Annotated in this window: 54 protein-coding genes (1 of these 54 running past the window's edge); 9 read left to right on the top strand and 45 right to left on the bottom strand. The window is 57.4% G+C overall.

All coding sequences use genetic code 11. The annotated features are described in order from the left end of the window. The 8 genes from VMN77_01160 to sucC form a co-directional block, all read right to left on the bottom strand. Positions 1 to 211: the 5' portion of a helix-turn-helix domain-containing protein gene (locus tag VMN77_01160; GenBank protein HTN42388.1), read on the bottom strand. 17 nt of this gene lie to the left of the window's left edge; only the first 211 of its 228 coding nucleotides appear in the window; it begins with the start codon at positions 209 to 211; its stop codon lies off the left edge, out of view. Positions 212 to 572: 361 nt separating this feature from the next. Next, positions 573 to 869: a hypothetical protein gene (locus VMN77_01155; protein ID HTN42387.1), complete on the bottom strand. Its 297-nt coding sequence runs from the start codon at positions 867 to 869 to the stop codon at positions 573 to 575. 252 nt (positions 870 to 1,121) lie between these two features. Beyond that, a complete protein-coding gene (gene nifA, locus VMN77_01150; GenBank protein HTN42386.1) occupies positions 1,122 to 2,675 on the bottom strand; it encodes a nif-specific transcriptional activator NifA in 1,554 nt (517 codons plus the stop codon). A 13-nt stretch (positions 2,676 to 2,688) separates the two neighbouring features. Then, positions 2,689 to 3,033, bottom strand: coding sequence for a P-II family nitrogen regulator (locus VMN77_01145; protein HTN42385.1), 345 nt, complete (start codon positions 3,031 to 3,033; stop codon positions 2,689 to 2,691). 245 nt (positions 3,034 to 3,278) lie between these two features. After that, the gene (locus tag VMN77_01140; protein HTN42384.1) at positions 3,279 to 3,980 is read right to left on the bottom strand and encodes a hypothetical protein; all 702 of its coding nucleotides are present in this window, start codon (positions 3,978 to 3,980) and stop codon (positions 3,279 to 3,281) included. Between the two features lie 26 nt (positions 3,981 to 4,006). Then, entirely contained in the window at positions 4,007 to 4,954 is a 948-nt protein-coding gene (gene sucD / locus VMN77_01135) for a succinate--CoA ligase subunit alpha (protein ID HTN42383.1), read from the bottom strand. After that, entirely contained in the window at positions 4,951 to 6,147 is a 1,197-nt protein-coding gene (locus VMN77_01130; protein HTN42382.1) for a two-component regulator propeller domain-containing protein, read from the bottom strand. The genes sucD and VMN77_01130 overlap by 4 nt, the downstream gene beginning before the upstream one ends. Continuing rightward, complete coding sequence (gene sucC, locus VMN77_01125; protein ID HTN42381.1) at positions 6,147 to 7,310, bottom strand: ADP-forming succinate--CoA ligase subunit beta; 1,164 nt, start codon at positions 7,308 to 7,310, stop codon at positions 6,147 to 6,149. Before sucC ends, VMN77_01130 begins: the two co-directional genes overlap by 1 nt. A 291-nt stretch (positions 7,311 to 7,601) precedes the next feature. Between sucC and VMN77_01120 the strand changes: the two genes are divergently transcribed. Next, positions 7,602 to 8,819, top strand: a complete 1,218-nt coding sequence (locus tag VMN77_01120) for a Bcr/CflA family multidrug efflux MFS transporter (protein ID HTN42380.1) — start codon at positions 7,602 to 7,604, stop codon at positions 8,817 to 8,819. Between the two features lie 55 nt (positions 8,820 to 8,874). On the opposite strand, the gene VMN77_01115 is transcribed toward VMN77_01120, so the two are convergent. The 11 genes from VMN77_01115 to VMN77_01065 all read right to left on the bottom strand — a co-directional run bounded on the left by VMN77_01115 (position 8,875) and on the right by VMN77_01065 (position 24,393). Next, positions 8,875 to 9,675: a C1 family peptidase gene (locus VMN77_01115; GenBank protein HTN42379.1), complete on the bottom strand. Its 801-nt coding sequence runs from the start codon at positions 9,673 to 9,675 to the stop codon at positions 8,875 to 8,877. A gap of 401 nt (positions 9,676 to 10,076) precedes the next feature. Then, a complete protein-coding gene (locus VMN77_01110; GenBank protein HTN42378.1) occupies positions 10,077 to 10,979 on the bottom strand; it encodes an SUMF1/EgtB/PvdO family nonheme iron enzyme in 903 nt (300 codons plus the stop codon). A gap of 47 nt (positions 10,980 to 11,026) precedes the next feature. Then, on the bottom strand, positions 11,027 to 12,643 hold the full coding sequence (locus tag VMN77_01105; protein HTN42377.1) for an FAD-binding protein: 1,617 nt from the start codon (positions 12,641 to 12,643) through the stop codon (positions 11,027 to 11,029). Between the two features lie 15 nt (positions 12,644 to 12,658). Further along, a complete protein-coding gene (locus VMN77_01100; GenBank protein ID HTN42376.1) occupies positions 12,659 to 13,363 on the bottom strand; it encodes a 4Fe-4S dicluster domain-containing protein in 705 nt (234 codons plus the stop codon). 52 nt (positions 13,364 to 13,415) lie between these two features. Continuing rightward, the gene (locus VMN77_01095) at positions 13,416 to 15,662 is read right to left on the bottom strand and encodes an aconitate hydratase (GenBank protein HTN42375.1); all 2,247 of its coding nucleotides are present in this window, start codon (positions 15,660 to 15,662) and stop codon (positions 13,416 to 13,418) included. A 113-nt stretch (positions 15,663 to 15,775) separates the two neighbouring features. Next, positions 15,776 to 17,602 carry a citrate/2-methylcitrate synthase gene (locus tag VMN77_01090; protein ID HTN42374.1) on the bottom strand — a complete coding sequence of 609 codons (1,827 nt, stop codon included), beginning with the start codon at positions 17,600 to 17,602 and terminating at the stop codon, positions 15,776 to 15,778. Next, complete coding sequence (locus tag VMN77_01085) at positions 17,599 to 18,882, bottom strand: ATP citrate lyase citrate-binding domain-containing protein (protein ID HTN42373.1); 1,284 nt, start codon at positions 18,880 to 18,882, stop codon at positions 17,599 to 17,601. Before VMN77_01085 ends, VMN77_01090 begins: the two co-directional genes overlap by 4 nt. Positions 18,883 to 19,076: 194 nt before the next feature. Further along, the gene (gene pal / locus VMN77_01080) at positions 19,077 to 20,735 is read right to left on the bottom strand and encodes a peptidoglycan-associated lipoprotein Pal (protein ID HTN42372.1); all 1,659 of its coding nucleotides are present in this window, start codon (positions 20,733 to 20,735) and stop codon (positions 19,077 to 19,079) included. A gap of 22 nt (positions 20,736 to 20,757) precedes the next feature. Beyond that, the gene (locus VMN77_01075) at positions 20,758 to 21,042 is read right to left on the bottom strand and encodes a GYD domain-containing protein (protein ID HTN42371.1); all 285 of its coding nucleotides are present in this window, start codon (positions 21,040 to 21,042) and stop codon (positions 20,758 to 20,760) included. A 77-nt stretch (positions 21,043 to 21,119) separates the two neighbouring features. After that, a complete protein-coding gene (locus VMN77_01070) occupies positions 21,120 to 21,983 on the bottom strand; it encodes a GGDEF domain-containing protein (GenBank protein ID HTN42370.1) in 864 nt (287 codons plus the stop codon). Between the two features lie 178 nt (positions 21,984 to 22,161). Beyond that, on the bottom strand, positions 22,162 to 24,393 hold the full coding sequence (locus tag VMN77_01065) for an NADP-dependent isocitrate dehydrogenase (GenBank protein HTN42369.1): 2,232 nt from the start codon (positions 24,391 to 24,393) through the stop codon (positions 22,162 to 22,164). 211 nt (positions 24,394 to 24,604) lie between these two features. Here VMN77_01065 and VMN77_01060 point away from each other — a divergent pair, with 211 nt between their 5' ends. Continuing rightward, positions 24,605 to 24,964: a hypothetical protein gene (locus VMN77_01060; GenBank protein ID HTN42368.1), complete on the top strand. Its 360-nt coding sequence runs from the start codon at positions 24,605 to 24,607 to the stop codon at positions 24,962 to 24,964. A 39-nt stretch (positions 24,965 to 25,003) separates the two neighbouring features. After that, positions 25,004 to 25,258, top strand: coding sequence for a hypothetical protein (locus VMN77_01055; GenBank protein ID HTN42367.1), 255 nt, complete (start codon positions 25,004 to 25,006; stop codon positions 25,256 to 25,258). A gap of 7 nt (positions 25,259 to 25,265) precedes the next feature. Here VMN77_01055 and VMN77_01050 read toward each other — a convergent pair whose 3' ends face one another. From VMN77_01050 to VMN77_01025, 6 genes are all read right to left on the bottom strand, one after another. Next, the gene (locus VMN77_01050) at positions 25,266 to 26,192 is read right to left on the bottom strand and encodes a phosphoribosylaminoimidazolesuccinocarboxamide synthase (GenBank protein ID HTN42366.1); all 927 of its coding nucleotides are present in this window, start codon (positions 26,190 to 26,192) and stop codon (positions 25,266 to 25,268) included. Between the two features lie 90 nt (positions 26,193 to 26,282). Further along, complete coding sequence (locus tag VMN77_01045; protein ID HTN42365.1) at positions 26,283 to 27,644, bottom strand: transketolase C-terminal domain-containing protein; 1,362 nt, start codon at positions 27,642 to 27,644, stop codon at positions 26,283 to 26,285. Positions 27,645 to 27,659: 15 nt separating this feature from the next. Then, positions 27,660 to 28,424 (bottom strand): carbon monoxide dehydrogenase beta subunit family protein, encoded by a 765-nt coding sequence (locus VMN77_01040; GenBank protein HTN42364.1) that lies wholly within the window; start codon positions 28,422 to 28,424, stop codon positions 27,660 to 27,662. 23 nt (positions 28,425 to 28,447) lie between these two features. After that, complete coding sequence (locus VMN77_01035; GenBank protein HTN42363.1) at positions 28,448 to 28,747, bottom strand: 4Fe-4S dicluster domain-containing protein; 300 nt, start codon at positions 28,745 to 28,747, stop codon at positions 28,448 to 28,450. A gap of 24 nt (positions 28,748 to 28,771) precedes the next feature. Then, positions 28,772 to 29,482, bottom strand: coding sequence for a 2-oxoacid:acceptor oxidoreductase family protein (locus VMN77_01030; GenBank protein ID HTN42362.1), 711 nt, complete (start codon positions 29,480 to 29,482; stop codon positions 28,772 to 28,774). Beyond that, positions 29,479 to 30,372 (bottom strand): thiamine pyrophosphate-dependent enzyme, encoded by an 894-nt coding sequence (locus VMN77_01025; protein ID HTN42361.1) that lies wholly within the window; start codon positions 30,370 to 30,372, stop codon positions 29,479 to 29,481. Before VMN77_01025 ends, VMN77_01030 begins: the two co-directional genes overlap by 4 nt. A 271-nt stretch (positions 30,373 to 30,643) precedes the next feature. Here VMN77_01025 and VMN77_01020 point away from each other — a divergent pair, with 271 nt between their 5' ends. The 3 genes from VMN77_01020 to VMN77_01010 are packed head-to-tail and all read left to right on the top strand — an operon-like array spanning position 30,644 to position 34,393. Beyond that, complete coding sequence (locus tag VMN77_01020; GenBank protein HTN42360.1) at positions 30,644 to 31,729, top strand: long-chain fatty acid--CoA ligase; 1,086 nt, start codon at positions 30,644 to 30,646, stop codon at positions 31,727 to 31,729. After that, positions 31,726 to 33,156 carry an acyl-CoA reductase gene (locus tag VMN77_01015; protein ID HTN42359.1) on the top strand — a complete coding sequence of 477 codons (1,431 nt, stop codon included), beginning with the start codon at positions 31,726 to 31,728 and terminating at the stop codon, positions 33,154 to 33,156. The genes VMN77_01020 and VMN77_01015 overlap by 4 nt, the downstream gene beginning before the upstream one ends. A 10-nt stretch (positions 33,157 to 33,166) precedes the next feature. Further along, entirely contained in the window at positions 33,167 to 34,393 is a 1,227-nt protein-coding gene (locus VMN77_01010; protein ID HTN42358.1) for an aspartate aminotransferase family protein, read from the top strand. Here VMN77_01010 and VMN77_01005 read toward each other — a convergent pair. The 7 genes from VMN77_01005 to VMN77_00975 form a co-directional block, all read right to left on the bottom strand. Beyond that, on the bottom strand, positions 34,387 to 34,719 hold the full coding sequence (locus tag VMN77_01005; protein ID HTN42357.1) for a hypothetical protein: 333 nt from the start codon (positions 34,717 to 34,719) through the stop codon (positions 34,387 to 34,389). The two genes, VMN77_01010 and VMN77_01005, sit on opposite strands and share 7 nt — an antisense overlap. Positions 34,720 to 34,754: 35 nt before the next feature. Then, on the bottom strand, positions 34,755 to 35,555 hold the full coding sequence (panB, locus tag VMN77_01000; protein HTN42356.1) for a 3-methyl-2-oxobutanoate hydroxymethyltransferase: 801 nt from the start codon (positions 35,553 to 35,555) through the stop codon (positions 34,755 to 34,757). 45 nt (positions 35,556 to 35,600) lie between these two features. Further along, a complete protein-coding gene (gene folD, locus VMN77_00995) occupies positions 35,601 to 36,449 on the bottom strand; it encodes a bifunctional methylenetetrahydrofolate dehydrogenase/methenyltetrahydrofolate cyclohydrolase FolD (GenBank protein ID HTN42355.1) in 849 nt (282 codons plus the stop codon). Further along, positions 36,446 to 37,057, bottom strand: a complete 612-nt coding sequence (locus VMN77_00990) for a 5-formyltetrahydrofolate cyclo-ligase (protein ID HTN42354.1) — start codon at positions 37,055 to 37,057, stop codon at positions 36,446 to 36,448. Before VMN77_00990 ends, folD begins: the two co-directional genes overlap by 4 nt. 103 nt (positions 37,058 to 37,160) lie before the next feature. After that, complete coding sequence (locus VMN77_00985; GenBank protein ID HTN42353.1) at positions 37,161 to 37,580, bottom strand: hypothetical protein; 420 nt, start codon at positions 37,578 to 37,580, stop codon at positions 37,161 to 37,163. A gap of 36 nt (positions 37,581 to 37,616) precedes the next feature. After that, a complete protein-coding gene (locus tag VMN77_00980; protein ID HTN42352.1) occupies positions 37,617 to 38,702 on the bottom strand; it encodes a hypothetical protein in 1,086 nt (361 codons plus the stop codon). Between the two features lie 47 nt (positions 38,703 to 38,749). Beyond that, the gene (locus VMN77_00975) at positions 38,750 to 39,535 is read right to left on the bottom strand and encodes a hypothetical protein (protein ID HTN42351.1); all 786 of its coding nucleotides are present in this window, start codon (positions 39,533 to 39,535) and stop codon (positions 38,750 to 38,752) included. 855 nt (positions 39,536 to 40,390) lie between these two features. On the opposite strand from VMN77_00975, the gene VMN77_00970 reads away from it, so the two are divergent. Beyond that, positions 40,391 to 43,588, top strand: coding sequence for a PAS domain S-box protein (locus VMN77_00970; protein ID HTN42350.1), 3,198 nt, complete (start codon positions 40,391 to 40,393; stop codon positions 43,586 to 43,588). After that, positions 43,585 to 44,283 (top strand): response regulator transcription factor, encoded by a 699-nt coding sequence (locus VMN77_00965; GenBank protein HTN42349.1) that lies wholly within the window; start codon positions 43,585 to 43,587, stop codon positions 44,281 to 44,283. The genes VMN77_00970 and VMN77_00965 overlap by 4 nt, the downstream gene beginning before the upstream one ends. A 91-nt stretch (positions 44,284 to 44,374) precedes the next feature. Here the strand turns inward: VMN77_00965 and VMN77_00960 are convergent, their stop codons facing one another. From VMN77_00960 to VMN77_00915, 10 genes are all read right to left on the bottom strand, one after another. Then, a complete protein-coding gene (locus tag VMN77_00960) occupies positions 44,375 to 46,078 on the bottom strand; it encodes an HD domain-containing phosphohydrolase (GenBank protein HTN42348.1) in 1,704 nt (567 codons plus the stop codon). Between the two features lie 34 nt (positions 46,079 to 46,112). Beyond that, positions 46,113 to 46,919 (bottom strand): tryptophan synthase subunit alpha, encoded by an 807-nt coding sequence (gene trpA, locus VMN77_00955; protein HTN42347.1) that lies wholly within the window; start codon positions 46,917 to 46,919, stop codon positions 46,113 to 46,115. Positions 46,920 to 47,098: 179 nt separating this feature from the next. Then, positions 47,099 to 48,292, bottom strand: coding sequence for a tryptophan synthase subunit beta (trpB, locus tag VMN77_00950; protein ID HTN42346.1), 1,194 nt, complete (start codon positions 48,290 to 48,292; stop codon positions 47,099 to 47,101). Then, a complete protein-coding gene (locus tag VMN77_00945; protein HTN42345.1) occupies positions 48,289 to 48,897 on the bottom strand; it encodes a phosphoribosylanthranilate isomerase in 609 nt (202 codons plus the stop codon). Before VMN77_00945 ends, trpB begins: the two co-directional genes overlap by 4 nt. 10 nt (positions 48,898 to 48,907) lie before the next feature. After that, positions 48,908 to 49,690, bottom strand: a complete 783-nt coding sequence (gene trpC, locus VMN77_00940; GenBank protein HTN42344.1) for an indole-3-glycerol phosphate synthase TrpC — start codon at positions 49,688 to 49,690, stop codon at positions 48,908 to 48,910. Positions 49,691 to 49,704: 14 nt separating this feature from the next. Beyond that, positions 49,705 to 50,715: an anthranilate phosphoribosyltransferase gene (gene trpD, locus VMN77_00935; protein ID HTN42343.1), complete on the bottom strand. Its 1,011-nt coding sequence runs from the start codon at positions 50,713 to 50,715 to the stop codon at positions 49,705 to 49,707. Between the two features lie 65 nt (positions 50,716 to 50,780). After that, entirely contained in the window at positions 50,781 to 51,254 is a 474-nt protein-coding gene (locus VMN77_00930; GenBank protein ID HTN42342.1) for a phosphate-starvation-inducible PsiE family protein, read from the bottom strand. Positions 51,255 to 51,265: 11 nt separating this feature from the next. Beyond that, positions 51,266 to 51,829, bottom strand: coding sequence for an aminodeoxychorismate/anthranilate synthase component II (locus VMN77_00925; GenBank protein HTN42341.1), 564 nt, complete (start codon positions 51,827 to 51,829; stop codon positions 51,266 to 51,268). A 96-nt stretch (positions 51,830 to 51,925) separates the two neighbouring features. Then, complete coding sequence (gene trpE / locus VMN77_00920; GenBank protein ID HTN42340.1) at positions 51,926 to 53,470, bottom strand: anthranilate synthase component I; 1,545 nt, start codon at positions 53,468 to 53,470, stop codon at positions 51,926 to 51,928. Between the two features lie 86 nt (positions 53,471 to 53,556). Continuing rightward, positions 53,557 to 54,132, bottom strand: a complete 576-nt coding sequence (locus VMN77_00915) for a response regulator (protein HTN42339.1) — start codon at positions 54,130 to 54,132, stop codon at positions 53,557 to 53,559. A 136-nt stretch (positions 54,133 to 54,268) separates the two neighbouring features. Here VMN77_00915 and VMN77_00910 point away from each other — a divergent pair, with 136 nt between their 5' ends. Next, the gene (locus tag VMN77_00910; protein HTN42338.1) at positions 54,269 to 54,976 is read left to right on the top strand and encodes a DUF420 domain-containing protein; all 708 of its coding nucleotides are present in this window, start codon (positions 54,269 to 54,271) and stop codon (positions 54,974 to 54,976) included. Positions 54,977 to 54,991: 15 nt separating this feature from the next. Here VMN77_00910 and VMN77_00905 read toward each other — a convergent pair whose 3' ends face one another. The 3 genes from VMN77_00905 to VMN77_00895 form a co-directional block, all read right to left on the bottom strand. Further along, positions 54,992 to 56,122, bottom strand: a complete 1,131-nt coding sequence (locus VMN77_00905; GenBank protein HTN42337.1) for a patatin-like phospholipase family protein — start codon at positions 56,120 to 56,122, stop codon at positions 54,992 to 54,994. A gap of 14 nt (positions 56,123 to 56,136) precedes the next feature. After that, positions 56,137 to 56,919 carry an enoyl-CoA hydratase-related protein gene (locus VMN77_00900; protein ID HTN42336.1) on the bottom strand — a complete coding sequence of 261 codons (783 nt, stop codon included), beginning with the start codon at positions 56,917 to 56,919 and terminating at the stop codon, positions 56,137 to 56,139. A gap of 8 nt (positions 56,920 to 56,927) precedes the next feature. Beyond that, positions 56,928 to 57,671: 3-hydroxyacyl-CoA dehydrogenase family protein (locus VMN77_00895; protein HTN42335.1), on the bottom strand; the 744-nt coding region annotated here is incomplete at its 5' end.

Genomic DNA, 57,671 nt, shown 5'->3' with positions numbered 1-57,671 from the left:
TTACAGGAATTAATTGTTCGACAATAATGTCGTTGTTCGACATTTTTGTCTTCGTCTCCAAATGATATTTCTTCATTTTATAACGGATAACCCTTTCACTGATTTTTAGCTCCCGCGCCGCGCGTGCTTGAACACCATGCGTTCTTTCCAAGGCGGCCAAAATCATCCGACGTTCGAGATCTTCAACCTCTTCTTTCAATCCCTTGCGCACCGAAAACAACCTCCATCGCGGCCCGCCCGTAGACCGGGATAATCCTGGGATTTTTCCCGTGGCTTACGGGGTCCGGGGCCGCAATTTTAGATAAATAGACAAAAGCCAAATCGTAAATTAATTTTATTAATATATAAAGTAAGAATAATGAGTTAATGTTCAAAATGAAATATGCCAGGTCGAATTTGCCACTGGATTTTATTTCCAGAGGGCTACGGAGTGAGCCTGATTTGATGATAATTTTCGAATGCTTTCATGGCAATACCGAATGTAGACCAAGGCCATCGGAAAAAATCCGGAGATCCATGGAGATCCCATCCAGGCGATCTCAAGGACTTTTATGGCGAGCAGGCCAACGCTCTTAAATTGAGGCTTCACTATTTCCGTTACCAAGAACAAAGGTTAAAATATCTGTTCCTTTTCCATAGGGATAAGTGCAGACGTAACCCAATGAAGAAAGCTCCGCCTCCAAACTTTGACTGTTCCGTTCCGGAACTCCGATTAAAACCTGCCAGGAATCATAGCTCACGTGAACAATCGCCTCGGATTGATGAGACAACTGAATGATTCGCGCCAGGTTCTCGCCGCTTAGCCGATCGGCCAAATCCTGCAATACAAAATGAACCGTTCTTTCTGTTGCTTCGGATGTTGACGCCATGATCTCACCTCCATTTGCTTCGATAATTAGAGCAACTCTTATGCCAATCCGGAAAAATGAATGGAGAGCGCCTCGGATTTTTCCGAAAATGATCAGCCTTTCAATGAATTTCAAATATACCTGGATTCAGAGGCGTCGGGAGAAACCGTGAGGAAGGAAAATACGTTTTTGTTCGATGAAGGGCTATTCAATGACAAAATGGTAGGAATGAGGAAGAAGTTATTTGGCGGGGCATAAGGTTGCCGTCCATGCTCACCCCGGCTCGATTCTGTATTTCTTTATCTTGTACCCGATTTGGCGTGGTGTAATGCCCAATATTTTGGCCGCACGGGACTGGACCCAACCGCATTTTTTCAATGCGTCGAGCATCTGTTGCCGCTCCAGATCCTCGACCGTGGTTTGCAGCGTCGGCCTGTCCATCGGGGACGGTCGCGTCACTTCCCGCACGTCACGGAAGTAAGCGGCGATGCTGGAGGGCATCGAATGGAAGGTGATCTCCGACGCTTCGGCCATAACGACCATGCGTTCGATGCAGTTTTCCAACTCCCGTACGTTTCCGGGCCAGTGGTATTGGATCATAACCCGAAGAACGTCCGGAGCGATCCGGATCTGCTTGTGATGCTCTTTGTTGCAGCGGGCCAAGAAATATTCGATCAGAAGCGGGATGTCTTCCTTCCGCTCGCGCAAGGACGGAAGAAAGATCGGGACGACATTCAGCCGGTAATACAGGTCCTCGCGAAAGGTTCCCTCCTGGATCGCGGCCTCAAGATTACGGTGTGTGGCGGCCACCAAACGGACGTCCACCGACAGAGTTTGTGATCCCCCCACGCGCTCGAATCGTTGTTCCTGCAAGACCCTGAGGAGTTTGACTTGAGTGGATAGGGGAATATCGCCGATCTCGTCCAGGAAAAGCGTTCCTCCGTCGGCCAACTCGAATCTCCCCCTCCGCAATTGGGTCGCGCCGGTAAAGGCCCCCCGCTCATGTCCGAACAGCTCGCTCTCAAGCAGCGTCTCGGGAAGCGCCGCGCAGTTGACCTTGATGAAGGGCCGGTCGGCCCTCGGGCTATTGTAATGAATCGCCCGCGCAATCAACTCCTTGCCGGTCCCCGACTCGCCCCGCAGCAGTACGGTGGCCTTCGACTTACAGACCTGGAGGACCGACCGGAACACCTCGTCCATCACCTTGCTCTGACCGACAATGTTTCCGATCCGGTAACGGTTCTTCAGCTCGCTCTGAAGCTGGATGTTTTGTTCCAGGAGTTCCCGTTTTTCGCGCGAAACGGTGTGTTGAAGCTTGACGGCCTGCCCGATCAGGGAAGCCACGACCGTGAGGACGCGGACATCGTCGTCAAGGTCGGGCGATCCGTTCTTAAAAAGCCGGTCCACGCTCAGGACCCCGATTGTTTCGCCATGGGTCTTCACGGGCATGCAGAGAAACGCGATCCGTTCTTTTGTAAGGTCGCCCCGCGAGCGGGTTCGGTTGAGAAAAAGCGGTTCCCGTCCCACGTCCGGGACGATCATCGGCTCCCCTTTCTCAAAAACCCGTCCGGTCACCCCTTCGCCGATTTTAAAGCGACCGCGCGCGATCTCCTCCGGCGTGAGGCCGTGCGCGGTTTCGATCACGAGCTCGCCCGTTTCGGGGTCGAGCAAAGTCAGGGTTCCACGACGCATATCGAGGACGGAGGCGAGAATTTCAAGAATCTTGCGTGAGGTTTCCTGCAGGTCCATCGAGGAGGCCAGGGATCGGCTGATCTCGTAGAGAGCGGTCAATTCCGCGATCTTTCGGGGGGTGGTTTGATCTTTCATCCCATTCCGTCGTTCACATCGAAACGGCGGCCTCGCCGCGCTCCTGGGTCCGGATTCGGACGCCTTCCTCGACGGGCAGCACGAAGATCTTCCCGTCCCCCGTCCGTCCGGTCGTTGCCGAATGCATCAGCACTTCGACGACGCGCGCGGCGTCCTTGTCCGGGATAAATACCTCGATCTTCATCTTCGGGACAAAGTCCAACGTATATTCCGCGCCCTGATACAACTCAATGTGACCGCGCTGGCGACCAAACCCTCGGACCTCCATGATCGTCATTCCCTGGATACCGATCCGGGTTAGGGCTTCCTTCACTTCACCGATCTTTTCGGAACGGATATAAGCCTCGATCTTTTTCAATGCGAATCCTCCGATTACATCGGGGGCCGCTGCGGCCAAGAAGAAACAAGGTCCTCACATGCCCCCGCACCCCGCGCTCGCGCTGGCTGAGCCAGTCGCTCCCTTAAAATTAAAAAGGCGTCTTCCCGATGATCAAAGAAGACGCCAATGTCATGAACACCTCGTTGTGTCTCGCTATTTTATAACACAGGGATTAAATCGCAGTCAAGAAGATAATGGGGTGTGTTGACCCGGAAGGTCCGGGCTCAAAACAGCAGACCGAGGAGGACCCGGATGCTGTTGGAATCACCGGCGCCGATCTCGGCATTGATGCGGAACACGCTTCGATCCGAAAAGTCCAACCCGATCATTCCTCCAAAAGAACTGTCCTGTGTGGCTTTCATCGAAGGCTGATTCTGGGGCGCGAGTTTGTCGTTCCGGGTAGAAACCCTCATGCCGGCGTAGACCCGGAGATCCGGTTCGGGGTCCCGGAGCAGATCTTTTGTCCCGAGGAACAGGCGGGCCTGCGTCTCGGTCCAATTGTCCTCCACCGGAACCGAAACGTTATTTTCATCAAACGTTGAAACCTTTCCGAACTGATACTGAGCCGAGAGACCCGCAAAGTTTCCGCCCTGTAAAGGAAAGGAGCTCCGAAAACCGACTCCAAAATACGGACGCATACGGCTGTCCAGGTTGGCCTCCTCGAACGTTATATTTCCCAGGCCGGCCGTCGCGTAAAGGTCCAGCTGATCCATCAGGCCATAGGTCAATTGAATACCCTGCCGGGTTATCCGTTCGCGCTCGCTCTGTCCGTCCAGCTTCATGTCCCGGCTGGAGAGTTCCGCTTCAAGACCGACGCCCAAATGTCCTTTTCCCGTCATCAGCGGCACGTTCTCCGCCCAGGCCACGCCCCCGCTCAAGAACAATCCAATCACCAAACCGATGAATCGGCGTCCAACCGGGTTCATGGGCCTCTCGTTCCGGGAAATGGAGGTTATTTGCGCGCTTTCGATTTCGGCCGGGCGGTTTTCGTTCGCCGGACTTTGCCTTTTTTGAGAAGACCTTTTACGGTCTCGCCGATCACGGCCGGATTCTGGACGACGGTTACGCCGGCCTCCTCCAGCGTGGCGATCTTTTGGGCGGCGGTCCCCTTTCCGCCCGATATGATGGCCCCGGCATGACCCATCCGACGACCGGGGGGGGCGGTCACGCCCGCGATAAAGCCGACCACCGGTTTCGTGCCGGCGGCCTTGATGTATTCGGCGGCCCGTTCTTCGGCGTCGCCGCCGATTTCACCGATGATGACGATCGCCTCGGTGTCCTTGTCTTTTTGAAACAACTCAAGAACGTCCACGAAATTTGTCCCGTTGACCGGATCGCCCCCGATCCCGACGCAGGTGGACTGGCCCAAGCCCAAGCCGGTCAACTGCCAGACCGCCTCATAGGTCAAGGTGCCGCTGCGCGAAACCACGCCCACCCCCCCCTTTTTATGAATGAAACCCGGCATGATACCGATTTTACATTCTTCCGGGGTGATGATTCCGGGACAATTGGGCCCGATCAGGCGAACCGAACGGCTCGCCATACCCCTAACCGGTTTCCCGTCGAGGAAACGCCTCGCGCGGATCATGTCGGCCAGTGGGATGCCTTCCGTGATGCAAACGATGAGACCGACGCCCGCATCGGCCGCCTCCATGATGGCATCCGCCGCAAAGGCCGGGGGGACGAAAATCATCGAGACGTCGGGTCCCGTCGCCTCGACCGCTTCGAACACGCTATTGAAGACGGGGACGCCCTCGAAGATCGTCCCCCCCTTCCCCGGGGTGACGCCGCCCACGATTTTCGTTCCGTATTCCCGGCAGGCCGCGGCGTGGAAAGATCCCTCCCGGCCCGTGATCCCCTGTACGATCACCTTCGTGTTTTTGCCGACCAGAATGCTCATTTCATTTCCACCTGTTTCATTATTTCGACCGGTTTGGGTCCAAGTTGCACGACACCGCCCCGTTGGGCGATCCACACATATCCATCGGGAGAGGGCGCGATCGCATAAACATCGTCACCGGGCAATCCCTCCGCTCGTGTATAACTTCTCCATCCGCTTCCGTCAAAACGGGACAGGCCGTGGTTGGTCCCGGCCCAGACCGCCCCCGATGGATCGCGCGCGAGGGCATAAACAATGTTTCCGGCCAGTCCCTGCCTGGTGGTGTAATTCGTCCAGCGCGTTCCGTCGAAGCGGCTGACCCCTCCGCCCCAGGTCCCGAACCATTTGTTTCCCCGCGGGTCGATCAGGATCGCGAAGACATAATTTTCGTTGTAGGTCTCCTTCCCCTTTTCGTCCAGAACGCTCAGGTCATGAAAATGGCCGGCATAGCTCCGGCCCGGAGCCAATTCGACACCGCTCTGACCCTCCAAGGCCTCCTGAGCCTCCCCGGCCGTCTGCTTACGCGCAAGGGCCAACTCATTGGGCCCTCCCAAGCCGTCCTTATGGGTATAAGTGATCCAGGCCCTTTCCTTCGGGGCGAGGGGGTCAAAACGATTCACCCCTTCCTCGGTGCCGAACCAGAGCGACCCGTCCCGGTCCACCGCCAAACTGTACACCCATTTATTGACCAGCCCATCCTTGACGCTGTACGTGGCAAACCGCGCACCTTCCGGAGCCTTAGGATCATAGCGATTGGCCCCGTTCCAGGTACCGATCCACATCGAGCCGTCCGGGTGGAAATCGATGTCGTACACCCAGGGATCCGCCAGACCGTCCGAAGTGCCGTAGGCCTTCCAACGATCCCCATCGAGGCGGAGTAGTCCGCCGGCGTCGGTGCCAAACCACGGCGTGCCCGTGGGATCCACGTTGATCGTAAAAATGTAGTTGCTCGTCAGGCCGTCGGCCTTGGTATAGGTTTTGAGAAGGGCGCCGCTATAACGGTTGACCTTAAGGATTCCAACCGAGGTTCCGACCCAAAGAAAGTTCCCGTCCACTTTCAGCGCGCGGACGATTGTTCCTTCGCCCGTTCCAAAGCTCGCCAGAACCTTGTACTCTTTGACGGGCGAGGGTTTTACGGTGCAGCCCCCCAAGAAGGACACGCCGATTAAAACAGCGGACAGTCCGAGCCGTTTCCACGACCCCGGAAAAAACATCAGCCCCGGATTAGGCTGACGATCTTTTGGGCCCCCTCCCACATCGTCCGCACCACGACGAGGTTCAGTCCGGATGCGGCCAGCATCTGCCGGGCCTCGTCGGCGTTTGTCCCTTCCAGCCTCACGACGAGGGGAACCCGTATCGAGACCTCTTTGGCCGCGTCGATCACTCCGCCGGCGATTCGTTCGCAGCGCACAATTCCCCCGAAGATATTGATAAACACCCCCTTCACGTGGGAATCGGACAGCAAGATGGTGAAGGCTTGTTTTACGGTCTCTTTTGAAGCCCCGCCCCCGACGTCCAAAAAATTCGCCGGGAAAGATCCGGCCAGCTTGATTGTGTCCATCGTGGCCATCGCGAGCCCGGCCCCGTTCACCATGCATCCGATCTCGCCGTCCAGCTTCACATAGTTCAGACCGTATTGGGAGGCCTGTACCTCGAGGGGATCTTCTTCCCCGATATCCCTGAACGCCTTGATGTCGTCGTTCCTGAAGAGCGAATTGTCGTCAAAGGTCACCTTGGCGTCCAGCGCGATCAGTTTTTTGTCCCGGGTGATTACGAGCGGATTGATTTCGATGAGGGACGCCCCCTTTTCCATGAAGAGGCGGTAGAGTTGGCCCAGCATCTGGATGAACGATCCCAGGACTTCCTTTTCAAGACCCAGCCGAAAGCCCAGCATTCGGCCGTGAAAGGCCTGGAACCCGGAAGAAGGGTCGATCGCTCCCTTGAGTATCTTCTCCGGCGAATGGGCAGCGACTTCCTCGATCTCCATTCCCCCCGCGCGACTGGCGACAAAAACGGGCCAGCCGGAGGCGCGATCCACCAGAAGGCTCAAATACAGTTCGCTGGCAATATCGGCGCCTTCCTCGATCAAGAGGCGTAGCACCTTTCGGCCTTCCGGGCCGGTCTGATGCGTGACAAGGACCTTCCCCAACAGTTCACGTGCGAGCGTTCCAACCTGGGCCGGATCCTTGGTCAATTTGACTCCCCCGGCCTTTCCCCGTCCGCCGGCATGGATCTGGGCCTTGACGACATAGACGGCCGGCCGGAGTTCCTCCGCCCAGGCCTTCGCCTCCTCGACCGATGCGACGCCTTTCCCCCGGGGCACCGGGATGTTGTACTGGGCAAACAACTGTTTCGCCTGAAATTCGTGGATGTTCATCGGGTGGCATCCTGTATCATTAATTTAACGGGAGGGAATTTTATCAGAGGACAGGGCCTGAAAGCAACTGGGTTTTATGGACGGGTCGACCCTTGAATTTTCCGCTTCCCACCGATCTTACCCATCATCTATAATAAAAATGGCGGCTCGAACCCTGTTTCCTGTTCAAGCCGAGCGATAAACGGTCGATGTTCCGCGCTGCCGGATTTCTGCAAGATCGAGTGGCCGACCTCCGGTTCCGTTCCCTCCCGGATGTGAATGTGCAGCCGACTTGGATAGGATTGATGCCCCATGAAGGAAAATATCATCGCGATATCGGTCCGCTCATCCACTCCGATGCTCCGGATGGTGCTGATGCTCGGCGCTCTGACGGCGATCGCCCCGCTCTCGATCGACCTCTACCTCCCGAGTTTCCCGATTCTGGCGAAAGCCTATTCGGTCGATCCCGGCCGGGTCCAGGTGACCCTGTCCATCTTTTTCATCGGTCTCGCTTTCGGTCAGGCCATCTATGGCCCCCTCGCCGATCGCTACGGCCGGCGACGGCCTTTGCTGGCCGGTGTGTCGATCTATGTCGTGGCATCATTGATCGCCCCCTTCGTGCCGACCATCGGCGGCCTGATCGCATTGCGCCTGGTCCAGGCGCTCGGTGGATGCGCCGGCATGGTGATCAGCCGCGCAGTTGTGCGTGATCTTTTCGACGAACGCGAGTCCGCCCGTGTCTTCTCGACGCTAATCCTGGTGATGGGATTGGCGCCGATCCTTGCGCCGATGGTCGGTGGCTATATCCTGACGATCGCCGGATGGCGCGCGATATTTCTGGCGCTGGCGGGCTTCGGCCTGCTGGCCCTTGTCTCCTCCTGGGCCGGCCTGGGCGAAACGCTTCCGGCCGAGTCGCGCCGCCGGGATGATTTGGCCGGGGTGTTCCGCACCTACGCCCGCCTCATGGTCAACCGTCGCTTTATCGCGCCCGCCCTGGCCGCTTCTCTGATCATGGCCGGGATGTTCGGTTACATCGCGAACTCGCCCTTTGTCTTCATCGAACTGCACGGCGTCACCCCGAGGCAATTCGGTCTTCTTTTCGGGTTGAACGCCCTGGGCCTGGTCACGGCCTCGCAGATCAATCGCGCGATGCTTTCACGCCAGTCACCGAGGACGATTTTGGGGTGGGCGATCGCGGGAAACGTCGGGGCGGCGTTGATTTTGCTGGCGGCGGCCGGCAGTTCCAGCCTCGTCGTCTTCCTGATTCCGCTGTGGCTGTGCATCGCCAGTCTCGGGTTTATCAGTCCCAACGCCGTCGCGATCGCCATGTCGGCCAGCGGTCATCATGCGGGGAGCGCTTCGTCACTGATGGGGATGATGCAGTTCACGGCCGGCGCGCTGGCCGGAGGGTTGGTCGGCTGGTTCCATAACGGAACGGCATACCCGATGGCCCTGACGATCGCGGGCTGCAGTCTGGCCGGCGCGATCGTCTATGCCGTCGGACACGGGCATCCGGAAAAACGGAAATAATCACCCCGTTCTCCAGATCGGGTTTTTCTTAGACCCGCTATTTTCCAATGAAGCACTACAGATGCTCTCCACGCCGAATGGTCCAAAAATCATCCGAGAGATCCCGGTCCGCGACGTATTCGTAGGGCAGCGTGAAATACCCTTTCATGCCCCAGTCGGTGCCCCACGAATTGCGAACCAGGAGCCTTCTTTTCGTATCGTCGTATCCCACCGCGAGCACCGCATGTCCGCCGATGGCGCGCTCCCTCGATGTCGGCATCGACACGACCCCGGTGGCGGCCGCCTCCGGGGATTCGAAGCTTTCGTAAACCGTAAAACCGAAAACGAACGGGAAGCCTTCCGCCAGACAGGCCCGCATGTCATTCACGGTGGTCAGGCGGTGGTAGGAGGTGATTTGGTGATCCCTCGCCTCTTTATAGCATGGGGGACCCGGCTTCACGGCAAACTTTGAAATAAGATACGGCCATTTCTTCTCCGAGCAGACCCCTTGCTTTATGAGCGTCTTGATTCCGTCCCGGATCATCGCCCCGGAATCCGATCGGGTCGAATGCTCGATTACTCTCTCGTTGTAATAGATGAAAAGACGGCTCAGGTTTATAAAGGGAATTTTGTCCTTCTTCTCTAAGAACTCCAGCGCGCCCGCCAGGGCGTTCCCGGTACAGCTGCCCAAGGCCCCCTGGTTTTCAACGGAGGAGCAAAGATGTCGCAGATCGACCGTGGGGGGGAGGACCACCGGCGCCATCCGAATCGCGCTGTAAAGCAGATCGCGACGATCCGGGAGATCGGGCACCCATCCGTAACCGCGTTTTTGCGATTGGATTTTTTTCTCCGGTACAGTATTCTTCCCTTTCGCCATGGAAACCCTCCTCGAGACATGGATTGAAATTAGAAAAGAGAAGACAGGCTCCCCCTTGTTCGTTGGATAAAATAATCCATTAATCCTTGAAAATGAGTTAGGTGGCAGGCTTGGACTTGCTGGGATCCAGGGATGATTGAACCGGGAGGAAGCATCGGGCCTCATTTATCCGTCCGGCGGATGGGACTGTGTGTAAGTCTTATAAAGGGCGGGACGTCCCGCGCCGGAGGATTGACTTAACGAAATTATAGCGTCCTAATTTTAGCGGGTCAATATTTTTGTTGGACCAGATGCGATGAGGGAGGAATGAATGAGCGGGATGAAAACCCTAAATCATCATAAACGGGATGGCCAGACGAGGGCAGCAAAATCCCCTTCCAGATATCGCCGCCCTCGGTCAACTATTCGCCTTTCCGCGCCGGCACGCTGGGAACGGGTACGTCCATGGCGCATCGAAATCCCACCGTTGCATCCCGCCGGTAAGGAAAGACCTGGAACCGCTTCGTCGAACGGCTGTCCGAAATCGGATCGTTCCAGGATCCTCCCCGGTGAACCCGCATATCGCCGGAATCGGCCCCGGTCGGCATGGCGGTGGGTCCGTCCCGATAATACGTTGAGCTGTACCAGTCCGAAACCCATTCGGAGACGTTGCCGGCCATGTCATACAGGCCGTAAGGACTCCGGCCGCTTTCATAGCTCCCGACCGGGGCCGTGTACCGATATCCGTCCTCATCCCCATCCACGTTGGCCGCCCATTTAACGAAGCTCGGCCCCCAAGGCCAATCCATCTCGACCGGGCCGTGGGCCGCCTTTTCCCATTCGGCTTCCGTGGGAAGCCGCTTCCCGGCCTTCTGGCAATAGGCCTGTGCGTCGTCCCAGTCCACTCCGACGACCGGCTGCCTCGGCTCCGTCAGGAGACGCAGGTCTTTGTAAAAAACCATGATGTCCGGTTTTTTGTGTCCGGTCTCGGCCACGAAGCGGCCGTATTCCTCATTGGTCACTTCGAACAAATCCATATAAAATGCGCCGACCGTCACTTCCCGGACAGGCTGTTCGCCCTCCCCGCCCAGCCGCCGGGATCCCCGCGGAAAGGGACCCTCGGGGATCAGCACCATCTCGCGCCCGTCCTTCGCCGTGATGAACTGAACATCTTTAAATCGTCCGTCATCCCGCGCCTGACGAGCCGGAGGAAGCGGCAGCGGCGTTTCGGGAGGGCCCGATGTGCAGCCCGAAAGGAGGATCACCGGGAGAAGGACCGGGATGGAGACAAAATTGGCCGATCGGATCCATCGGAGAAGAGACATGACGATATTTTACGTAAATGGGATTGGATGCGTCAATATCGGCTGGGTTATTGTCTGGACGGAACCGCCGGGGCGGCTTCTTCTCGGCGGACGTAATCGGGAAGGAGGATCGGGGCCACCCGGGTCGGACGGATATTGTTTTTTTCAAGTTCGCGGCGGAATCGCCTCACATGGGATAGCGTCAGGGTTCCGGCCGGCGTCTTTTTGGCACGCTGCCCAGCGGCCAGGCCCGCCCGCTTCCCAAAGACGATCAGGTCGAGGAGCGAATTGCCCATCAGACGATTGCGGCCGTGCAATCCGCCGGAGGCTTCACCGGCGACGAACAACCCCTTGACCTGGGACTGGGCGTCCACATCAATCGCGACCCCGCCGTTCTGATAATGCAAGGTGGGATAAACCAGGACCGGGTCTTTCCGGATATCGATTCCGTAGCGCTGGAACTGCCGCACCATGGCCGGAAACCGCTTCGTGATGCTACCCTCGCCCATGAGCAGATCGATCATCGGCACGTCCAGCCAGACCCCCACGCGTCCGGCCGGGGTCTTCACCCCCCGTCCCTCGGCGCATTCCCGTATGATGGCCGCGGCCACGACGTCCCGGGTGTCCAGCTCGTTGATAAAGCGGCGACCGTCGCAGTTCACGAGATGCCCTCCATCGGAGCGGATCCCCTCCGTCACCAAGGCGCCGGCCAACTGTTCCGGATAAACCGAGCCCGTGGGATGGTACTGGAACGTATCCATGTGGCTGAGCCGTGCGCCGAGCCGGTAAGCCAGGACGAGCGCGTCTCCCGTTGCGCCAAAATGATTGCTGGTCGGAAAACCCTCGATGTGAAGCCGTCCGCTTCCGCCGGTCGCCAGAATGACCGATTTGGCCGAGACCACGATGAGTTGGCCGTTGTCCATGTTCTTGAGCACCGCGCCGGTGCAGTTTCCATCCGCATCCGAGAGCAGCTCCACCACGGGGGAGAATTCCAGAACGGGAATCTGTCGGTTCAGAACCTCGTCTTTCAGAACCCGCATGATTTCCAAACCGGTATAGTCGCTGCAGGTCAACAAGCGGGGCTGCGTGCTGCCGCCCCCCTTCTTCGTCTTGAGATTTCCCTTTTCGTCCCGGTCGAACAACACCCCGAGTTGGATCAACCACTGGGCGGCCTTCGGGCCTTCATCCACCAGGACCTTGAGCAGGTTAGGATCGTTTTTGTGATGCCCGCCGCGAAGCGTATCAAAGAAATGGGTGACTGGCGAATCGTCGTCCGTGATCGCGACCTGCATCCCCCCTTGAGCCATCACGGTATTGGAATCGCCCAGGCGCAGCTTGGTCACGAGCATCACCTCCGCGCCTTGAGCCTTGGCCGTCAGGGCCGCGGTGGCCCCGGCCCCGCCGCCGCCGACGACGAGCACATCGACCCGATATTGGGGGGTCAGGTCCAGATGGTCCGGAAGCGCGCTGTCCGATTCCAGAAGTTCGGCCACTTCCCGGACCGTCCGTTCGCCCGCGTTGGGACCGATTCGAATGCGATGGTACTCTTCTTTCTTATAATCCGGGTGAAACGCATGGACGAGCCGGTCCCGTTCCTCCGCCGACTGGCTGGGGATTGTCAGTTTTCGGCGCTCATCGCGTCCGTGGAGAACCCGATCCTTTGATTCGTTGATGATATCGGTCATCGAACTTGCTCACCTTTATTTTTTGGGTTGAGCGGCCGCTTTGAGGTCCTCTTCATTCATCGAGAGGATCCGCTTCCATTCCGAGGCGTACTTCCCCGATTCGATCTCCCCGACCCGCTTGGAAAGGTTTTCCGGAGGCTTGGTCAGTCGGGCCCCCTGCATCCGGCTGGCATAAAGAGCGACATAATTGGGTGCGATATCGGCGATGCAGACCGGAATGCACTGGCCGCACATCACGCAGTCCATGAACATTTCCGAAACTTTTTCGAAATCGCCGAAGACCGATTTCCAGACGCCGTCCCGGACGTCGATCCCCTGAGGGCAGGCCTCGGTGCAGGCGTTGCAATTCCGGCAAAGCGTCGCCTCGGGATAGATCTTGAAAAGGTCCTGTTTGGGATCCTGAAGCTGTTCGAGGTCGTAAAGCGCCTTGCGGCCCGGGTAGTAGGAGAAATTCAGGTAGAAGGACATCCCGTCCTCGACGACCGTTTGACAGGCCAGGCCGTTGCGCAGACGGACGTCGTCCCGGGTCCGGTACGTGACGGCGCAGGCGCCGCAGAAGCCCCCGAGGCATCCCGCGCCGCGGACGACCTCATGGCCGGTGTACCACATCGCGCGCAGCATGGTCAGACCCTCCGGCACGGAATACGGCCGGCCCATGATTTCGACCGTGATGGTGCGGCCATGAGCGCCGATTGAGCTTTCGTCAACGCGTTCCGTCATTATCCCTTCCGCTTGGATGGACTTTCACCCGCACACCCCGGGGGTTTGCGGGTCAGTTTAAAGCATTTAATGCCGAACCGGCCTCAAACCATCCGATCTGCTGCTGGGTCAGGCTGTGGTTGGCCTCGATCTTCAATTCTTTTCCATCCGTTTTGTGGATGACCACCTCGACCGGTTTTCCCGGAGCGAGACCGGACAAACCAAGGACGCTGATACGGTCCTTCGGCTCGAATTTGTCATAGTCCTTCGGATCGGCAAAGGTCAGCGGAAGAATCCCCTGTTTCTTCAGGTTGGTCTCGTGAATCCGCGCGAAACTCTTGACCAGCACGGCCAGGACGCCCAGAAACCTCGGGGACATCGCGGCATGCTCGCGGCTCGATCCCTCGCCGTAGTTTTCATCGCCGATCACGATCGAGCCGATCCCCTTGGCCTTGTATCTCCGGGCGATCGCGGCGATCGTCAGATTGGGTTCGCCCGTCAGGACATCCGTTCCCTTGCCGGCCTCGGTGGCGAACGCGTTGTTCGCGCCGAGAAACATGTTGTCGCTGATCTTGTCCAGATGGCCGCGGTATTTGAGCCAGGGCCCGGCGGGCGAGATGTGATCGGTGGTGCATTTTCCCTTGGCCTTGATCAGAATTGGAAGCTTCGCGAAATCCTTCCCGTCCCAGCGCGGAAAAGGCTTGAGGAGCTGAAGCCGATCACTCGTGGGCGGGATTTCCACCTGAAGCGCGTCGCCGTTCTCGGCCGGGGCCTCATACCCTTCTTCACCCTTCGCGAATCCCTTGGCCGGCAACTCCTGTCCCCGCGGCGGCTCGAATTTGATTTTCGTCCCGTCTTTTGCGGTCAACGTGCCGGTGACGGGATTGAAGTCCAGCGTCCCCGCGAAGGCCATGGCCGTCACGATCTCGGGGCTCGAAAGAAACGACAGCGTCTCGGCGTTCCCGTCGTTGCGGCCGGGAAAATTGCGGTTGTACGAGCTGATGATCGAATTCGACTCTTTCGGCTGGATATCGGACCGCTTCCACTGCCCGATGCAGGGGCCGCAGGCGTTGGCCAGGACCGTCGCGCCCATTTCTTCGAAGGTCTTCATGAATCCGTCGCGGATCATCGTATGGTAGATCCGCTCCGAGCCCGGCGTGACGAGGAAGCTCGTCCGGGCCTTGAGTCCGGCTTTGAGCCCCTGCTGCGCGATATGGGCGGAGCGGGAGATGTCTTCGTACGAGGAGTTCGTGCAACTCCCGATCAGCGCGGCCTTCAGCTGGACCGGATAGTTTTTCTCTTTCGCCTCGGACATCAACCTGGAGATAGGCCGGGCCAGGTCCGGGGTGTGCGGACCGACGACATGGGGTTCCAGTTCGGACAGATTGATCTCGACGATCTGGTCGTAATATTTTTCGGGGGATTTAAAAACTTCGGGATCGGCCGTCAGACTCTCGCGGTTGGCCTGCGCCAGATCGGCCCATTCGGCCCGTTCGGTCAGATTGAGATAGGCCGCCATTTTGTCGTCGAACGGAAAGATAGACGTGGTCGCCCCGAGCTCGGCGCCCATGTTGGTGATCGTTCCCTTGCCGGTGCAGCTGATCGTCTCGGCGCCCGGTCCGAAATATTCCAGGATCTTGTTCGTCCCGCCCTTCACCGTGAGCAGGCCGCAGAGATACAAAATGACGTCCTTCGGGGAACTCCAGCCTTGCAACTGCCCCGTCAGACGGACCCCGATCAGTTTAGGATGGAGCACCTCCCACGGCAGCCCGGCCATTACCTCGCCGGCATCCGCCCCGCCGACGCCGATCGCCAGCATGCCGAGGCCGCCCCCGTTCGGGGTGTGGGAGTCCGTCCCGATCAGAAGCGCGCCCGGAAAGGCGTAATTCTCCAGAACGACCTGATGAATGATCCCCGCCCCGGGTTTCCAGAAACCGATTCCGAATTTTCGCGCGGCCGAGCGGAGAAAGTTGTAGACTTCTTTGTTCTCGTCGATCGCCCGTTGAACGTCTTCCTTCGCGCCGCTCTGGGCCCGGATGAGATGGTCGCAATGAACGGTGCTGGAAACGGCCACTTTTTTCTTCCCGGCCTGAATGAACTGGAGCAGCGCCATCTGGGCCGTCGCGTCCTGCATCGCAACACGGTCCGGCCGCAAAAGAAGCTGGGCCTTGCCTCGCTCCCAGACCTGCGTCTCAAGATCCTCGGCGTGGGAAACCAGTATTTTCTCGGTCAGGGTCAGCGGACGGCCAAATTTCCTGCGGGCCTTGGCCAGCTTGTCCGGCATGGAGGCGTACAGTTTTTTGATGAAATCTACCGACATGGAAAGGTCCTCCCTCATGATTATACGGAAACTTTATTCTAAGGGCCGCTTCAACCCTAGTCAAGCCGTTTGAGGAGTCGGCTCGATCGGTGGAAACCGCCTTTCAAGGGACGCTATTTGAGCGGCGGGACTTCTTTCTTTTTCGGGGCCGCGTAGTTGATCAGATAATCGAACAATCGAATCAGGCGGCTCCCCTGCTGTTTCTGATCGATCCAATGTCCGATAAGACCGATCGTCCGGGCCGTAATGAAAAATCCGTTGAGGCTTTCAACCGGGAAACCGAGGTCGACGAGGACGGCCGCGATCGTCCCGTCCACATTCAGGATCAGGGTGTCTTTCTTGGCCGTGGTGACCTTTTCCACTTCCAGGGCAAAGTCCAGGTGCGGCGTGAAAAGGTTTTGACTCTTCACGTAATTCACGAGCTCTTTAACCCTTCTATCCGGATTCTTTACACTTTTTACCCTGTGGCCAATCCCCGGAACGGGCCCCACATTGGATTTCATGTAGCTTAAAAAGTCGTCGACCGAAAGCTTGTTCTCGACGGCGTACTTGAACCATTTCCCCGCGTCCGTGACGGCTCCGCCGAAGCGGGGGCCGATCATGATCAGACCGGCCGCCACCGCCTGGGACATCGAAATGCCGGCGCAGGCCGCGATGATCGTCGTGAGCGCCCCCGACACCGCCGGACCGTGATCGGCCGACAGCATGATGATCCGCTTGACGATCTCGGCCTCCTGCGGGCTGATCAGTTTTTTATTCCAGAGCAGGCCGATGACATGGGGAATTTGGTACCCTTTATTGATCAGCTCGGAGGCGGGATAACCATAATAGAGCGGCTCCTCGCCGCGATCGTCCGAGATCGTGGTTTTGACGAGCGGCTCCACCAGGACCTCGCCGCTCTTTCGGGACTCCTCGATCGTCTTCGGAAGTTTGGGCAGGGCCTCCGGCTCGACGGCCGGGGCTTCCTTGACCATCCCTTTTGCGAGCAGTTCTTGATAGACCTCCTTGATGGCCGGACCCAGCCCTCCGAAAGTGGACGGCACGATCGCCCCGGCCTCGCGAAGGCGGTCCGCTTTGTGCCGAGCGCTGCCCTCGCCCTTCATCCCTTCCTTCGCGCCGGCGTGGCCGAACTTCATTCCCTTCGGCAGCACTTCCTGACAGAAACCCGAGATGACCGCCAACAGCTTGATCCGCCGCTTTTTGGCCGCGTACCATTCGGCGGCACGCTCCTCCAGGTCGCCGCCCATCTCGCCCACAATCACAACGGCATGGGTTTTCGGATCCTTCTCGAACATCTCGAGGTAGGTCACGTAATCCGATCCCGGATAGGCGTCCCCGCCGATTCCGATCGCGGTCGTGATGCCGTCGGCGAACTGGCTGCAGATCCAGATGATCTCGTTCGACAGTCCGCCCGATTTTGTAATCACGCCAAAGGAGCCGGGCCGATAAAGTTTGCTCAGAACCAAATTGTCGAACGCGCCCCCGATCACGCCGAGGCGGCATTCGCCGGCCGAGATGATCCCGATGGCGGACGGCCCGTTGAAGATCTTTCCTTTTTCCCGGGCCACGCGCGAAAGAAGCTTGGTGTCCTTTTCGGGAACCCCTTCCGTGATCATCGAGACCAGACGGATCCCATCCACGTTCAATGCCTCGCGGGCCGCGCCGAAGGCCCGATCGGGCCCGACATAAACAAGGCTGGTGTTGATTTCCGGGTGATCGGCGATCGCCTCGGCCACGCTCTTATAAACCGGAATCGAAACGATCTCGCCGCCGTAGGGAACTTCGTTGATCTTGCCGGCATCCGGAGGAAAGACGAAGGCCTGAACGGTCAGCGGAGCCTTGGCCAGGTGACAGAATTCGGCCATCCGGCGGGCCGCATTGACCCCGGCCGGTCCCCCCTGGATCACCACGCGCGTATCGCGATCGGCTACGATGCTCATCGTCGCGCCTCCCCGGATTTTTCTCCCCGCAAGGCCTTTGCAGCGGGTTTCTTATGGGAGGATGAACCGCTCGTCATCGATTCTTTCTTCAACGACATGTCCACGATATCGGTCAACGGGGTGTATCGGTCATAGACATGAATTTGAAACCCTTCCGACTCAAGCGCCTTCATTGCCGCCAATCCCTCCTTTTCGAACGGCCCCCCCCGGCGGACCCAGATCTCGACGCCGTCGAGTTTGCCCTCGGCCTTCGCTTTTCGGAAACCGGCGATGATGCCGGCGAAGGTCTTTTTTACATTGGTAAAATTGGCGATCGCGCCGCCGACGATGATCCGCTTAAGATTGGGGAGCGAGCAGACCTTTTCGGTCAGGACCTCGACCGCCCAATCGGGTGGGTCGCCGGAGTACTCGGCGTAATTCGCCGGTTTTCCATTCAGGGCCACGACCGCGTCGGTGTAAAAGACGCTCGCGCCGCCCCCGGCCGGAAGCAAGGCCGTATCTCCGCCCGGGATCTCGATGAATTTGACCGAGCCCTTGATCTTGGAATCCACCTCCATGACGGCCCGCTCGTTCTCGGAATAAGGCCGTCCGAATTCGGCCGCGAATGAAAAGTTCCAGTCCGGATGCCGAAACCGGGCGTCCGCGTCCACCAAGGTCACCGCATCCAGCGCTACCAGCTCTGGATTGTTTGAACGCAGAACGAGGGGATTGATCTCAAGATATTGAGCGTCTTCGTTGTCGTAGCATTGATAAAGCTTGGCCGCGAACTCGGCCACTTTTACGGCCAGATCCTTGCCGAACCCGGCCCGTTTGGCCAGATCCGCCAGCGCTTCTTTGGAAGGGATCTCCCCGACCGGAACCGGAAGTTTCTGGACCTTCTCCCAATTCGATTCGATTTCGATTCCGCCCACATTGGCCAATAACAGTTCGGCCCCTTCCCGGGTCGATTTGACCGAAATATAATATTCTTCTTTATGGAGAATCAATTCGGAGACGATGACCTGAGAGACGCTCATCCCGCCGCCAAGAGTCTTTCCAAGCATTTCCTTGACCGCCTGTTTGGCCGCCGGCCAATCCAGATCCACCTTCACCAGGCCCAGTTTCATCCGGGATCCGATCGCTTCATGTGCCTTTACGACAAGACGGGATCCTTTGATCCAGTTCTCAGCGGTTGCCGCCTGATCGAGTTGTTCCGGGGAGGTGACGACAATATACCCGGGAACAGTCATCCCCCATTTCTTAAGCAAGCCCATTCCCGGGCCTTCAAGCACCTTTGCCATGTATCGTCTCCTTGCCCTTTCACCTTCTTGGGTATCCTAATCGATTGGGTCGGAACTATCGGTATCCACAGAAAAAGTGATTTATTATAACCAGTTTTATGTGTTTGCTCAACAGAAAAAAAGACCTATGGGTTAGGAACCGGATAGGTCTTTAGACCCAGCCGTTTAACCGACTGCGGTCCAACCCCGATTCCTCATTGAATTTCGAGATGGACCCGGCGGTTTTTTGCATAACAATCTTCGTTATGATCCGTGCATACCGGATGTTCCTCTCCATAACTTATGACTGAAAGCCTGGCCTCGTCAATGCCATACACCTTGAGTATTTTCTGCACCGTCTTTGCACGCCGTTCCCCCAGCGCCAGGTTGTATTCCGTCGTCCCCCGATCATCGCAATGACCTTCAATGCGAACCTTGACACCCGGGTGGTCCTCCAGCCAGCGAGCGTTTTCTTCCAGGATCGGACGCATATCGTCACGAATGAGGTATTTATTGAAATCGAAATAGACATCGGCCGGTGTTTTTTCCTCTGGAGTCGGGGTTTCAATAGGTTTGGCGATCGGGGCCAGCTCCTGGGGTTGTTCTGGTTTAGGGGCAGTCTTCACCGGTGGTGTTTCCACCACGGGAACAGGAAGCCCAAGCTTCGCCAACGTCAATTGCTTCACCAAACGGTCGAGCGTAGTCCCTAAAGATTCCTGAACCAGTTTCATCGGGGACACCCAGGACTTTATTGTCCGGTCGATCCCCTCCTCCGCTTCTCCCTTCCACAACACATTCCCGGTCCGGGTCTCGATCAACTCAACATCCTCGATCCGGGTCAGCGCGGTCGCCTTAAAGACACGAGGATAAGCCATGCCCCCGCTCAAAGTTTGAAAGGGCTGCTCATTATGGGGAGGAACCACCAGGGCAAATAAGCGGGTCAAGCGGCTCGCCAAGACGGCATCCAGGCCCTGATCCGACCACGCCCTCAAATCCTCGGATTTTCCCCCCGTGTGATGAATGCCGACGACCTCCCGGAAGATTCCTGCCTCTTGAAGTTTCTCCGCCCATTGGTTCGGAACTTCGTTGAGCGTATCGGTTCCTTTAGCCGGATCGTTGTACAGCGGGTAATTCCGATCGCCCAGGAGAAATCGCGCTTCTGTGCTCCTTTCTTCCGGGGGCCGGGCATCCTCGGGCAATAACACTCCGACACGCCAATACCGCGTCTCAGGCTGATCGGAGGCATAAAGGATTGAACGGGGAAAAGACCGGTCCGAGAGTTGGATGGCCAATTGATTGACCGCCCCGCGAAGCGCTTCGGTGGCGTAATCCGTTGCCGGGCCCGGATTTTTTTCCTGCCGGAGCAGAAACTTGTCCGCCTCTCCTTCCCAGAGAGGTTTTCCGGTCCGGGTGCTGATCAGTTTCAGGTTGGCAAACCCTACCTTCCCCTCGATTCGACGGTCCGGACCGCTTTGGCCGTAGAAATGAACCAAGTCTCCAAACAAGACCGCGTCGATACCCTGCGATCCGAGTTTACGGATCCCATCGGATGAAGACGGGTTAAACGGTTCGGACAGGCCCTGGATTTGCCGGAAGACCCGGGAGGCCCGAAGATGTCGAACCATTTGCTCGGTCACAATTTCGGTGAGGTTGGCCGGCAGCTTCTGTTGGGCGGCCCAGTTTCTCTCTTCCGGAGATCGTCGGTCTTCCAGTCCCGCCACGGCGACATTGAAGAATTGAGGACGGGGCGCGATAAAGATTTCGCCGTCCTGCAGCGTATACGACGCGGGCTGAAACGACGCGCAGCCGACCATGAGGAGTCCGGCGTAAGCGGCGGCCAGGATACGGCCCGTCCTAAGACCGCGCCCGATCAAGTCCCATCCCGTTGCGCAGATGCTATTTGAGGGATGCGATAAACTCATCGATCGGAATCGCCGGCATCGTCAGGAATTGAACGGAACCTCTGGAACCCAGTTCCACCGAGATCTTGGCGATGGCCTTGTTGTCCTTGGCCTCGATGATGTTTACGAAGTCATACGGGCCCAAAAGAGCGTACTGCGCGATCACCTTGGCCCCCATGGACTCGATCTCCTTGTTCACCTGATTGATGCGACTGGGTTTGGCCTTGATGGTTTTGCGGCCCTGATCGGTCAATGTGCTGAGCAAAACATAGGTCGGCATGGTAAACCCTCCTTGTGTTGGAAGCGATTGAGAAGATTGACGGGACGGGGTTAGAGTACCCGGTTCGGATTGGATTTTCAACTTGTTTCATTCATCAGCGGATTATCCCGGTCCGCCCGGTCGGTCTTTAATAACCCGGCTTCCTCCGGACCGATGGAAAATCGGACCGCATTTTTCCCCGCGTTCTTCACCTCGTACATGGTATGATCCGCCCGCCGAATCATTTCGTCGACCGACCGTGGCGGAGATATATAGGTCACCACTCCCACGCTGAAGCTCACCGGCCATCGGTGATGTTCCATGGCGTTCAAGAGCAGGCGTTGGATTTTTTCAACCGCCGGGCGGGCCGAATCCGGGTCCGTTTCAGGAAAGAGGACCACAAACTCGTCACCGCCCAGCCGGGCGACCAGGTCGATTTTCCGCAGGTTCTCCCCCAGCGTTACGGCGACGGTTCGAAGGACGGCGTTGCCGACGCTGTGCCCGTGTTGGTCGTTGATGATCTTGAAATTGTCCAGATCGATGTAGCAAATGGAAAATGGATGCCGGTGTCTTTCCGCCCTGAGGATCTCGACGGCCGCCATGTCGTAGAAGCCCCGGCTATTGCCCACCCCCGTCAAATGATCGGTTCGGGACAGTTCCCGTTCACGATCCAGTTCTTTTTTCAATCTCGAGATGAGGAATGTGACAATGACAAAAAAGCCGAGCCGGCTCGCGCCGTTCCAAAGGGTGATGGCCGGATTGGAATAAGTCTGGCCTGCCAGCGTGTTTGCCAGATCCCATGTTACGGCGCTTAATAAAGCCGTCGCCAGGGCGGCCCGATGGCCTTGGTACCATGCGACAAAGGAGACGGGGATCAGGTAAAACAGCGAAAATGAGAACTCATAGCCCGTTGCATAATCGAGGACGCCCAAGACGGCGATGCTTGCGAATCCTAGGGTCAAAATTAAGAACCCGCCTTTTCGGGCGAAGCCGTCTAGAATTTTCCGACCCGCTCTCATCTTTATAATTCAAATTACCGGTTCCCTTTTAAGGGGACGCGGGGAAAAGCAAAGCCCGAGACAGGACACTCGTTCTGTCTCAGGCTTTGACTTAAAACGGTCCTGGATTTATTTTTTCCTTTTACGCGATCGCGTCTACGATCGAATTCAACGTCGGGCTCGGACGCATCGCCTTCGTCGCCTTTTCCCTATTCGGATGGTAATAGCCCCCCAGATCAACCGGTTTCCCTTGGGCGCCGATCAATTCGGCGGCAATCCTGGCCTCATTCTGTTCAAGCTGCTGGGCGACCTTGGCAAAGCGGGCCTGAAGATTTTTGTCTTCGGTCTGCTCGGCCAGGGCTTGCGCCCAATACAAGGCAAGATAAAAATGGCTCCCGCGGTTATCGATCTCGCCCACCTTCCGTGCCGGTGATTTGTTGCTTTCCAGGAACTTCGCGTTGGCCCGGTCGAGTGTATCCGCCAGAATCTTCGCGGTCGCATTGTTGGATGTTTTGCCCAGATGTTCCAAGGAGGCGGCCAGGGCCAGGAATTCTCCGAGGGAATCCCAGCGTAGGTACCCTTCCTGCTGAAACTGTTGCACATGTTTGGGCGCGGAACCCCCGGCCCCGGTCTCGAACAGGCCCCCTCCGTTGAGCAGGGGGACGATCGAAAGCATTTTTGCGCTGGTTCCGATTTCGAGGATCGGGAAAAGGTCGGTCAGGTAATCCCGCAAAACGTTCCCCGTAACGGAAATCGTATCCTTCCCCTCTTTCATCCGTTGCAGCGAAAACCGCGTGGCCTCCGCCGGGGACATGATCCGGATGTCGAGGCCTTTCGTATCGTGATCGGGCAGGTAACGATTGACCTTCTTGATCAGCTCCGCGTCATGGGCCCGGTTTTTATCCAACCAGAAGACGGCCGGGGCGCCGGTGGCTTTGGCCCGGTTGACCGCCAGCTTGACCCAATCCTGGATCGGGGCATCCTTGACCTGGCACATCCTCCAGATATCCCCTTCCTCCACCCGGTGTTCCAGCAAGGTCTGTCCCGATCCGTTGACCACACGGATCGTGCCGTTGCCCGGGGATTTGAAGGTCTTGTCGTGGGATCCGTATTCCTCCGCCGCCTGCGCCATCAGACCGACGTTGGGAACGCTCCCCATGGTTTTCGGATCGAAGGCGCCGTGTTTTTTACAGAATTCGATGACCTCCTCATAGACCGGGGCATAACTGCCGTCGGGGATGACCGCTTTGGTATCGTGGAGCTTGCCGTCGGGCCCCCACATCTGCCCGGAATCGCGAATCACCGGGGGCATAGAGGCGTCGATAATCACGTCGCTGGGCACGTGCAGATTCGTGATGCCTTTATCGGAGTTCACCATCGCCAGCGCGGGCCGCTTCTTATAGACCGCTTGAATGTCCGCTTCGACGGCGGCCCGTTGATCCTCCGGCAAGGTTTTGATCTTGGCATAGAGGTCGCCCAAGCCGTTGTCGGGATCGACCCCCAGCTTCTGGAACAGGGCCGCGTGTTTTTCAAACACATCCTTGAAGAAGACCGAAACGGCGTGCCCGAAGATCTTGGGATCGGAGACCTTCATCATGGTGGCTTTGAGGTGGATGGAGAACAATACACCTTGCTTCTTTGCTTCCTCGATCTGAGCCTCGAGGAACTCCCGCAGGACGCGGCGACTCATGAACGTGGCATCGATGACCTCGCCCGCCTTCAGGGGCGTCTTGGCCTTCAGAACCGTGGTCTTGCCGTCCTGGCCCACGAATTCGATGCGCGCCTCGGTGGGCTCCGTGACCGTCACCGATTTTTCGTTGGAACGGAAATCACCATGCGTCATGTGCGCGACATGCGTTTTGGAATTCGGTGACCAAGGCCCCATCTTGTGCGGGTGCTTTTTGGCGTACTGTTTGACCGAGAGGGGCGCCCGGCGATCCGAGTTGCCTTCCCGCAATACCGGATTGACCGCGCTGCCCTTGATCTTGTCGTAGCGCGCCTTAATGTCTTTCTCTTTGTCATTTTTTGGATCTTCGGGATAATCAGGCAGCTTGTACCCCTGCGACTGCAATTCCTTGATGGCCGCCTTCATCTGCGGAATCGAGGCGCTGATATTGGGGAGCTTGATGATATTGGCTCCCGGTGTCAGGGCCAGCTTCCCCAGCTCGGCCAGATCATCCGATTGTTTTTCCCGGTCCGTCAGAAATTCGGGAAAATTGGCGATAATTCTACCGGCCAGGGATATGTCCCTTAATTCAACGGCCACACCCGCGGCCTTTGTAAAGGCGTTGATGATCGGAAGCAACGAATAGGTCGCCAGCATCGGTGCTTCATCCGTGTGCGTATAAATAATTTTCGATTTTGGGGTGGTCATGCCTTCTCCTCGCTTATTTTACGATCCGGTTTGTAAATGCAACATCGCCAGGGAGCTTATAAGTATATTTAGTCCATCGCATCCTTGTCAACAGGATATTTTTCCAAAAATAATTACGTATGCGCGTAAGGGAGTCTTCATCATGCACCTTGGCTTCCCAACGCTTGCGCGGCAAGATCGGGGTCTGTTATACTGGGATCGTTAAAAAAACATGCCCACTCTGGAAACCATACAACGCCAATTAGGCCAGGCGGCCTGTCCGATCTGTCGCAAACAGGACTTTTCCGTCCGCATCAAATCGGAAAATCCGGATGGAGAGAATGTCTACACCGCCGTCTGCGTCGGGTGCCGATATTCCTTCCCCGTCAGCTCCGAAAACAATCTCTACCGCCTATCCAATCCGGACATCGTTTCCTGGCTCAAGGATACCGTGTGCCCAAAATGTACGAAGCGCGGGGCTGAGATGGATTTTCGTTGCACATTCACCGTTCGGGACAGCCGGATCTTTCTCCACTGCAAAAGCTGTCACTTTGAATTCAACGAGTCCATGCCGGCGGAAGCATATGAATAACCGTCCTGCGGCCCGGGCCAATAAGAAACGGAGGCGCCGTTGACACCCGAAATGAAACAGGCACTGGCCGAGGTGGCCGGCGCCCTTGAAAAACTGAATCGAACGCTGTCGAACGAGCTGGACGAAATCGAACGCAACGGCGCCACCCCCTCGATGATCCAGCACCTCAAGGACGGAATCCGGGCCATCCGGGACAGCGGGAATATGGTCTTGATCTGGGCGGACTACATCGCCCGGGGAGACTTGGAAGATCCCGAAAATCCCGAGGTCGTCCGGGATCCGAATCCTCGATAACCCCGTTTCATGAATTCCGGTCGGTTAAACGGTCCAGGGCCTCGAAGTATTTGTCGGTCGTCTTCTGGATCACTTCTTTCGGCAGGCTCGGCGCCGGAGGACGATGGTCCCACGGCAGGGAATCCAGATAGTCGCGCACGAATTGTTTGTCAAAACTGGGTTGAGCTCTTCCGGGAACGTAGCCGTCCGCCGGCCAGAACCGGGAGGAGTCCGGGGTCAGGACCTCGTCGATTACCATGAGGCCCCCCGTTCGCGGATCGAGGCCGAACTCCAACTTGGTGTCGGCGATGATGATTCCGCGGCTGCGCGCGAACTCCGAGGCCCGCTTGTAGAGGGTCAAACTCATGGATTTGGCCGCCTCCGCGACCTTCTCCCCCACCGCCTCCTTCATCCGTTCGAAGGATATATTCATGTCGTGTCCCTCGACGGCCTTGGTGGACGGCGTGAAAATTGTTTCAGGGAGTTTTTCGGACTCCCGTAATCCGGACGGAAGCGGGAGCTCGCATATCGTCCCTCCCTGCCGGTATTCCTTCCACCCCGAACCGGATAGATATCCCCGAACGATGCATTCGACCGGAAGGGGTTTGGCCTTCCGAACGAGCATGCTGCGCCCGGAAAGGATTTCCTTAAACCGCAGACAGGACTGCGGAAATTTCTCGACGTCGGCGGTGATCAAATGATGCGAGAAGGTTTTATCGGCCGACGCGAACCACTCGAACCAGAATTTCGAAAGCTGGGTCAGCACATACCCTTTTCCGGGAATACCATCCGGCAGGACCACGTCGAAGGCCGAGATCCGGTCCGTCGCCACCAGAAGGAGCGCGTTTCCCAGATCGTAAATATCCCGTACTTTCCCCTGCTTTTTGGGACCCAGGGTTTTCAGGTCCGTTTCCAGGACAAGCGGACCGTCCCACCGGTTTGTCTTCGCGATCATCGTCATGCGCTCTCCAATTAATCCGACGGAATAAACAAGGCCCTCCGGATGATCCGAGGGCCTTGTTGTTTGACTATGAACACAAACCTGCTAAATATTCTGCATGAATCGGGTCACATCTTCCTTGGAAACCAGCTTCGCGGTCTCGATCGATGGCGCTCCGCCGACATTCACCCCCACCGGAACCCGCTTCGGGTCCACCTGGCGCAGGCCGCCGAGAACACGCTCGACGATCAATTCGACCGGCATCGTCATCCCGCCGAATACCCGGGGACCGGCTATCATTTTGGCATGGCATTCGCCGTACAGTGCGGTCGAAACCTCCCGGGCCATCCAACCGGGGTAATTGAACTCCGGGATCACGATCAGCTTGGCGTTCCGGCAGGCTTCCTGGAGCTCCAAGGTCGGGAACGGCCGCAAGGACCGGAGCTTGATCAAACCGGTATGGACTCCCTGTTCTTCCAGAAGCCGAACGGCCTCACGGGACTGCGCCGCGGCCGAACCCGAGGCCACGAGGAAAATGTCCGCGTCCGGATTGTTCACTTCGAGCAGCCCGTCCATATACCGGCGGATATATTTTTTCGCACGCTCCTGCGCCGCCCAGACTTCCTGCTGCCAGACGGCATGAATGTTGTACGACATGAAATTGCTTTTTTGGACCGGGGCGTCGCGGGAAAGTCGGGCCGGGGGATTTTCGGCGTCCAGAACCGGGACCGCCCCGTGATACGCCTCGCGGGGAGGAAGCTTAATATCCTTGGGGGGCATCATGACGTAACCGCGGGCATGGGTGACGAAAAAGCCGTCGTAGGCAATGCCCACCGGAAGCGTCACGTCGTTCATTTCCGAAATGATAAACGACTTTAGGATGAAATCGAACACGTCCTGTTGGTTCTCGGCATGGAACAGGATCATCCCGGTGTTCAATAGATAGGAAATTTCGATATTATCCGGCTGAATCGCGAGCGGGGCGTTGACCACGCGACAGGTAAAGATCGCGACGGCCGGAAGACGATGGCCCGGCCAGGAAGCGATCGCCTCGATTCCGCGCAGGGTGCCCGGTCCGGCGGTGGCCGTGAAACAGCGAACTCCGGCGCGGGAAGCCCCGGCCATGGCCGACATCACCCCGTATTCTTCTTCGCCGCGATAGTATTCCTTGACGTACCCTTCGCCGTACAGGACACCGATCAACTGCATCGTCTCGCTTTGGGGCGTGATCGGATAGGCTACCGAGAAATCCACGTTGGCCCGACGGATCGCTTCTTTTCCGGCCTCCGAACCGGTGATGAAGACGCGCTCGCGCGGGGCCTCGAAAAACAGATATTCCGGCGTGACGACCCGTTGCTTTTTGGCCTCGGCATGCGGGTCTTTTCCGGGTTCGGTTTTGACGGCCGCCGAGGTGATCGGGTCTCCCTGAGGATTCGTTTTCTGCTCGGTCTCGCTTGATTCGCTCATCGTCTCCTCCCCATTTTAAACGCGGGGCATCTGGCCTTCGCGAAGCGGCATTCCCTTCGGCGCGCCCGCCATTGACATCGCCAGCCCCTGTTCACGGATCTTGGCCCATTCCTCCGCCGTTACGATTTCGCGTTTTCCGCCCCCGTAGGGAGGACGGGCCGGGGCAGGGATCCCCATGGACTCGCGCACTTTCCGGATCACCTGGCCCAGCCGCCGGATCTTGTTTTCTTCCGAATCCCGAATCGTCAGCATCGCGTCCTCATGCCCCTGTTCGGCGCAGACCGCCGCCGTCAGACAGTTGGTCCCGGCGCGGATCATCTTCAGTGTCAGGTTGGCATAATGACAATGCACGCCGATGAAGATGCAGACCTCGATCTTGTTGTGCCAGATCGTTAAGTTGGGATGATTGGGATTGATTTCTTCCTCCGGTTCGATCTTGGGGTATTTAGGACGGTAATCCGGCATCGGGATGATCATCACGCCCGGGATCTCGCTCGCAAGCTCGAGGACGGCCTGTCCCTTGATCACGGCATGCTCATTCCAGGCCCACAAAACCAGCGGCCCCGGGAATATCGTCGGGTTTTTCCGGGTCAGCATCTGCCTCGCGATCTCTTCCATCACGGCATCTTCATTCACCTTGCGACCGTAAACCAGACCCTCGCCCGGGTCCGGCAACTCGATCCCCATGGACGCGGCCGCGGGGGGAACGTAGCCCTCCGGACCGGGTTTCAACACATAGGATTCGTCTTTTGTCAGAAGGTGCTCTTTTTTTAAGTACATGGGTCCCCGCTCGCTCTTAAATTTTATTTATTGATGGGTGAGGGTTTAAGATCTTCCTGCTCGTACGACATGGTCCGGGTGTTTTTGGAGGTAAACTCCTCCGGAAGTTGGTCGATCATCACCATCTTGATGGCGTGATGCTTCGCCATGTTGTCGCAGACCCAGACGCATTGCGCGCATCCTTTGCACCGGTCCACCGCAACGAAGGCGGTCTTCCGGACTTTATCGTACTGAATCGTATTGGCTTCGGGGCAGAACTGGGTGCACAGCGTACAACTGGTGGCGCCGCAGATTCCCGGATCGATATTCGCGACAAGATACATGAGGCTCCTTGTATGGGGTTCGGGTTATTTCCGTCCGGACTGGGCCGGAACCTCCTTGGCCGCCTGCTTGCCCATCTGCCAGTTGTGGGCTTCGGCATAATCCCAGGCGGCGTTTACGGCAGCGATGTTTTTCTCGAGCAATTCCTGTTTGTGCTTGAATTTCCGTTCGACGACCGAGTCCAGCGAGGCGGTGCCGCCCGAGACGACGAACCCTTTTCCCAGAAACCGTTCCTTGACCGCCTGGGCCACGGCCTCCCGTGTCGTGAGGCCGGTGATGCCGGAGATCGCTCCGACCATCGCCATGTTGGTGGCCAAGTCCGTCCCCGCGACATCGAGCGCCATCTGGGTCGCTGCGAGATAACGGAACTGAACACCCCGGCCTACGAGATCGGCCATTTCATCGCCGGGCAAGGGAATTTCTTCTTTGGAGTTGACCAGAATTGTTCCCCCGTCTTTGATTCCGAAATGAAACGGCATGGTGTAAGACTTGCCGTGGGTGATGACCTGGGGATGGAACACCATGATGATGTGGGGAAACATGATCTCCCCGATCTCGTAGATCTTCTCGCTGGAGACGCGAACATACGATTCGACCGGGGCCATGCGCTTTTCGGATCCGTAGAACGGAACGATCGTGCTCTCGCCGCCGGCATTGATCACGGCGGTCGAAAAGACGTGAGACGCGGTCACGACGCCCTGGCCACCGACTCCCGCCATCCGGATGTTGAATCTCATTTCGCCACCTCCGTGGTTTGGATGGCTTTCTTGGCGTACTCCTTATAGCCCCATTTCTCGGCCAGATATTCCTTGGCTTCGTCGGTGATAAACTCCTTGAATTGATACCGGTCGTTCTCGACGTTTTTCGCGTCCTCCATGACTTTGTCGGTGGGGATGGCATACTCGATGTTGCAGGAGGTATAGGCCTGGATATAGGTCGGTCCGACCTCCCGGGCGATCAGGACCGCTTTCTTGATGGCCTGTTCCACCCGACGGGGATTGTTGGGCACGACGACCGCCACATAGGCGCAGCCGGCCGTCTTGGCCAGATCCGGCATATCGATCTTTTCGAACTTCTTGCCCAGCGGGGCCATCTTCAGGACCGAACCGATATTGGTCATTCCGCTTTCCTGGCCCCCGGTGTTCCCGTAGACTTCGTTATCCAGCATGATGGTTGTGAATTTTTCCTTCCGGAACCAGGAATGCATCAGCATGGAGAACCCGATATCGGCCAGCCCGCCATCTCCGGCCATCACGACCACGTCTTTGGCCTTATTCGGAAATCGCGTCATCAAGCCGCGTTTTAGCCCCGAGGCCACGGCGTTGGTGTCGCCGTAATTTCCGTACACAAACGGGATAGCGGCCTGAGAGAGGGCCAGGCGACCGCAACCGGCGGTGCCGACCGTAATGGTGTCCTCCGGATTGGGCAAGGCGATGAGGGAAAGACGGATGAAGAGGGTCATGGCGCAACCCGCGCACATCGGATGCTCTTCAAGAACTTCTTTGAACGTTCCAACCTGGGAGACAGAGACCTTTTTTCCGAACGGACCGTGTTCGATCAGGTCTCGGTAATCCTTCGGCATGTATTTCTCAAAACCGGGTGTCGCCTTGACATAATCTAAACTCATTGCCCGCCTCCTTCTACGATGGATTTACTTCGGAAAACCCTGGAAATTTGTGTTTATCCTATCGAAATTCACTGCATTCGTCAATGAGCCAAAAGACCTATTCTGCATTTTTATAAAGACCCAGCTTTATAAAGGCCCGGCCCACCCATTTTTTTCCTTCTCCCACAACCTAGTTACTATAAATCAGATTCCGTCCCTTAGTCAACAAGAAATGCGTCGAATCCTCAGTTGCCACCCTTGCCACTCCGGCGTATAATAAGGCCTCATCGCCATGAACAGGAAAACAGACGTCATTTACGAAGAAGTTCTGGATTTTATCCGGCACCCTGTCGAGGGACGATTTGACACATTGGCCCTCCGTGTGTTTGCGTTTCAATACGAGCGCAATCCTTCTTACCGGCGATACTGTGAGGCCAAGAATCAAACGCCGGACAGGGTGGGATCCTGGCGCGAAATTCCGGCTGTTCCCACCGCCGCATTCAAAGAACTCGATCTCGCCTGCGATCGTCCCGAGAAGGTTTTTTTCACCAGCGGCACATCGCAGGGCCCGACCAAACGCGGACGGCACTTGATCCCGAGATTGGATATCTATCGTGCATCGATTCTTCCTAATTTTACAGTCCACCTGCTGCCGGATCTTGTCGAACTCCGAATGCTTATCCTGACGGGCTCTCCGGAGGTCTGGCCTCACTCTTCGTTGGCCCATATGATGGAGGTCGTCCGGCAGGAATACGGGGGACCTGACTCGGTCTATTTTATAAGCGACGCGGGCCTCGACCTCGAAGGGCTCTTTCGATCGCTGAGAGAGACCTGTGAACAAAACAGGCCGGTGCTGCTGTCCGGGGTTACGCTTGCGTTTCACCAATTCTTGGATTATTGTCAGGCGCGACGCGCGTCCTTTCGATTGCCGCCGGGCAGTCGGATCATGGACACCGGCGGATTGAAGGGTCGGAAGATCGATCTTTCAAAACCCGAACTCTACCGTCGTTTTGAAGAAGCGCTGGGGGTCCCCCAAACGCACATCGTCAACGAGTACGGCATGACCGAAATGGGATCCCAATTTTATGACAACTCGTTGTCCGACCATCTCAACGGCATCGCGCGACCGCGCCACAAACGAGTACCGCCCTGGGTCCGAACGCGGGCGGTGGACCCGGAAACGCTGGAAGACCGGCCGCAGGGGTCCACGGGCGTTCTTCGCCATTTTGACCTGGCGAATTGCGGTTCGGTATCGGCGCTCCAGACCGAGGACATCGGTCTGGAAGTCGCGGACGGGTTTGAGATCACCGGACGCCTCGCCGGCACGGAGACCCGAGGCTGCTCGTTGCTGGTCGAAGACATACTGGGTATCCAATGATCGATCCCCTGACACTGGACGGTTTCTTCCTCCCGCCCCCCATCAAGATCTCGAATTTTACGACCCTGAAATTCGGGCCGGTTCAAATCCGTCTCCCCCTCTTGACCGCCACCACCCTCTCCGACGTGATCAATCATCTCCTGGGGGCGCAGGACCAGTTTCTTTCGAGACAACCCACCGCGGTCCTTCTGGACTTGATCGACGAGGCCGCGGCGCGATGGTTGAAACCGGACGATCCCGCGCGGCAAACGGCCGAACGTGTCCTGCCGCACATCACCGGCCTGTCCCCAGCGATGATCCGAGTCGGCCTCACGCGAATTATGGAGGGTTACCGGAAAGACGCCCTTTTCAGGGTCCTACGACACGAATTGGGAAATGAGGGCATGCTGGACGGGTTTCTTGCGAGACAGGAGGATCCGGCCCGTCTGACCCGAGCCGTCGGACCCCGAATCACGACGAACATCCTCGCCGGAAACATCCCCGGACTCGGGATCTCCGACATCATCGCTACCCTGCTCACAAAATCGGCCTGCCTTTGCAAGGTTTCCTCCCACGAGCCGTTATCGCCGGTTCTGTTCTCTCAGATGCTCGTTCGAATCGAACCCCGCCTCGCCCACTGCCTCGCGATGGTCGCCTGGCCCGGAGGCCGGCCCGAGGCCGAAAGCCTTGAAGGAGTGGCCTTCAGCCGAAGCGAGTTGGTCACGGCCACCGGAGGCGATGAAGCCGTCACAGACGTTCGGCATTCCGCGGCTCAGCGCCAAGCGGTTTCGGGCCGCTTCATCGGGTACGGGCATCGTGCTAGCCTGGGCCTGATCGGCCGGGAAGCCCTGGGCGATCTCAAACAGGTAACCCGGGGCGCCGCCCTCGACGTCGCGATGTATGATCAACAGGGCTGTCTCTCCCCGCATCTGTTTTACGTTGAAACCGGAGGCGACCATTTTCCCCGTCAGTTCGCCAGGGCGTTGGCGGAGGAGCTGAAACGTCTGGAACACGAACTGCCCCGGGGCACCCTCGATACCGCCACGGCCGCGCGAGTCCATCAGGTCCGAAGCGTGGCCGAGATTAAACAGGCCGATGGGGAGGAAGTGATCGTCTTCGGGAGCGAAACCGGAACATCCTGGACCGTGATCTATGAGGCCGATCCTTCTTTCGTCTTGTCCCCGCTTTACCGGACCGTCCGGGTCAAGCCGATCGATGATCTGATCCATGTCCCGCCCTTTCTGGAATCCTGGCGGCCGTATCTTCAGGGGGTCGGTGTCGCCGTTCATGAATCCCGCCGGCCCGCGCTGGCCGAATGCCTCGGACGCACCGGTGCAAGCCGAATATGCCCGGTCGGGCGGATGCAACAGCCGCCGGCCGGGTGGCCGCAGGACGGGAGACGTTTCATCGCGGACCGCGTGCGGTGGGTGGATCTTGAGATGCCGTGAGGAGTGAGGCGTGAAGAGTAAGGAGATAAGTCGGGACGACCAAATAGAAGATTTCCTGCGCTACGTCTGCCAGACTTCGTCCGAGCCGATGGGAATCGAGGTGGACCGTGCCGAGGGTTGCCGGATTACGGATCGATCAGGGAAGAAATATCTCGACTTCATCTCGGGCATCGGCGTGGCGAATCTGGGACATGCCCACCCGGCCGTGGTCAAGGCCGTCGGGGATCAGGCCGCGCGCTATCTTCACGTCATGGTCTACGGCGAGTATATTCAGGAACCGCAGGTCCGCCTGGCCAAGCGCTTGGCTCAGGTGGTCCCCCTTCCGCTTTCGGTCACCTACTTCACGAACAGCGGAACGGAAGCCAACGAAGGCGCGCTCAAAACGGCCAAGAAATACACGAAGCGAAAAAAACTTGTCGCGTTCAAAGGCGGCTTTCACGGCGATTCTCAAGGATCGCTCTCCGTAACGGGACGCGAGGTGTATCGGAAACCCTTCCGTCCCTTGTTGCCCGACGTCGTCTTCATCCCGTTCAACCGCCTGCATTCTCTGAAGACGATCGACCGCCGGACGGCCGCCGTGATCGTCGAGCCGATACAGGGCGAGGGCGGCGTGAATCTTCCCACCGATGATTTCCTCCCGGCCCTTCGCCAACGCTGCAACGAGACCGGCGCGCTGCTGATCTTCGATGAAGTCATGACCGGAATGGGCCGGACCGGAAAGCTTTTCGCCTCCCAACATTGGGATGTCGTGCCGGACATTCTTGTACTGGCCAAGGCCCTTGGAGGCGGAATGCCGCTGGGCGCCTTTGTGAGCCGGCCGGAAATCATGAGGACGCTGTCCGAAAATCCGCCCCTCTCCCACGTGACGACCTTCGGAGGCCATCCGGTCTGCTGCGCCGCGGGACTGGCGGCGCTGGACTTTCTGATTGAGAACAAACTTCCGGAGCGCGCCGAGCGGCTGGGTCAATACCTTAGGGACCGGCTAAATACCTTGTCGCGGATCGGCGGCGTGAAGGACGTCCGAGGGAAAGGATTGCTGATTGGATTCGAATTAAACAATGCAAATTTAACGAAACGCTTTGCGACCAACTGCCGCGACGCCGGCCTGATCCTCGGCTGGACCTTGCATTCCAATACGGTCGTTCGTCTGGCCCCGCCCCTGATCATCACGGAAGCGGAACTCGATCAGGGACTCGAGATCATGCGGGAAGCGCTCTCGAGGGCTACGAATCAATAAAAGGCCTCCTGACCCCGTTTGATCACCTCATCCAACTCCTCCGGGCTCAAGGCCTTCTGATCCAGAAAATCGTTGAAAGCCATGATGAAGGCCCGGGGCACATCGACGGTCTTCTTGAGTCGGCGGAGCATTTTCTTTTCAAAGCGTCGCAACTCGTTCGGGGAGGGCCAGTCATAAAAGAAAAGCCGGAAGGCCTGGCCGAAGGCCCCCCGCCACGGCTGCAAGGCGTCGGGCGCGTTCTGCAATGAGACCTTGAGGAGAAAGCGGTAGGCCGAGACCAAACGGGCGAGATCATCCTCCTGTCGCTTTTTAAACCGCCACCACATGATATAGACGGAATCCGGCGAAACGGTATGGGGCCTTATTTATAGCTCTCATCCTCGGACGGAAACTTCCCCAGCTCGACTTCCTCCTTGTAGCGCTGGATGGCCTCGAGAGCCTGGGCCTTGAGATTCACGTAGGTTTTTACGAAGGTGGGATGGAAGCGCTCAAACAAACCCAATAAATCATGGATCACCAGGACCTGGCCGTCGCAGTGCGGTCCGGCCCCGATGCCGATCGTGGGGATCGATAGGGCCTTCGTGATCTTCCGGCCCAGGTCCATCGGAATTCCCTCCAGAACGACCGCGAAGGCGCCGGCTTCCTCGACCGCTCTCGCATCGGCCATGATCCGCTCGGCCATGGCCGGTTCGCGGCCCTGGACCTTGTAACCGCCCATGCGGTGAATCGACTGCGGCGTGAGGCCGATATGACCCATGACCGGAATATCCATACGGGCCAGGGCCCGTATCCGATCGAGGACCGCCTCGCCCCCTTCCAGTTTCACGGCCGTGGCGCCGGCTTGAAGAAAGCGGCAGGCGTTGCGAACGGCATCCTCCACGCCGGGCTGAAACGACATGAAGGGCATGTCGCCGATCACCAAGGCATGCTCCACCGCGCGGGATACAATCCGGGTATGGTAGAGCATCTCCTCCATCGTCACGGGAAGCGTGTTGGTGTGGCCTTGAACCACGACGCCCAGGGAATCCCCGATCAGGATCATATCGATCCCCGCCTCATCCACGATCTGGGCGAAGGGAAAATCGTAGGCGGTGAGCATTGTGAGCTTTTTGCCGTCGCGCTTACGTTTGAGAAGATCGAGAATGGTGATTTTCTTTACCATAATCCACCGCAGGGAGCTCCCGGCCCCGCTCCGATATATCCGCCCTTACAAGGTCCGTTTGGCCGATTCCAAGGTGTTCTGGAGCAACATGGCGATCGTCATGGGGCCGACCCCTCCCGGGACGGGCGTGATCCAGCCGGCTTTTTTTGAGACCGCTTCATAATCGACGTCCCCGACCAGCTTGCCGTCCGGAAGGCGATTGATCCCCACGTCGATCACGGCGGCGCCCTCCTTGACCATCTCTGCCGTGACAAAGCGCGGCCTTCCGATCGCGGCGATCAGGATGTCCCCTTCCCGACAGACCGCTTCGATGTCGCGTGTGCGCGAATGGCAGACCGTGATCGTGGCGTTCCGGTGCATCAATAAAAGACCGACCGGCCTTCCCACGAGATTGCTCCGCCCGATGATCACGGCCCGTTGCCCTTCGATCGGGATCTTGTGGTAATCCAGCATGGCCATCACCCCCGCCGGCGTGCAGGGAACAAAAACCGGGGAGCCCATCGTGAGATGTCCGACGTTGTTGGGATGGAGACCGTCCACATCCTTCTTGGGAGAAACGGCGTACAACACCGGCTCGGCTTCGAGATGCTTCGGAAGCGGAAGCTGGATCAGGATGCCGTGGATCTTCGGATCGTTGTTGAGCCGGTAGATCAGGTTGAGCAGGTCCTCCTGTTTTGTGGTGGCCGGAAGCTTGTGCTCCTCGGAATAGATCCCGACCTCTTCACAAGCCTTGCGCTTGTTCCGGACGTAGATCACCGAGGCCGGGTTGTCCCCCACCAGTACCGCGGCCAGCCCGGGCCGGCGTCCTTCCGCCGTCAGGAGTTTGGCGTCTTCTTTGATCCGTTCTCTGATCTCGGCCGCAATCTTCTTGCCATCGATGATTTCCGCCATCAGTGGTCCCGTTCGCGCGTTGATAGAATGGTTCTTTTTTCCGTGATGATCCAATTTACCCGGATATCGTGATCCCCGGTCGGGACCCGCTCCACGATTTGCAACTCGAACGCGAGCCCAATAATTGGAACACCCACCGACACAGGCGCCAAGAGACGATCGTAGTATCCGGCGCCCTGTCCCAGCCGGTTTCCGGCGGGGTCGAAGGCGATACCCGGTACGATGAACAGGTCCATGCGGTCGGATTCGACCGGACGGACGGCTTCGGGCCTCGGCTCCGGGATTCCGATCGAATTCGGGACGAGCTCGCGCACCGGGTCCTTCAATTCCGAGAGCATCAATTGTTTGGACGACGTTTCCATCTTCGGCACGGTAACCCGTTTTCCCAACGACAAGGCATGCGCGATCATCCCGGTCGTCTCGACCTCGCTGCCGTTGGAAACATAAAAATGAATCCAATTCGCATCACGCACGGCCTCCAGCTCGAACAGGTTTCCAAGAATGTCCGCGCTTCGGATCACCCGCTGGGCCGTCGTGAGCCGGTTTCGTGCGGCCAAAACATCCGCGCGCAGACGTCGCTTTTCTTCATCGATCGTGGTCACGTGGGTCATGGGCGTTGATCCGGAGGTAGGATATCAGGCGGATTGTCGGGTTGTCAACAAGACCTATAACGTGATTGATCACACCCGAAAACGGAGGTTATTTCAATTGTCCCTACGGCATAATCGTAAAATTCCGGTATCCAGAAGTGATACCATCGGCCTTTGTTATCGTTACACGATACTCGATGTTTGTCTGTAAATCGCGTTCTGTGCTAACGGTCTCACTAACTGACCCGCCGGTAGTACCCTGCTGCCATGGAGATTGAATAGTGTCAGAGAGAGTAGTGGACTGGATACTCCAGACGTCTTTTAGATCCGATGTCCGTGCTACTGCGATTTTCATCGCCGTCATATCATTGTTAAGGTCTTCCCACGTATAAAGAGGTCTTGATGTCGGGTCGCCATCCGCAACATGGACGATAATGTTCCCGCCGGATTTTCCTTCTTGAATGTTGGTATTGGAATTGTTACTCTGCCCACAGCCCATTAAAAAAGCGGGAATCAACAAGAGACCCAATAGAAATTTAATCATATAACTTAATCTCCATTTCTTTCTATAAAATTCTCATTAAAACCCAAACGAGATCTGGACCATGTTCCTGCGATCCGGCCGCTGCCCGGCATAGGCCCCGAGCTCCTCGATGTAATAGGCATAGCTGGCCTTAACCGCCCAGAAGTCCACCGCGGCCCCATAACTCGGATACCCTTGATGCAGCCCGGCCCGAAGCGTGACCAGGAACGGGAATTTGTACTCCACACCCATATTTACCCGTTTTGCCATATCATTGTCAATTCCCAATTGGTGGGTCGCATCGATGTAATCGAGGGCCAGGAGCAGCTTCCCGAAGCCGACCGGCGGACGAAGGGCGACGCCCAGGTTCAGCTGCTGCTGGATTGTGCCGGCGTCGCCCATGTTCACGTCCCCGACGTTCTGAAGGGAAACCCCAAGGGCCGGCTCAAAAATGACCGGCAAGGCGTAGATCACCCCCAGATCCACACCGACACCGTTTCCGTGTTGGAGGCCCTTGTGCAGATCGATCCCGTTTTCCTCGACCAGGTCAGTTACCGTGTAGTTTTGTTCGAGCAGCTGGCGGTCGATCACCTTGCCGGTAACCCCGATTCGGAGCGGGCCGTTGAAAACCTTAAAACCATACGCACCCGACACCACCAGCGCCAGGTCATAGCCTCCTCGTAGTTGCAGCGTATTGACGCCCAGCGGATTGTGAACCTCCCCGTCGACCGCGGCCTGGCCCAGAAAGCCGATCCCGAAGTTATGCATGGTGACATTGGGAAACAATCCGGTCCGGAGGTGGACATGTTTTCCGAGCCATTTGTCGAGCAGATTCGCGGCCAGCTGGGCCTGCTCGGTGTCGTTCGAGGCATCCGCGATATCTTGAACGTCGTTGTAAAAGGGAATGACATTTTTATCGGCTTCCGCGTAAGGGTTGAGAACCTCCGCTTCCCCGAATCCCTTGATGCTGTTAAGACCGGCCGGGTTGTAGAACATCGCATTCTCATCGTCCCCCACGGCGGTGAAGGCACCGCCCATCCCGAGCGGCCGGATGCCCTTATAGAAAATCGGCAACTCGTCCGCGGCGACCGTCCCCGCCATAAAAATCGTCAGAATCGGCAAAGCCGCGATCCATTTTCGCATGCCTTTTCTCCTCCTCCGAATTAAACGCATGACCGGTTAAGTTGTGCTTATTGAAGCGTAAACCCCTGGCCCGTCAGAAACGCTTCCAGATCGGCGGGGGCCAGAAGTGTACCGGCCGCCAGGTTCAGGTCGTGAATCGCCTGGGCCAGATCGGTATCTAATATTGCCGTTCCTCCGATAAGGCTGTTGGCGCAGACCATCCCCCCATCGGCGGCGCTCAGTGCGTTGCCGATCTGCATCACGACGGTTGGAGTAATCAGATTGATCTGGATGACATCCGGGGTCGCGCCTTGAATCTGGGAAAGGGCGAATACCGACCGGGCGGTCGAAATGATTGCCGCATGGAAAGCCGCGTTGGAATCGTAGGCAAACGGCGCCGGATTGCAGCTTCCGGTCGGGGGCAGATTCAGATCCGTCAAATAGGAAAGGGCCTGGGCCGTGTCGGCATCCCAGGTGGCCGAGGCGTGGGGGACCACGTCATCCGCGATGGCCTTGAAGAGGTTGAATTGATCCACGGACTGTCCGGAGGCGATAAAATCCGCCGCGATCCGTATCAGCGTCGTGGCGCTGAAGCCGGCGCGGCAGGCATATGCCGCGGAAATATTGATTCGTGCCTTGACATCGTTGGGATCGTGGTCGTAGACCTCGGTAAAGTTATTGATCGCGGCCTGGCAGTCCCCTTGATCGAGCGCCGCCTGCCCGTCTTGAGTCTTGGCCTGAATCGAACTGTCGTCCGCCAGGCCACCGAGCACATTATTGTTATCTCCGCAGCCTGAAAACCAAAGCGCCATCAGCCCCGCCATCGCAACAAACCGCATTTCAAATACGCGCATCGCGATTCCCTCCCCGTCAGCCGTGAGCCGGACCCCTATGATTTCATGCCATTGAGTATAGCACAGGATTCCCTCGGGCCTCGTTATGGAGATTGATCCAAGTGGAGGAGGTAATTCCATGACGGCGAAGGCGGGATAGAATTATTGATCTATTGAATGTGACCGGCCCGATCAACTCCGACAAAGGCGGCCACCTTCACCGTATGCCAATGGTACGCCGACGGCAGTTTAAGCGGGTCAACTTCCATCTGAACGGATGGCCTTTTGGGGTGGGGCCGGTCACCAAATTTCAAAATTTAATCAATAAATATCTCGAATTCCGATTTTTTACGAGACCGACCTCAAAAATCTCAAGCCTTATTCCCGTTATTCCAGTCCATAAGTTTTTCCATTGAAATAAATTCCGTTTATTTTCTGGACGATTATATACCCACAGATTACCGAATGGTCAATCCGGGCAAAGGGAGGGGGTGCTCCCCCCGAAAGGAGGGTCGGTACAATTCAAAATGAGTCGAATCGCAGGCGCAATCCTCACCCCGGATGCAGGGTGGATTATCTTAGGCGAAGGTTGCTTAAAATTGAAAATCCTACTATACTGGGGTCGGTTTTCCCGAAAAGGCGAGTTACCTGTTTTTATCCGCTTATGATCCTGATGGGATTCAGACCGGGTAAATTATTATGCTTGATAAAAATAAGGATATAGGAGGACCAACCGATGATTCGGGGGCTCGTGTGTCATCCCCGGCGGCAGGAACATATTCTCAGAGCCGACCGGCGGAAGAATTATTAAGTGCGAGCGAAAAAAGACTCCGGTCACAGAACGATGTCCTTGTCAAGCTGACAAGGGAATGTTCCTTGAAATCCCGCGATCTTGGGTCCGGCCTGAGGAAAATCACCGAGGCGGCCGCTCGGATCCTTGACGTCGAGCGGGTCGGCGTGTGGCTGTACAATGACGATCACTCGAAGATTTGCTGCGCGGACCTCTATGAGCGGAACACCGGGAAACATTCGGAGGGAGCGGAGCTGAGCGCCGAAGCCTACCCCGCTTACTTCACGGCGCTGGAAAGCGCGCGGACCATTGCGGCGCATGATGCCCGGACCGATCCCCAAACCAAGGAATTCTCCACCTCCTACCTATTTCCCCTCGGTATCACCTCCATGCTGGACGCGCCCATCCGCCTCGACGGCCAAACCGTCGGGGTCATCTGTCACGAACATATCGGACCCTCGCGCCGGTGGGCCCCGGACGAACAGAATTTCGCCGGTACCCTGGGGGATATTGTTTCCAGGGTGATGGAAGAACACAAGCGCAAGAAAGCGGAGGAGGAACTCGAAAAGTCTTATTCCCTTCTCCGCGCAACGCTCGAATCAACCGCCGACGCCATCCTCGTGGTGGACCTCGAGAGAAAAATTGTTACCTATAATCAAAAATTCTTGGAAATGTGGCAATTGCCCGAATCCATTATTGCTTCTCAGGATGCCAATCAAGGGCTGGAATTTGCCATGAAGCAGGTCAAAGATCCTGAAGGATTTTTGACAAGAGTGAAGACTCTGCATAATCAATCGGAAGCCGAGAGCTTCGACGTCCTGGAATTTAAGGACGGAAGGGTCTTTGAGCGTTATTCGCAGCCGCAGCGGATCGGCGGAAAGAGCGTCGGAAGAGTTTGGAGTTTCCGGGATATCACCGAACGCAGGCGGGCAGAGGAGGCCTTGCGCAAAAACGAGGCGCTGTTGCATGAGGCCGTGCGTGCCTCCCGGACCGGCATCTTTGTTCACGACCACCTCCTCGAATCCCATTACTGGTCACCCGAGCAACGGGAAATTCACGGGTGGTCCCCGGATGAACCCGTGAGCCTCCCCCGATTCCTTGATTGCCTCCATCCGGAAGACCGCGAGCGAATCACGGCGGCCGCCCATGGCGCTCACGATCCGGCGGGAGACGGCCGATTTGACGTGGAATTTCGAATCATACGTCGAGACGGCGCCGTCCGGTGGCTTACCACGCGATCGCAAACTTTTTTTGCCGAGGTGGGGGGCGTGCGCCGCCCGGTGCGCACCGTCGGCGCCTCAATGGACGTCACCGAGCACAAGCAGGCCGAGGAGGCGCTTCGGGAGTCGAGCCAATTCAACCATCAGGTCATCGCCAACGCCCGGGAGGGTATCATCGTCTACGATCGCGACCTTCGGTACCTGGTCTGGAATTCCTTCATGGAGGAATTAAGCGGACTTCGGGCCGAAAAGATGTTGGGAAAATGCCCCCGGGATTTGCCGTCTCTGTTATTAGAGGCACACGGAAAACACATGATAAACGAAAAAACCGTGGAGCAAATGGAGGCCAGTCTCCGGAGGGCGATGACCGGCGAGACCTTTTCGTATCTGGATGTCCCCTACGTGATCAAGCAAACCGGCATGACGGGCTGGTCCTCCGTCCGCTACGGCCCGTTCCGCAACGCACAGGGCAAGATCGTGGGCGCCATCGCAACCATCAGGGACGTCACCGAGCAGAAGCGGGCCGAAGAGGAACTGCGAAGGTCGGAACGAAGGTATCGGACCCTCGTAGAAGCCTCTCCGGACGTGATTATGAATATCGACCGCCAGGGGACGATTTTATTTATCAATCATACCCTACCCCAATATACGGTTGAGGGCGTTATCGGGACCAATGTGACCGATTATATCCCGCCCGGCCAGGCCGCCGTATACAGGGAAAAAATCGAAAAGCTTTTCGAGACCGGAGAGCCGCAGTCCATTGTGTTGGACTCCGTGGGCCCGACCCGATGGCAAAGCAACCTGGTTCCGATCATTCAGGAGGGAAAAATCGAAACCGCCCTGATCATCGCCTCCGACATCACCGAGCGGGACCGTGCCGCGATGGAACTTGAAAAATCGGTTTCGCTTCTTCGCGCAACGCTTGAATCAACCGCCGACGGCATCCTCGTGGTCGACCGCGATGGAATGATGGTGAGTTATAATCAAAAGTTTGTCGAGATTTGGCAACTGCCCGACTCTATAATCGCGTTGAGGGATGCCAAAATAGCGCGGGCCGTTTCCAAGAATCTACTCAACGACCCGGAAGGATTTATTAAGCGATTGAATGAATTGTACGACGATCCGGATGCGACGGGCTACGACATCCTGGAATTTAAAGACGGCCGGATCGTTGAGCGCTATTCGCAGCCACAACGGATCGGAGGGTCAAGCGTCGGAAGGGTGTGGAGTTTTCGTGACGTCACCGAGCGGGTGCGGGCCGAAATAGCGCTGCGCAAGGCTCTCGACGGGATGGAAATACGCGTTGAGCAAAGAACCGCCCAGCTATCAAATGCCAATACAGTATTAAAGCAACAGGTCTCCGAGCGTAAACGGGCGGAAAAGGCCCTCCAGGACGCGCTCAAGAAACTCCAACAGCTTTCCCACCATGTCCTCCAAATCCAGGAAAACGAATATCAATTCATTTCGCGTGAATTACACGACAACATCGCACAATCGATCAACGCCGTGAGAATGGGGCTGGAAAGACTCGATCGAGACCGGGCCTCGGGACTTCGGGAATTACGTCAGGAAATCCGTGCCGCTGTGGACCAGTTAAAGAAAATCTCGCAAGAGGTTCGCAAGTTATCCAAGCAAAAGCGGCCTGAAATTCTGGACGAGCTCGGGTTGACCGCCACACTGGAATCCTATATCAAGGACTTTCAAAAGTTGACGGGCATTCAGATGAAATTCGTCAACCATACAACCGATAAGGTGCTCCCGTCCAACGTGGCCACCCATCTCTATCGGATGGTCCAGGAATCCCTAAATAATATAGCCCAACATGCCCGCGCCACCCATGCCGTCGTCGGATTGGAAGAAACCGGCAAAGAGCTTCACCTCTCGATCAAGGATAACGGGATTGGATTCTCCCTGGATCAATCCGCAAAAGAAGGGAAAGGGCTCCATGGAATCGGGTTGATCAGCATTCAAGAGCGGGCCAACCTTCTTAAAGGGACCCTGAAAATTATGTCGAGCCCGGGCAAGGGGACCGAAATCTCCGTGAAAGTTCCGAGGGCGGAATGAGTCCGATAGGGTTAGTGGATCAGGCCCGGCCGGGACGGAACGCGAATCCCATTAAAGTTTTTCTGGTGGATGATCATCAAGTCCTCCTGGATGGGCTGGTCCGGTTGATCCACAATCATCCTTCCATAAAGGTCGTGGGAACGGCCCGGGACGGACGAGCGGCGTTAAGAGAAATACCGGCTCTCAGGCCGGATGTCGTCCTGATGGATATTTCGATGCCCAACCTCAATGGGATCGAGGCCACGCGAATCATCTCGCAGTCCAGCCCGGAAACGAAGATCCTGATCCTGAGCATGCATGATAATGACGAATTTCTGAGAAGGGTCTTGAAGGCCGGAGCGAGCGGTTATCTTTTAAAAGATGCAACCGCCGATGAGCTCTTCCTGGCGATTGAGGAAGCCCATCAAGGCAATTCCTATTTGAGCCCCTCTCTTTCGCGTAAACTCATCAAGGAGTACCTTGGAACCCCGGAGGGCGCGCCGGCCGAAACCGTTGAACAGCCCCTGACGGGGAGGGAACGGGAGGTTTTACAGCTCCTGTCCGAGGGAAATTCCAATGAAACGATCGCAACATCCCTTCACCTGAGTCCGTCCACCGTCGCAACCCATCGCAAGAAAATCATGAAAAAACTGAACGTTCACCGGATTACCGATCTGGTCAGATACGCGATTCGACACGGAATCATCCAATCCTGATCCTTTAATCCGAAAAATTAATTCACCATATCTTGTTCCTGTTTAAAAAATACCCTAAAGAGAGTAGTGTAATTCGAAATGCCGCGACGACCTAGGGGGCGGGGGCTGAAGAACGGGCCTTGAGGGTCTCTTTCAGTCCATTCCTCCGATAGGTTCGAACGAACGCTTCGACCACTTTTTCGTCCAATTGAGTCCCCGCCAACTTTTGGATCTCGTCCAGTGCCGTTTGAACGGAAAGCCCCTTCCGATAGGGGCGGTTCGTGGTCATGGCATCGAAACAATCCGCCACGCCGATGATCCGTGCGATCAGCGGGATCTGATGGCCTTTTAATCCGCTGGGGTAGCCGGTCCCGTCATATTTCTCATGATGGTGCATGATGCCAGGGACAATCTTGCGCAACTGTTTGACGCGGTCGACGATTTTTGGGCCGATGGTCGTGTGCCCTTCCATCCTCAGGCGTTCGGCCTCCTCAAGCTTGCCCGGTTTTAATAGAATACGGTCCTCGATTCCAATCTTTCCGATGTCGTGGAGCAGCGAGGCCAGCCTCAGATTTTCCATTTCCAAATCCGAGAGAGCCAAAACCTTACCCATGGCCATCGAGTAAGCCAAGACCCGCCGTGTATGCCCCGCCGTGTAGGGATCCTTCGCTTCGATCGCATCGGCCAGGGCCTCGGCCGTGCCGAAAAAGGTCTCCTGCAACTCCTTATAGAGATTTGCGTTGTCTATGGCGACCGCCACCTGGTCGGCCAAGCTCTGAAACTCCTCGAGATCCCATTTGGAAAAGGGCTGGGGCCCCGATTTATTTATCGCCTGCAATACCCCGACGATCCTGCCCTTGATCTTGATCGGAACGCAGATCATGTTGCGTGTCTTGAACAAACTCTTCTCTTCGACTTTCCAACTGAAACGCGGATCCTTCCGCACGTCCGCCACGATCACCGGTTCTCCCGTTTTGGCCACCCAGCCGGCTATCCCCTCCCCCACCTTCAGGCGGACTTCCTTGACCCGCTCTCCACGCTTCCCCAGTTCGACTTCGAAATACAATTCACGGGTCGCCTCATCAATGAGAAGAAGGGATCCCACTTCGGCCTCCATCAAACGGGTGGCCGCCTCCATCGCCCGTCGTTTGACTTCTTTCTCATCCAGCGTCGAATTGAGCAGTTGGCTGATCTCCTTCAGGGTCTTGAGTTTCCGGACCTTGTTGTCGTATTTTTTAAACAACCGGGTGTTCTCGATCACCGTGGCGACCTGGGCCGCGAGCGCTTCCAGAAGACGGAGATCCTCACGCTGAAAGGACCGCCGGTCCTTTTTATTTAAAACTTCAACGACGCCCAACACGCGCCGCGCGATCTTGAGAGGAACGCAGAGCCTGTTCTGCGGCCCCGCCCCGACTCCCTGGCCGAATACCTTCCTGATTGGCCCATCCTGTTCCACGTCGAGTGTAAAATAGCTACGACCGGTTCGTAGGACCCAACCCGCGATGCCTTCCCCCGCCGGGATACGCCTTCCGACCAGACCCTCCGAACCCTTACCCTTGCACGCCGCGACGATGAGATCCTTCGTCACCTCGTCCAAAAGCAGGATCGAGCCGGCCCTCGTCCGCGTGAGTTTCAGGATCACGCCGAGGTAGTGGTCGTAAAGACGATCGAGCGATCGAGCCTCCAGAGCTATTCGGCTTACCCCTTGGAGCACTTCCCGCTTGGCCCGTTCCAGCGTGAGCTCTCTTTTGAGCCTCAATACGGCACCGGTTTGATCCGTGCTCCGCCGTCCTTTGGAGGATCGTTTTGTGATCATGATTTCATCTGCGCAAGATTGGAACGGCCGTGCTTCAGGAGGGCCTCGGGGTCAAGGCCTGTTTCAAGCGTTTCACAAATTCCGAAACAACGGAGGGGAGCTCGGGGTTTTCTAAATGCTGTTCCACCAAGCGGACGATCGCGCTGCCCACGATCACCCCGTCCGCCAGTTTTCCCAGAGCCCTGGCCTGCTCCGGGGTAGTAATTCCGAACCCGATCGCCACTGGATTATCCGTCATTCGTCGTATGAGCTTCAGGCGGGCCCGGACTTCCGACAGGTCTTTCAGCGAAGCGCCCGTGATGCCGGTTAAGGAGACGTAATAGAGAAAACCCTGTGTCTGTTCGGACAGGAAGCGGAGACGCTTGATCGGTGTGGTGGGCGCGGACAATAAAATCCAATTTAACCCGCTCCTCCGGCTCTCCTCCGACACGGTCCGGCCTTCCTCGGGAGGAAGATCCGGAATGATCACCCCGTCCACGCCGGCGGTCTCTGCCTGCTTGAAAAATTTCCCGACACCGAACTTATGAATCGGGTTGTAGTAGGTCATTAGGACAACAGGAATATTACTTTTTTTACGAATATCATCGACTAACTTTAAGATATCCTTTAAGGATGTTTTCCTTTGCAGGGCCCGCTGACCGGCCTTCTGGATCACGGGGCCGTCCGCAATCGGGTCGGAAAAAGGGACGCCCAGCTCGATGATGTCGGCGCCGGCCCGGTCCATCGCCAGCACCAATTCCTCCGTTCTTTCAAGATAAGGATCGCCGGCCATGATGTACGGAATGAGCGCCTTCTCCTCCTTGGCTCGTAGGCCTGCAAAGACCTTCCCAATTCTAGACATAATGCATGCTCTCGCTCGCCGACGCCCGTTGTTTCATGGCCACGGTTATAGTTTCACCCCCCGGAGTTTTGCCACCTGCATGACGACTATCATAGGGGCTTGCGTCGCCCCCTCCACCGGCCCAGCCGGATGGAGCCTCCCCCTCACACACGCTTACACCCGCTGTTTCATGGCCACGGTTATAGTTTCACCCCCCGGAGTTTTGCCACCTGCATGACGTCCTTGTCGCCCCGGCCGGAGAGATTGAGCACGATGATCTGGTTTCGCCTGAGGCGGGGGGCCAGTTTCACGACGTGGGCCACCGCATGGGCCGATTCGAGCGCCGGCATGATCCCCTCCACCTGGCTCAGGAGGTCGAACGCAGCCAGGGCCTCCTGGTCCGTGGCGTTCGTGAATCGGATCCGACCCCGGTCGTGATAGTAACTGTGCTCCGGTCCGACCGCGGCGTAGTCCAGCCCGGCTGAAACGGAGTGCGTCAGGCGAATCTGACCGTCGTCGTCCTGGAGAAGATAAGTCATCGTGCCGTGAAGAACCCCCACGGAACCGTCCGCGAAGCGCGCGGCGTGTTTTCCGCTCTCGATCCCGTGGCCGCCGGCCTCCACCCCGATCATTTGCACCGTCCGGTCGTTTAAAAAAGGATAAAACAGCCCCATGGCGTTGCTGCCTCCCCCCACGCAGGCCACCAGATAGTCGGGAAGACGACCCTCCGCTTTCCGGATTTGTCGGCGGGCTTCCAGCCCGATCACCTTCTGAAAATCACGGATCATCACTGGAAAAGGGTGCGGACCGAGTACCGAGCCGAGAATATAATGGGTGCTGCGCACGTTCGTGGTCCAATCCCGCATCGCCTCGTTGATGGCATCCTTAAGCGTCCGGCTTCCGGAATCGACCGGCGACACCTTCGCCCCCATCAGGCGCATCCGGTAGACATTGAGGGATTGACGCTCCATGTCTTCGGTGCCCATGTACACTTCGCACTCAAGCCCGAAAACGGCCGCGACCGTCGCCACGGCCACGCCATGCTGGCCGGCACCGGTTTCGGCGATGACCCGTCGCTTGCCCATGCGCTTGGCCAGGAAGGCCTGCCCGATCGTGTTGTTGATCTTGTGGGCTCCCGTATGACACAGATCCTCGCGTTTTAAATAGATCTTGGCTCCGCCAAATTTTCGGGTCAAGCCCCGGGCAAAATAAAGCGGGGTGGGTCGGCCGGCAAATTCATTAAGAAATTTATTAAGATTATCCTGGAACTCCTTATCATTTTTGGATAATTGATAATATTTATCAAGTTCGTTAAGCGCCGGGATCAACGTCTCCGGGGCAAACCTACCCCCATAAATACCGAAGTGGCCGCTCGAATCGGGTTGTGTCGTCATGTCTGTTTGGCGATTTCGATGAATCGCTTAAGTTTTGTTATGTCTTTCTTTCCCACGCGCTCTTCCACACCGCTGCTGACATCTACGCCGTAGGGCCGGACTTGCTCGATTGCCGCCCCGATGTTCTCCGGCGTCAGACCGCCGGCCAGGATGATTTTCCCGAATTTTTTGGCATCGACAGCCAGATTCCAATCAAAGATTTCGCCCGTTCCCCCGAGCTGTCCGTCGCGAAACGTGTCCAGCACAAAGGCCCTGACCTTGTAAGGAATCATTCGATTGAGACTGAATTTGTCGCGAACCCGGATCGCCTTGATGACCCGGTTGCCCAAACGCCGGCAGAGATCCGCCGGCTCGTCTCCTTGAAGCTGGATCAGATCGAGTCCGCATTCGTTGACCGTCGACAGGATTTCTCTTTCCTCCGCGTTGGCAAAGACCCCGACCGTCGTGACGAACGGGGGGAGCTGCGCGATGATGTTCTTCACCGTCTTCAGATCCGTATAACGGGGGCTGCTCCGGTACAGGACGAAGCCCACCGCATCCGCTCCGAGCTCCGCGGCGGCCAGCGCGTCATGGACGTTCATGATCCCGCAAATCTTGACCCGCATCCCCGTCCGCCTATTCTTTCCCGAAAAGTTCCCGAATCTTGGCCCGAATGTCGGGACTCTTCATGAAGGTCTCCCCGATCAGGACGGCATCCACCTCGGCCTCGAATAAGCGCTCGACGTCCTTTCGTTGAACGATCCCGCTCTCGCTCACCACAACCCGGTCCTCCGGGATTTTGCGAATCAAGCGGAACGTGGTCTCCAGGTCGGTTTTAAACGTGGCCAGATCGCGGTTGTTGATTCCGATCACACGGGCGTCCGCCTGCAAGGCGCGCTCGAGCTCCGCCTCGGTATGGACCTCCACCAGACTGTCCATGCCGAGGTCCCCCGCGAGGGCCTGGTAATCCTTCAAAGGGCCGTCGTCCAGAATCGCCGCTATGAGCAAAACCGCGTCGGCATCAAAGGCCCGCGCTTCATAGACCTGGTACTCGTCGATCAAAAAATCCTTCCGGAGCAACGGACGCTGCACGACGGCGCGGACCTGGACGAGATAGTTCAAGGAGCCTTGAAAGAAGCGCTCCTCCGTAAGCACCGACAGGGCTGCCGCCCCCTCCTCCTCGTAGATCGTCGCGATTTCCACCGGATCGAAGGCCTTCCGAAGCAGGCCCTGGGAGGGAGAGGCCCGTTTCAACTCGGCGATCAGTGACAGGCCCGAATTCTGTGAGAGGGATCCCGTAAAAGTCCGCGGGGATTCCCGGTCTTTGATGCGGCGCTTGAGATCGGCCAGCGGCCGGTTGAGTTTGGCACTCCTAACCGTCTCTTGAGTCGAGATCAATATTTCTTCCAAAAAGGTCATGGTCCCTGAACGGGTCACCGGTTTGTCATCGCGCGGAGGCGTCTCAGTTTCTCCAGGGCCGCTCCGCTGTCGATCGATTCCGCCGCCAGGTGAACCCCGTCCTGGAGGGTGCGCGCCTTTCCGGCGGCGACGATGGCCGGCGCGGCGTTGAGGAGAACCACGTCCCGTTTCGGTCCTTTTTGGCCGCCGAGAACATCCAGGACAATCCGCGCGTTTTGATCCGGCGTTCCGCCGATGAGATCCTTCACGCGGGCCGTTGGAAGATTAAAATCTCCCGGTTCGATGTGATAGCACTTGACCTTCCCTTCTTTCCCCTCGCAGATCTTGGACTTCGCCGTGATCGTGATTTCATCCAACCCGTCCATCCCGTTCACACAGAAACAATGAAGCGATCCGAGGTTCATCAGGACCTGGGCCATCAGATCGCTCAGGTTCGGATCGTACACCCCCAGGACCTGGATGGAGGCCCGGGCCGGATTGGTCAGCGGACCCAGGATGTTAAACAGGGTCCGTATCCCGATCTCCTGGCGCGGCCCGATGGCATGCTTCATCGCGCCGTGGTAGAGCGGGGCGAACAGGAACCCGATGCCGATCGTGTTGAGACATTCCTCGACGCTCTCGGGGGGATAGTCAATTTTCACCTCCAGGGCCTTGAGCACATCGGCGCTGCCGCAACTGCTCGATACGGAACGATTGCCGTGCTTGGCGACCGTGATCCCGGTCCCGGCGACGACAAAGGCCGTGGTGGTCGATATATTGAACGTGCTCATCCGATCCCCGCCGGTGCCGCAGGTATCGACGACAAAGGGGTCGTTCACGTGGATCCGGACGGCCTTCTCGCGCATGACCCGGGCCGAGCCGGTGATTTCCTCGACCGTCTCGCCCTTCATCCGGAGGGCCGTTAGGTAGGCCGCGATCTGGGAAGCGGTGGCCTGGCCCTCCATGATTTCGTGCATCACGGCCTCGGCCTCGGCCTCGGTCAGGTTGACCTCGTCCGCTACTTTTGCAATCGCTTCCTTAATCATGTTACCCCGTTACCCGGAAACAAACTTTACCATATTTCAGACCGAATTGGTACCGCGCATCCCCTTTATTTCGGGCCGGTGGGTTCGGCCGAGTTCGATCGCAGGCCGTAAATATAAAGCGCGATGACCAAGGCCAGGATGATCCCGATGCTCACGAGCGCGTCAAGCAGGTATTGATTGAAGCGGGTCTCGGAGATATCCCCCCGGAGGGTCATTTCGGCGCCGATCGTCAAAAGCCGCCGGACGGCCGCAATGATGCCGACATGAAGGAAGGGCTCCAGACTGATCGTTCGGCTCTTGAGAAAGTTAATGACGGTCCGAAAGAGCTCAAGTAGGATGACCACCAAAAGAAGGTCGTTCATCAAAACCAGGGTCGCGCGCGAAGGCCCCTCGGTCATCTTGAGGACAAATTCGAGCCAGCCGTAGAAAAATACCACCATCCCTAATATCAGAAAACTGAGTCCGGCCGCGATGTAGCCGTATTTTTCCAACCGCTCCATGAAACGGAGCTGTCGCAATTCTGCTTCACTCGGACTCATCGGCTTTTCCCCTATATCTTCAGAAAGTTTCTCAAAAGATCCATCCCCGCCTTGGTCAGGATGGATTCCGGGTGAAACTGCACCCCTTCAACCGGATAATTCAAATGCCGAAGGCCCATGATTTCTCCCTCCCGGGTTTCGGCCGAAACCTGCAATACGGGAGGGAGGGTCTCCCGCCTCACGATCAGTGAATGATACCGGGTCGCCTCGAAAGGGTTCGGAAGCGATTTGAAAATCGTCTTTCCATCGTGGTGAATCATCGAGGTTTTACCGTGCATCAAGCGGGGGGCCCTCACCACCTCGCCGCCGAAGGCCTCTCCGATCGCCTGGTGACCGAGACAGACTCCCAGGATCGGAAGGCGGCCGGCGAACTGTTTGATGAGCTCGATCGAGACGCCGGCTTCCTTCGGGGTGCAGGGTCCGGGGGAGATCACGATCCGCTCGGGCCGGAGCTCGGCGATCTCGTCCAGCGTGATCCGATCGTTGCGGTAAACGCGCACGTCCTGGTCCAGTTCCCCGAAATATTGGACCAAGTTGTACGTGAAGGAGTCGTAGTTGTCGATCATCAACAGCATATTTTTTATAGGGGGTCGCGTCGCCCTGTCCCCATCTCTTGCCGTGCGTGGGAGCCCACCCCGCCTCCCGCCGGGCCGGCCTTTCGGGTCTCTGATTTATTCTAAACCGTGTCGGGCCTTTTCGATCGCGGCCAGCATCGCCTTGGCCTTGTTCACCGTTTCCTGATATTCGCGTCCGGGATCGGAGTCGGCCACGATCCCGGCCCCGGCCTGAATATAGGCCCGCCCGTCCTTGATCACGATCGTACGGATGTTGATGCATGTGTCCATATTTCCGGAGAAACTGAAGTAACCCACGGCGCCGGCGTACGGACCGCGGCCGGTCGGTTCCAATTCCTCGATAATTTCCATGGCCCGGATCTTGGGCGCTCCCGAAACGGTCCCGGCGGGAAAGCCGGCCCGCATCACATCGTAAACGTCCTGGTCTTTCCGGAGCCGGCCTTCGATTTGCGAGACGAGATGCATGACATGGGAATACCGTTCGACCGCCATCAATTTCTCCACATGCACCTTTCCGACCTCGGAGACGCGCCCCACATCATTGCGTCCCAGATCCACCAGCATGATATGTTCCGCCCGTTCCTTTTGATCGTTCAGCAACTCCCGCTCCTGCGCCTGGTCCTCCTCCTCATTCCGACCGCGCGGCCGGGTGCCGGCGATCGGTCGCAGTTCGATTTTGCGATCCTCGCACCGGACGAGCACCTCCGGCGAGGATCCGACCAGCTCGATGCCGTCCAACTGGAGATAGTACATGTACGGCGACGGGTTGATGACCCGAAGAGCCCGATAAATATCGAAGGGCTCGGACCCCGCCTCGGTCTCAAAACGCTGGGAGAGCACGACTTGGAAAATGTCACCCGAACGGATGTACTCCTTGGCCTGCCGCACCATCTTCTGAAAGGCCGGCGAGCTCATGTTTGAGGTGATATTCACTTCCGAAGACTTCCCGCGGGGACGCCGCCGTTCCTTGGGAAAGCGACCCGGCTTCCTTAATCGAGCGATAATGGCCTCGATCTTGTCCACCGCCTCGCGGTAGGCCCGGCGCGCCGCATCGGGTCCCCTCCGCTCTCCGCCGGTCAGATGAACGTTCGAAACCACCTTGATCGTCTGCGCCACATTATCGAAGATCAAAAGCGTGTCGGTAACCATCAGAGACATCACCGGCAGGTCCAGACGATCGCGATTTAGATCGGGAAGCCGTTCGATGCTTCGGATCAAATCGTAGCCAAGATACCCGACGGCGCCCCCAAAGAACCGCGGGACCCCTTCCACTTCCACCGGCTGATAGTCGGCCATAATCTCTTTGAGCGTTTCCAGGGGGTCCGTCTTGACCGGAAGACGGTCCACCCGCTTAGGGCGGATCAAGGCCAACTCATCGAGCGACCCCTTGATGACCAGCGACGGACGACTTCCCAGAAAGGAGTATCTCGCCCATTTTTCCCCGCCCTCCACGCTTTCCAGGAGAAAGCCATAGCGCTCATCACGGATTTTGAGAAAGGCGGACACGGGCGTTTCCAGATCGGCCAGGATCTCCCGATAGACCGGAATCAGATTCCCCTTCCCGGACTTGCGGATAAATTCATCCAACGAAGGATGATACGCCGCTTCGCGCGGGATTGTTTTCATCGATATTCGTTTCATTCCGTCGACTCGTGAATTTTTGACGTTATCACGCGGGAGCGGAAAAGTCAATCGATCTCATGGAAGAGATTTGAATAATCAGCGGGTTAGGAGGCGGTCGACTCGCGATTGATCATGTAATAGCCGATCAGTTGATCAATTCGTTCCACGAGTTTGGTCGGATTGGAATCGCTTCCCTTATTGACGTAGCTCGCCGGGCTGAACAGGGCCATCTGTCGCTTCAAATTCTCATCGCATTTATGGGCGGAGAAAAATAAAATCGGAACTTTGGCCGTCTTGTATTTCTCTTCGATCGCGCGCATCATCCGCGCGGCCGTGACCCCATCCATGACCGGCATCTCCAGATCGAGAATCACCAAATCCACGGCCTGTTTTTCGGTCAACCTTTTCGTGAACAATGTGATGAATTCCTGACCGTTCCTGGCCGAAATGACCGATCGCGCCAGTTTTTTCTCGAGCATCGCTCCCTTGAGAAGGTCCCGCGTCAGCTCCGAATCATCGGCCGTCATAATGCAAGCGGCCGCATAGCCTCCTTCCTCCACCGCGACGTCCAAAACAAATCCGCAGTAAACGCAGGTGGTCTCCAGCTTTCCATCCCGCTGTACTTTGTTGAGGGGCACCTGCTCCCCGCAACAGAGGCAATACTTGTTTTCATCTGCCATAAAATGAACCTACCACACCCAATCCCGCCTGTCAATAAAACCGGAGGCCGCGCACGATCTCCTTGACGGGCCTTGGAGGGAATGTTATAAGAACGAAGCGGGGGAAATCAACCCCCATCCTTATCGAGGTCCAAACATGAAAGAATGGCTGGGCAGGCCCGGGTTTTTACCGGCTCACGGCACGCTGGGGGCGGATCTGAGTTTTCTCATGGCCATGGCGTTCACGCTCCTGTTCATGGTCGGATGGAGAATGGGAAGAAATAAACAGGGGGACCGACATCACGTCCTGACCCTCTGGGCCATGGTCAGCATGCTGGCTTATTTTTCGCTTTACTATCTGGCGCGCAGTCTGGGGGCCCTGGCCACCGAAGGGAAGGAAGGTTTCGGAGGACCGGACTGGGTTTATCACTTCATCTTCACGCCTCTGCTCACCCTTCATATTCTGGTGGTAAGCACCGGTCTCGTTCTCGCGGTCTATATGATCGTGCTGGGATTTCGCGTCGCCGTGCGGAAGAGCGGACGCCGGGTCTTGCGGCCCGGACCCTTGTCGATCAGCCGAAGCGCTTTTTATAAAACGCTCGGCGGCGCGTTTATCCTCTTCGCCGTCGCGGGATTGATCCGCTGGCACAGCATCGCACGTCTCATCGTCTACATCTCGGGTTTTTTACTGGTGGCCTTTGTGCTTTTGATCGAAAAAGGGATCGAGCGCCTGATTCCCGACGGAGAGCGGCGCCATCGAATGATCGGAACGTTTACGATGGTGCTTTTCCTCATTGCCCTCTGCACCAGCACCATCACCTATGCGATGCTCTACGTGATCTGGCCGCCCAAAGGGGCCGGTTGATCCCCTCCTTCGATCTCAACGAAATCGCTTCAGGGTCACCTTGACCCCGTGTTTGGCGAAATTTTTTTCATAGGATTCAAACTGGGATCTCAAGGCGTTCACGGTCGAGACGTAACCGTAATTGATGATTTCCAGGCGGGCCGCCAGATTGATGACGTTGTACAAGAACATCAAGGCGTCGGAGGGATCGGGTTGAATCAGAAGAAAGTCCTTGTCGGGATGTTCAGCCTGATACCGCTTCAGGCCGAGATAGATCCGGGTGCCCGTGCTGATTCGGTTGCCCTGATCAAAGATGTACGACATCCCCTTTTCCTTTAATCCGCCGCAATACCCGTACAAGGTGGGCAGGCAGACCTTTGTCCGGTCGTTGACGATGTGAACGATGGGGTTGATTACGATCACCAGAGACGCGCCGTGATTGATGGCGATGTCCATGTAGGCGACGCGGCCGACGCCTCCGTCGATATAGTCCCGTCCCTTGATGTGGACCGGTTGGAAGACGATCGGAACGGCCGACGAGGCCGTGACGGCCTGGGAAATCGGCACATCGGCGAATTCGCCCTCGCCGAAAACGTCGTAGCGGCCCAGATCCACGTCAATCGCCGGAATGTACAGCTCTCCCTTCAGCTTTCGGAAATCGTTCGTGTAGCCGGGCTGGGACAGGAACGATCCGAGGTATTCGTCAAAATTGCGAAGGGTGAAGATTCCGGAGGGGAGATATTCCTCGAAAAGATGGACCAGGTCGATCATGGAAAACCACTTCCGGTTCCGCCACAGATAACTCATCATCGGGCCCAGCGACCGGACCAGTTTTCTGAACAGCTGCCAGGTTTCCTGATAGCCGAAGCTGTAGATATTGCTGCTCTTGAAATTGAACGGGCTGTCTTTATTTTCCCGGATCGCCTCAAAGATTTCGATGGGTTTGACTTGATTGGCGATCAGGGCGGCCACGCCCGCCCCGGCGCTCGTGCCGACGTAGATATCAAAGTCATTGACGCTGAACCCGTCGTCAAAGAACTCGTCCAGGGCGGAGAGGCAGCCGATTTCATACATCCACCCCGGAAAGCCTCCCCCGGCCAGCAGCAGGGCGGTCTTCCCTTCCCGGGCGGATGCCCGCGATGGGCCAAGACCGGTCTTATCGTTCACAGGGACTCCATCCGTCACGCTTCCTTGAATCGGGCCGGACGCTTCTCCAGAAACGCCTTGACGCCCTCCTTCATATCGGCCGTCTCGCAAAGCGAACCGAACAATTTCGATTCCAATTCCAATCCGGAGTCCAGGGACCGCGTCTGTCCTTCCATGACGGCCCTCAGCGCCGCACGCACCGCCGCTTGACCCATCCCGGCGATTTTTTTGGCCACCGCGCGCGCCCGATTCACGACTTCGGAATCCGGAACCACCTCATTGACCAGCCCGATCTCCCGGGCCTCTTCGGCCTTGATTCGATCGCCCGTCAGGATCAGTTCCAGCGCCTTGGCGGTCCCCACCAGTCGGGGCAAGCGCTGGGTTCCGCCGAAACCGGGCATGATCCCGAGGGTGATTTCGGGAAGGCCCAGCCGGACGCGGTCCCCCGCGATCCGGAGGTGGCAGGCCATCGCCAATTCCAACCCCCCGCCCAGGCAAAATAGGCCGTTCAGGGCGGCAAGAACGGGTTTGTTCAAGCGCTCGATCCGATCCAGGATCGCCTGGCCGCGCGCGGTGAGCCGGCGACCGCGATCCTCGGTATCAATTTCGGCAATTTCTTTTATATCGGCCCCGGCCGCGAATATCTTGCCGGCCCCCGTGATCACGACCGCTTTGGCCTCGGTCTTTCCTCCCAACGTCTCGACGGCCTGGTCCAGTTCCTCCAGGAGGGCGTTGCTCAGGGCATTGGCCGGAGGGTTGTTCAGCGTCAGGGTCGCCACACCGTCTTCAATTTGATATACGATCAAAGTCCGCGGCATGGCGTCTCCTAATAGCCGAAGAATCCCCGTCCGGACTTCAGACCGGTATATCCCGCCCCAACCATCCGCTTGATGATCGGCGCGGGCCAGAAACGCGGACCGAGCTCGGCGGCGTAGCGCTGAAGCTCTTTTAGGAGCACATCGAGCCCCACCTGATCGGCATAATGAAGCGGGCCTCCCTTCTCGCGCGGAAAGCCCGTCCCGAGGACCATGGCGAGGTCCAGATCGCCGGCCGTGGCCGTTCCCTCTTGAAGGCAGATCGCGGCCTCGTTGATCATCAGGAGAAGCAGCCGTTCGGGAGCAAACCCCGTTCCGACGATTCCGGTGTCCTTCCGGACCTTTTGAAGGATCTTGTTCATGGCCTCGTCTTTTTCCCCGTCGTAGCGATAAACCCCCGCGCCGCTCTTTCGGCCGAAACGCTTCTCCTGAACCATCTCGGGCAAAATCCCCGCCACGGCCATGCGGGGACCGTAGGCGTCGTAGAGGATATTCGAAACTTTTTCGGCGATATCGATGCCGATCATGTCCAACAGGGTGAAGGGACCCATCGGCATGCCAAAGGCCTTCATCGCCTCATCAATATCGTTGGCCGGTGCCGCCCCTTCCTGGAGGGCGAGCGCGGCCTCGTTCAAGTAGGGCATGAGCAGCCGGTTCACGACAAAGCCGGGGCATTCCCGGACGCGGATCGGCGTCTTCCCAAGCCGCTCGGAAAGCCCGACAACGGCCTGGACGATCTCCGGGGAGGTATCCAG

The sequence above is a fragment of the Nitrospiria bacterium genome (assembly GCA_035498035.1).
Taxonomy (GTDB): Bacteria; Nitrospirota; Nitrospiria; order JACQBZ01; family JACQBZ01; genus JACQBZ01.
Note: the sequence above shows the minus strand (reverse complement) of the source record. Positions and strands in the feature narration are given on the sequence as shown.

What these genes read in the sequence shown, in the direction of transcription:
- VMN77_01015 (HTN42359.1), top strand. Translation starts at nt 31,726, where the DNA reads ATGATCGATCCCCTGACACTGGACGGTTTCTTCCTCCCGCCCCCCATC.
- trpA (HTN42347.1), bottom strand. Translation starts at nt 46,919, where the DNA reads ATGTCTAGAATTGGGAAGGTCTTTGCAGGCCTACGAGCCAAGGAGGAG.
- VMN77_01025 (HTN42361.1), bottom strand. Translation starts at nt 30,372, where the DNA reads ATGAGTTTAGATTATGTCAAGGCGACACCCGGTTTTGAGAAATACATG.
- VMN77_00960 (HTN42348.1), bottom strand. Translation starts at nt 46,078, where the DNA reads ATGATCACAAAACGATCCTCCAAAGGACGGCGGAGCACGGATCAAACC.
- trpD (HTN42343.1), bottom strand. Translation starts at nt 50,715, where the DNA reads ATGATTAAGGAAGCGATTGCAAAAGTAGCGGACGAGGTCAACCTGACC.
- VMN77_00945 (HTN42345.1), bottom strand. Translation starts at nt 48,897, where the DNA reads ATGCGGGTCAAGATTTGCGGGATCATGAACGTCCATGACGCGCTGGCC.
- panB (HTN42356.1), bottom strand. Translation starts at nt 35,555, where the DNA reads ATGGTAAAGAAAATCACCATTCTCGATCTTCTCAAACGTAAGCGCGAC.
- VMN77_01050 (HTN42366.1), bottom strand. Translation starts at nt 26,192, where the DNA reads ATGATCGCGAAGACAAACCGGTGGGACGGTCCGCTTGTCCTGGAAACG.
- VMN77_00915 (HTN42339.1), bottom strand. Translation starts at nt 54,132, where the DNA reads ATGGCAGATGAAAACAAGTATTGCCTCTGTTGCGGGGAGCAGGTGCCC.
- sucD (HTN42383.1), bottom strand. Translation starts at nt 4,954, where the DNA reads ATGAGCATTCTGGTCGGCAAAAACACGAAGGTGATCGTACAGGGGATC.
- VMN77_01140 (HTN42384.1), bottom strand. Translation starts at nt 3,980, where the DNA reads ATGAACCCGGTTGGACGCCGATTCATCGGTTTGGTGATTGGATTGTTC.
- VMN77_01005 (HTN42357.1), bottom strand. Translation starts at nt 34,719, where the DNA reads ATGTGGTGGCGGTTTAAAAAGCGACAGGAGGATGATCTCGCCCGTTTG.
- VMN77_01155 (HTN42387.1), bottom strand. Translation starts at nt 869, where the DNA reads ATGGCGTCAACATCCGAAGCAACAGAAAGAACGGTTCATTTTGTATTG.
- VMN77_01035 (HTN42363.1), bottom strand. Translation starts at nt 28,747, where the DNA reads ATGTATCTTGTCGCGAATATCGATCCGGGAATCTGCGGCGCCACCAGT.
- VMN77_00900 (HTN42336.1), bottom strand. Translation starts at nt 56,919, where the DNA reads ATGCCGCGGACTTTGATCGTATATCAAATTGAAGACGGTGTGGCGACC.
- VMN77_01120 (HTN42380.1), top strand. Translation starts at nt 7,602, where the DNA reads ATGAAGGAAAATATCATCGCGATATCGGTCCGCTCATCCACTCCGATG.
- VMN77_01115 (HTN42379.1), bottom strand. Translation starts at nt 9,675, where the DNA reads ATGGCGAAAGGGAAGAATACTGTACCGGAGAAAAAAATCCAATCGCAA.
- VMN77_01075 (HTN42371.1), bottom strand. Translation starts at nt 21,042, where the DNA reads ATGCCGACCTATGTTTTGCTCAGCACATTGACCGATCAGGGCCGCAAA.
- sucC (HTN42381.1), bottom strand. Translation starts at nt 7,310, where the DNA reads ATGAACATCCACGAATTTCAGGCGAAACAGTTGTTTGCCCAGTACAAC.
- VMN77_01130 (HTN42382.1), bottom strand. Translation starts at nt 6,147, where the DNA reads ATGTTTTTTCCGGGGTCGTGGAAACGGCTCGGACTGTCCGCTGTTTTA.
- VMN77_01090 (HTN42374.1), bottom strand. Translation starts at nt 17,602, where the DNA reads ATGAGCATCGTAGCCGATCGCGATACGCGCGTGGTGATCCAGGGGGGA.
- trpB (HTN42346.1), bottom strand. Translation starts at nt 48,292, where the DNA reads ATGACGACACAACCCGATTCGAGCGGCCACTTCGGTATTTATGGGGGT.
- VMN77_00965 (HTN42349.1), top strand. Translation starts at nt 43,585, where the DNA reads ATGAGTCCGATAGGGTTAGTGGATCAGGCCCGGCCGGGACGGAACGCG.
- VMN77_01065 (HTN42369.1), bottom strand. Translation starts at nt 24,393, where the DNA reads ATGACCACCCCAAAATCGAAAATTATTTATACGCACACGGATGAAGCA.
- VMN77_00910 (HTN42338.1), top strand. Translation starts at nt 54,269, where the DNA reads ATGAAAGAATGGCTGGGCAGGCCCGGGTTTTTACCGGCTCACGGCACG.
- VMN77_01100 (HTN42376.1), bottom strand. Translation starts at nt 13,363, where the DNA reads ATGACGGAACGCGTTGACGAAAGCTCAATCGGCGCTCATGGCCGCACC.
- VMN77_00985 (HTN42353.1), bottom strand. Translation starts at nt 37,580, where the DNA reads ATGATTAAATTTCTATTGGGTCTCTTGTTGATTCCCGCTTTTTTAATG.
- VMN77_01045 (HTN42365.1), bottom strand. Translation starts at nt 27,644, where the DNA reads ATGAGCGAATCAAGCGAGACCGAGCAGAAAACGAATCCTCAGGGAGAC.
- trpC (HTN42344.1), bottom strand. Translation starts at nt 49,690, where the DNA reads ATGACCTTTTTGGAAGAAATATTGATCTCGACTCAAGAGACGGTTAGG.
- VMN77_01105 (HTN42377.1), bottom strand. Translation starts at nt 12,643, where the DNA reads ATGACCGATATCATCAACGAATCAAAGGATCGGGTTCTCCACGGACGC.
- VMN77_01060 (HTN42368.1), top strand. Translation starts at nt 24,605, where the DNA reads ATGCCCACTCTGGAAACCATACAACGCCAATTAGGCCAGGCGGCCTGT.
- VMN77_01095 (HTN42375.1), bottom strand. Translation starts at nt 15,662, where the DNA reads ATGTCGGTAGATTTCATCAAAAAACTGTACGCCTCCATGCCGGACAAG.
- VMN77_01085 (HTN42373.1), bottom strand. Translation starts at nt 18,882, where the DNA reads ATGGCAAAGGTGCTTGAAGGCCCGGGAATGGGCTTGCTTAAGAAATGG.
- VMN77_00980 (HTN42352.1), bottom strand. Translation starts at nt 38,702, where the DNA reads ATGCGAAAATGGATCGCGGCTTTGCCGATTCTGACGATTTTTATGGCG.
- VMN77_00975 (HTN42351.1), bottom strand. Translation starts at nt 39,535, where the DNA reads ATGCGCGTATTTGAAATGCGGTTTGTTGCGATGGCGGGGCTGATGGCG.
- VMN77_00925 (HTN42341.1), bottom strand. Translation starts at nt 51,829, where the DNA reads ATGCTGTTGATGATCGACAACTACGACTCCTTCACGTACAACTTGGTC.
- VMN77_00930 (HTN42342.1), bottom strand. Translation starts at nt 51,254, where the DNA reads ATGAGTCCGAGTGAAGCAGAATTGCGACAGCTCCGTTTCATGGAGCGG.
- VMN77_01020 (HTN42360.1), top strand. Translation starts at nt 30,644, where the DNA reads ATGAACAGGAAAACAGACGTCATTTACGAAGAAGTTCTGGATTTTATC.
- trpE (HTN42340.1), bottom strand. Translation starts at nt 53,470, where the DNA reads ATGAAACGAATATCGATGAAAACAATCCCGCGCGAAGCGGCGTATCAT.
- VMN77_01110 (HTN42378.1), bottom strand. Translation starts at nt 10,979, where the DNA reads ATGTCTCTTCTCCGATGGATCCGATCGGCCAATTTTGTCTCCATCCCG.
- VMN77_01030 (HTN42362.1), bottom strand. Translation starts at nt 29,482, where the DNA reads ATGAGATTCAACATCCGGATGGCGGGAGTCGGTGGCCAGGGCGTCGTG.
- VMN77_00990 (HTN42354.1), bottom strand. Translation starts at nt 37,057, where the DNA reads ATGACCCACGTGACCACGATCGATGAAGAAAAGCGACGTCTGCGCGCG.
- nifA (HTN42386.1), bottom strand. Translation starts at nt 2,675, where the DNA reads ATGAAAGATCAAACCACCCCCCGAAAGATCGCGGAATTGACCGCTCTC.
- VMN77_01040 (HTN42364.1), bottom strand. Translation starts at nt 28,424, where the DNA reads ATGTACTTAAAAAAAGAGCACCTTCTGACAAAAGACGAATCCTATGTG.